Origin of the sequence: Roseicyclus salinarum (genome assembly GCF_029624655.1) — a bacterium.
Classification (GTDB): Bacteria; Pseudomonadota; Alphaproteobacteria; order Rhodobacterales; family Rhodobacteraceae; genus Roseibacterium; species Roseibacterium salinarum.
This window is the reverse complement of sequence record NZ_JARRSA010000023.1, coordinates 1-57,671: the sequence shown is the minus strand read 5'-3', so window position 1 is coordinate 57,671 and position 57,671 is coordinate 1. Positions and strand designations below refer to the sequence as shown.

47 protein-coding genes (1 of these 47 running past the window's edge) are annotated in these 57,671 nt (G+C 64.5%); 17 read left to right on the top strand and 30 right to left on the bottom strand.

Annotated features, from left to right (window positions below; genetic code table 11):
• The 3 genes from P6F26_RS14480 to P6F26_RS14470 form a co-directional block, all read right to left on the bottom strand.
• Window positions 1–366, bottom strand: the start of a protein-coding gene (locus P6F26_RS14480; protein ID WP_278029410.1) for a sulfotransferase domain-containing protein. Its footprint begins 609 nt before the window's first position; 366 of the gene's 975 nt are visible here — the first part of the coding sequence; it begins with the start codon at window positions 364–366; the stop codon falls past the left edge of the window.
• Window positions 367–646: 280 nt separating this feature from the next.
• Window positions 647–1,873, bottom strand: a complete 1,227-nt coding sequence (locus P6F26_RS14475; protein ID WP_278029409.1) for a glycosyltransferase family 2 protein — start codon at window positions 1,871–1,873, stop codon at window positions 647–649.
• Window positions 1,870–3,195: a glycosyltransferase family 2 protein gene (locus tag P6F26_RS14470; RefSeq protein ID WP_278029408.1), complete on the bottom strand. Its 1,326-nt coding sequence runs from the start codon at window positions 3,193–3,195 to the stop codon at window positions 1,870–1,872. Before P6F26_RS14470 ends, P6F26_RS14475 begins: the two co-directional genes overlap by 4 nt.
• A gap of 206 nt (window positions 3,196–3,401) precedes the next feature.
• Between P6F26_RS14470 and P6F26_RS14465 the strand changes: the two genes are divergently transcribed.
• Window positions 3,402–4,814 carry a mannose-1-phosphate guanylyltransferase/mannose-6-phosphate isomerase gene (locus tag P6F26_RS14465; protein WP_278029407.1) on the top strand — a complete coding sequence of 471 codons (1,413 nt, stop codon included), beginning with the start codon at window positions 3,402–3,404 and terminating at the stop codon, window positions 4,812–4,814.
• A gap of 156 nt (window positions 4,815–4,970) precedes the next feature.
• Window positions 4,971–5,696, top strand: a complete 726-nt coding sequence (locus P6F26_RS14460; protein WP_278029406.1) for a glycosyltransferase domain-containing protein — start codon at window positions 4,971–4,973, stop codon at window positions 5,694–5,696.
• 35 nt (window positions 5,697–5,731) lie between these two features.
• On the opposite strand, the gene P6F26_RS14455 is transcribed toward P6F26_RS14460, so the two are convergent.
• Window positions 5,732–6,697 carry a glycosyltransferase family 2 protein gene (locus tag P6F26_RS14455; protein ID WP_278029405.1) on the bottom strand — a complete coding sequence of 322 codons (966 nt, stop codon included), beginning with the start codon at window positions 6,695–6,697 and terminating at the stop codon, window positions 5,732–5,734.
• A 228-nt stretch (window positions 6,698–6,925) separates the two neighbouring features.
• Here P6F26_RS14455 and P6F26_RS14450 point away from each other — a divergent pair, with 228 nt between their 5' ends.
• The gene (locus tag P6F26_RS14450) at window positions 6,926–7,900 is read left to right on the top strand and encodes a glycosyltransferase family 2 protein (RefSeq protein WP_278029404.1); all 975 of its coding nucleotides are present in this window, start codon (window positions 6,926–6,928) and stop codon (window positions 7,898–7,900) included.
• Between the two features lie 19 nt (window positions 7,901–7,919).
• On the top strand, window positions 7,920–8,528 hold the full coding sequence (locus P6F26_RS14445; protein ID WP_278029403.1) for a serine O-acetyltransferase: 609 nt from the start codon (window positions 7,920–7,922) through the stop codon (window positions 8,526–8,528).
• Window positions 8,529–8,592: 64 nt separating this feature from the next.
• On the opposite strand, the gene P6F26_RS14440 is transcribed toward P6F26_RS14445, so the two are convergent.
• Window positions 8,593–10,089: an O-antigen ligase family protein gene (locus P6F26_RS14440; RefSeq protein ID WP_278029402.1), complete on the bottom strand. Its 1,497-nt coding sequence runs from the start codon at window positions 10,087–10,089 to the stop codon at window positions 8,593–8,595.
• Window positions 10,090–10,189: 100 nt separating this feature from the next.
• Window positions 10,190–10,948: a WecB/TagA/CpsF family glycosyltransferase gene (locus tag P6F26_RS14435; protein WP_278029401.1), complete on the bottom strand. Its 759-nt coding sequence runs from the start codon at window positions 10,946–10,948 to the stop codon at window positions 10,190–10,192.
• Window positions 10,949–11,373: 425 nt separating this feature from the next.
• Between P6F26_RS14435 and P6F26_RS14430 the strand changes: the two genes are divergently transcribed.
• The 6 genes from P6F26_RS14430 (at window position 11,374) to P6F26_RS14405 (ending at window position 21,029) form a co-directional block, all read left to right on the top strand.
• Entirely contained in the window at window positions 11,374–11,631 is a 258-nt protein-coding gene (locus tag P6F26_RS14430; protein ID WP_278029400.1) for a spike base protein, RCAP_Rcc01079 family, read from the top strand.
• The gene (locus P6F26_RS14425; RefSeq protein WP_278029399.1) at window positions 11,631–13,103 is read left to right on the top strand and encodes a hypothetical protein; all 1,473 of its coding nucleotides are present in this window, start codon (window positions 11,631–11,633) and stop codon (window positions 13,101–13,103) included. Before P6F26_RS14430 ends, P6F26_RS14425 begins: the two co-directional genes overlap by 1 nt.
• On the top strand, window positions 13,103–15,706 hold the full coding sequence (locus P6F26_RS14420; protein WP_278029398.1) for a hypothetical protein: 2,604 nt from the start codon (window positions 13,103–13,105) through the stop codon (window positions 15,704–15,706). The genes P6F26_RS14425 and P6F26_RS14420 overlap by 1 nt, the downstream gene beginning before the upstream one ends.
• 179 nt (window positions 15,707–15,885) lie before the next feature.
• The gene (locus P6F26_RS14415) at window positions 15,886–16,830 is read left to right on the top strand and encodes a sulfotransferase family protein (RefSeq protein WP_278029397.1); all 945 of its coding nucleotides are present in this window, start codon (window positions 15,886–15,888) and stop codon (window positions 16,828–16,830) included.
• A gap of 567 nt (window positions 16,831–17,397) precedes the next feature.
• Window positions 17,398–17,832 (top strand): hypothetical protein, encoded by a 435-nt coding sequence (locus tag P6F26_RS14410; protein ID WP_278029396.1) that lies wholly within the window; start codon window positions 17,398–17,400, stop codon window positions 17,830–17,832.
• Complete coding sequence (locus P6F26_RS14405) at window positions 17,832–21,029, top strand: hypothetical protein (protein ID WP_278029395.1); 3,198 nt, start codon at window positions 17,832–17,834, stop codon at window positions 21,027–21,029. The genes P6F26_RS14410 and P6F26_RS14405 overlap by 1 nt, the downstream gene beginning before the upstream one ends.
• A gap of 75 nt (window positions 21,030–21,104) precedes the next feature.
• On the opposite strand, the gene P6F26_RS14400 is transcribed toward P6F26_RS14405, so the two are convergent.
• Together P6F26_RS14400 and P6F26_RS14395 are read right to left on the bottom strand one after the other, a co-directional pair.
• Window positions 21,105–22,100, bottom strand: coding sequence for a ParB/RepB/Spo0J family partition protein (locus tag P6F26_RS14400; protein WP_278029394.1), 996 nt, complete (start codon window positions 22,098–22,100; stop codon window positions 21,105–21,107).
• 14 nt (window positions 22,101–22,114) lie between these two features.
• Window positions 22,115–23,500 (bottom strand): AAA family ATPase, encoded by a 1,386-nt coding sequence (locus P6F26_RS14395; RefSeq protein WP_278029393.1) that lies wholly within the window; start codon window positions 23,498–23,500, stop codon window positions 22,115–22,117.
• Between the two features lie 404 nt (window positions 23,501–23,904).
• Here P6F26_RS14395 and P6F26_RS14390 point away from each other — a divergent pair, with 404 nt between their 5' ends.
• The gene (locus P6F26_RS14390) at window positions 23,905–24,939 is read left to right on the top strand and encodes a replication initiator protein A (RefSeq protein ID WP_278029392.1); all 1,035 of its coding nucleotides are present in this window, start codon (window positions 23,905–23,907) and stop codon (window positions 24,937–24,939) included.
• Window positions 24,940–25,134: 195 nt separating this feature from the next.
• Here P6F26_RS14390 and P6F26_RS14385 read toward each other — a convergent pair whose 3' ends face one another.
• From P6F26_RS14385 to P6F26_RS14350, 8 genes are all read right to left on the bottom strand, one after another.
• Window positions 25,135–26,061 carry a hypothetical protein gene (locus tag P6F26_RS14385; RefSeq protein ID WP_278029391.1) on the bottom strand — a complete coding sequence of 309 codons (927 nt, stop codon included), beginning with the start codon at window positions 26,059–26,061 and terminating at the stop codon, window positions 25,135–25,137.
• Window positions 26,062–26,268: 207 nt separating this feature from the next.
• Complete coding sequence (locus tag P6F26_RS14380; RefSeq protein ID WP_278029390.1) at window positions 26,269–27,033, bottom strand: sulfotransferase family 2 domain-containing protein; 765 nt, start codon at window positions 27,031–27,033, stop codon at window positions 26,269–26,271.
• A 38-nt stretch (window positions 27,034–27,071) separates the two neighbouring features.
• Entirely contained in the window at window positions 27,072–28,889 is a 1,818-nt protein-coding gene (locus P6F26_RS14375; protein WP_278029389.1) for an ABC transporter ATP-binding protein, read from the bottom strand.
• A 178-nt stretch (window positions 28,890–29,067) separates the two neighbouring features.
• Window positions 29,068–29,919, bottom strand: coding sequence for a sulfotransferase family 2 domain-containing protein (locus P6F26_RS14370; protein ID WP_278029388.1), 852 nt, complete (start codon window positions 29,917–29,919; stop codon window positions 29,068–29,070).
• Between the two features lie 54 nt (window positions 29,920–29,973).
• On the bottom strand, window positions 29,974–31,581 hold the full coding sequence (xrtD, locus tag P6F26_RS14365) for a VPLPA-CTERM-specific exosortase XrtD (RefSeq protein WP_278029387.1): 1,608 nt from the start codon (window positions 31,579–31,581) through the stop codon (window positions 29,974–29,976).
• Window positions 31,582–31,698: 117 nt separating this feature from the next.
• Window positions 31,699–32,985 carry a glycosyltransferase family 4 protein gene (locus P6F26_RS14360; protein ID WP_278029386.1) on the bottom strand — a complete coding sequence of 429 codons (1,287 nt, stop codon included), beginning with the start codon at window positions 32,983–32,985 and terminating at the stop codon, window positions 31,699–31,701.
• 159 nt (window positions 32,986–33,144) lie between these two features.
• Window positions 33,145–33,606, bottom strand: coding sequence for a CAP domain-containing protein (locus P6F26_RS14355; RefSeq protein ID WP_278029385.1), 462 nt, complete (start codon window positions 33,604–33,606; stop codon window positions 33,145–33,147).
• A gap of 149 nt (window positions 33,607–33,755) precedes the next feature.
• Window positions 33,756–34,508: a VPLPA-CTERM sorting domain-containing protein gene (locus tag P6F26_RS14350; RefSeq protein WP_278029384.1), complete on the bottom strand. Its 753-nt coding sequence runs from the start codon at window positions 34,506–34,508 to the stop codon at window positions 33,756–33,758.
• Between the two features lie 408 nt (window positions 34,509–34,916).
• On the opposite strand from P6F26_RS14350, the gene P6F26_RS14345 reads away from it, so the two are divergent.
• The gene (locus P6F26_RS14345) at window positions 34,917–35,840 is read left to right on the top strand and encodes a glycosyltransferase family 2 protein (RefSeq protein ID WP_278029383.1); all 924 of its coding nucleotides are present in this window, start codon (window positions 34,917–34,919) and stop codon (window positions 35,838–35,840) included.
• An 837-nt stretch (window positions 35,841–36,677) separates the two neighbouring features.
• Here the strand turns inward: P6F26_RS14345 and P6F26_RS14340 are convergent.
• The 11 genes from P6F26_RS14340 to P6F26_RS14290 all read right to left on the bottom strand — a co-directional run bounded on the left by P6F26_RS14340 (window position 36,678) and on the right by P6F26_RS14290 (window position 47,701).
• Window positions 36,678–37,688, bottom strand: coding sequence for a sulfotransferase family protein (locus tag P6F26_RS14340; RefSeq protein ID WP_278029382.1), 1,011 nt, complete (start codon window positions 37,686–37,688; stop codon window positions 36,678–36,680).
• 130 nt (window positions 37,689–37,818) lie between these two features.
• A complete protein-coding gene (locus tag P6F26_RS14335; protein WP_278029381.1) occupies window positions 37,819–38,613 on the bottom strand; it encodes a class I SAM-dependent methyltransferase in 795 nt (264 codons plus the stop codon).
• Window positions 38,614–38,748: 135 nt separating this feature from the next.
• A complete protein-coding gene (locus tag P6F26_RS14330; RefSeq protein WP_278029380.1) occupies window positions 38,749–39,636 on the bottom strand; it encodes a sulfotransferase in 888 nt (295 codons plus the stop codon).
• The gene (galE, locus tag P6F26_RS14325; protein ID WP_278029379.1) at window positions 39,633–40,622 is read right to left on the bottom strand and encodes a UDP-glucose 4-epimerase GalE; all 990 of its coding nucleotides are present in this window, start codon (window positions 40,620–40,622) and stop codon (window positions 39,633–39,635) included. The genes P6F26_RS14330 and galE overlap by 4 nt, the downstream gene beginning before the upstream one ends.
• Window positions 40,619–41,191 carry a D-glycero-alpha-D-manno-heptose-1,7-bisphosphate 7-phosphatase gene (locus tag P6F26_RS14320; protein WP_278029378.1) on the bottom strand — a complete coding sequence of 191 codons (573 nt, stop codon included), beginning with the start codon at window positions 41,189–41,191 and terminating at the stop codon, window positions 40,619–40,621. Before P6F26_RS14320 ends, galE begins: the two co-directional genes overlap by 4 nt.
• Window positions 41,188–41,910, bottom strand: a complete 723-nt coding sequence (locus P6F26_RS14315) for a nucleotidyltransferase family protein (protein ID WP_278029377.1) — start codon at window positions 41,908–41,910, stop codon at window positions 41,188–41,190. Before P6F26_RS14315 ends, P6F26_RS14320 begins: the two co-directional genes overlap by 4 nt.
• A 4-nt stretch (window positions 41,911–41,914) precedes the next feature.
• Window positions 41,915–43,036, bottom strand: a complete 1,122-nt coding sequence (locus P6F26_RS14310) for an NAD-dependent epimerase/dehydratase family protein (RefSeq protein WP_278029376.1) — start codon at window positions 43,034–43,036, stop codon at window positions 41,915–41,917.
• A gap of 19 nt (window positions 43,037–43,055) precedes the next feature.
• A complete protein-coding gene (locus P6F26_RS14305) occupies window positions 43,056–44,042 on the bottom strand; it encodes a GHMP family kinase ATP-binding protein (protein WP_278029375.1) in 987 nt (328 codons plus the stop codon).
• Window positions 44,039–45,259: a glycosyltransferase gene (locus P6F26_RS14300; RefSeq protein ID WP_278029374.1), complete on the bottom strand. Its 1,221-nt coding sequence runs from the start codon at window positions 45,257–45,259 to the stop codon at window positions 44,039–44,041. Before P6F26_RS14300 ends, P6F26_RS14305 begins: the two co-directional genes overlap by 4 nt.
• 256 nt (window positions 45,260–45,515) lie before the next feature.
• Window positions 45,516–46,532 carry an NAD-dependent epimerase/dehydratase family protein gene (locus tag P6F26_RS14295; protein WP_278029373.1) on the bottom strand — a complete coding sequence of 339 codons (1,017 nt, stop codon included), beginning with the start codon at window positions 46,530–46,532 and terminating at the stop codon, window positions 45,516–45,518.
• Window positions 46,532–47,701, bottom strand: coding sequence for a Gfo/Idh/MocA family protein (locus P6F26_RS14290; RefSeq protein ID WP_278029372.1), 1,170 nt, complete (start codon window positions 47,699–47,701; stop codon window positions 46,532–46,534). Before P6F26_RS14290 ends, P6F26_RS14295 begins: the two co-directional genes overlap by 1 nt.
• 300 nt (window positions 47,702–48,001) lie before the next feature.
• Here P6F26_RS14290 and P6F26_RS14285 point away from each other — a divergent pair, with 300 nt between their 5' ends.
• The gene (locus tag P6F26_RS14285) at window positions 48,002–48,580 is read left to right on the top strand and encodes an SIS domain-containing protein (RefSeq protein ID WP_278029371.1); all 579 of its coding nucleotides are present in this window, start codon (window positions 48,002–48,004) and stop codon (window positions 48,578–48,580) included.
• Window positions 48,581–48,703: 123 nt separating this feature from the next.
• Here the strand turns inward: P6F26_RS14285 and P6F26_RS14280 are convergent, their stop codons facing one another.
• From P6F26_RS14280 to P6F26_RS14270, 3 genes are read right to left on the bottom strand one after another with little or no spacing between them, the layout of a single operon-like run.
• Window positions 48,704–49,537, bottom strand: coding sequence for a CpsD/CapB family tyrosine-protein kinase (locus P6F26_RS14280; RefSeq protein WP_278029370.1), 834 nt, complete (start codon window positions 49,535–49,537; stop codon window positions 48,704–48,706).
• A gap of 24 nt (window positions 49,538–49,561) precedes the next feature.
• Window positions 49,562–51,118, bottom strand: a complete 1,557-nt coding sequence (locus P6F26_RS14275) for a GumC family protein (protein ID WP_278029369.1) — start codon at window positions 51,116–51,118, stop codon at window positions 49,562–49,564.
• A complete protein-coding gene (locus P6F26_RS14270; protein WP_278029368.1) occupies window positions 51,115–51,972 on the bottom strand; it encodes an ExeA family protein in 858 nt (285 codons plus the stop codon). Before P6F26_RS14270 ends, P6F26_RS14275 begins: the two co-directional genes overlap by 4 nt.
• 660 nt (window positions 51,973–52,632) lie before the next feature.
• On the opposite strand from P6F26_RS14270, the gene P6F26_RS14265 reads away from it, so the two are divergent.
• The 4 genes from P6F26_RS14265 to P6F26_RS14250 form a co-directional block, all read left to right on the top strand.
• Window positions 52,633–53,277, top strand: coding sequence for a sugar transferase (locus P6F26_RS14265; protein WP_347403046.1), 645 nt, complete (start codon window positions 52,633–52,635; stop codon window positions 53,275–53,277).
• A gap of 129 nt (window positions 53,278–53,406) precedes the next feature.
• Window positions 53,407–55,896 (top strand): tetratricopeptide repeat protein, encoded by a 2,490-nt coding sequence (locus P6F26_RS14260; RefSeq protein ID WP_278029366.1) that lies wholly within the window; start codon window positions 53,407–53,409, stop codon window positions 55,894–55,896.
• A 130-nt stretch (window positions 55,897–56,026) separates the two neighbouring features.
• Entirely contained in the window at window positions 56,027–56,638 is a 612-nt protein-coding gene (locus tag P6F26_RS14255; protein WP_278029365.1) for a polysaccharide biosynthesis/export family protein, read from the top strand.
• A 36-nt stretch (window positions 56,639–56,674) separates the two neighbouring features.
• The coding region (locus P6F26_RS14250) for a hypothetical protein (RefSeq protein WP_278029364.1) at window positions 56,675–57,671 on the top strand (997 nt) is incomplete at its 3' end.

Genomic DNA, 57,671 nt, shown 5'->3' with positions numbered 1-57,671 from the left:
TTCGCCGTCAAGCAGGCCGACAGCACTCAGGGCGCGGCGCAGCCGGGCCTTTTCGAGCGATCCGATACCGGCACGGCCAGCCGCCGTGAGATAGTCCTTGTCGCGCTGGCTGAGCCGGTCGCGCGCGCTTCTGCGCGTGACGGCACCGGATATCGCTTGCCTGAGCGCAGCGAGCTGTTGCGGGCCGAAATCCCCTGAAAACAGCTCTCCCCCTATACCGGCAAAGACACTGCCCGGAATTTCATTGATCTCGCTACGACACACGGTGCTGCGGCTGGCATCAAGGATATCGAGCAGCCGGTTGGACCCCGAACGCCCCTTGCCGGATATCAGGATGTAAGGGTGTTCCGTACCTTGTAGCGCCATGCGGCTTCCCAGCCTTGCCCCGAATGCGTGGACACCGGATGCATCTGCGCAGCCCGGAGGTCAAGGAGCGCGCACGTGTCCCGGATCGGCGACGCGCGCAGAGGCCCTGGATTCAGGGCACACCGATACGCGTAAATTTTACATAATAAACATTACAGGACGTATCTCGCAGCGTCTGAGCCCCGGCCCCGGGGGACAGGTCATGTCCGCCGGCCGGCCGGACCATGCGGCTCCGGATCCGCCAACCCGAACCTCCGGAAAGGCCAATGCCATGCGGCGGCTATCGCATGGCCAGGATTTCCTTCTGCACGCCCGTAAAGAAGGCCGGCAGATCGGGGCCTTCATAGTCGAGTATGCCGCGGGCATGCCGGATGCCTCGCCAGACACCCCTGACATTGGGAAATGTCAGCCGCAGGGTCAGCAGGTCCTTCAGGAACCAGGCCAGGAGCCGCCGGACCACCATGAGATGGAACCGGCGTGTGTGTTTCCACCGTGCCGCAGACTTCGCCCGGACAAAATAGGCGATATTGGCCAGGGTCAGGGTCGTCACCTGCATGCGCTTCAGGCGCGCGGCCGCGGCCTCGACATGATGTACTTTTGCCGCCTTCGACTTCACGAGCAGGCCGTGGCGCGCGTAGCGATAAGTCGCATCGAGGTCTTCGGCTGGCGAATAGGCCAGGAGGTTCCCGTCGAAGGGTTCGTGGACCGCGACCTTGCGCCGGGCTGTCAGCGCGTAGCCGGCTATGAAGGACACCGGAATGACCTCGTTGGCCAGCTCGTCGTTCAGGCTCCATGTCCGGGCACGCTCTTCGGGCAGATCGTAGCCGATGAAAGCGCGTTCCATGCTCATCATCAGAACCTCCCTCTTGAACCAGCGTGCCACGCGAGAGGACTTCGCGATCCGCTGAAACGAGGCGGCCCCCGTCAGGCCCCTCTTCTTCCGCTCGACCTGTTGCCCCCCATCCGGTCCGGCAAACGGCACGTTTCTGAAGGCAATGGCGGCGATGTGTTCTTCGTGATCGGCGGCGTAGAGTTCCAGGATGCGCTCCGCCCCGTCGGGATGCATGAACGAATCGTCGTCGATCAGGAACAGGATGTCCTTCGTCGACGCCGCGATACCCTGATTTCGCTGTGCCGGCAGGGACCGCTTTTCGGCGCGGATATAAGTCAGGGGAACATGTCGGGACAGCGCCTCGATCTCGGCCCTGGCCTCCTCGAATTCGTCGCTTGCATCGACAATCACCACCTCATCCGGGGGCCGCGTCTGCCCATATGCGTGTTCAAGGCACTTCTTCAGAACGGCCCGGCGGTTCAGGGTAGAGATGCACAGGGTCCAGCCCGGCAGGGCACGCGCCGCCATGTCGGCGGACGACCCGGAGATCGCCGCGCCAGCCGGTGCGGTAACGGGTTCACCGCCGCGTGCGAGGTACCGTTCCGGCACCTCCGCCATCGGTCCATCCACCGGGTTCAGGCCGCGGGACCGGTCGTCTTGCGGGTTCCCGGTCATTTCGCCTCCGCGTTGCTCGTCTGGCCCGGTGCGGCGGCCCTGGCGGATGTCCAGCCGAGGGCCTGCAATTGCCTGGCCTCGTACCAGGCCTTCAGTCCGTCATCCGCGTGATCGAAGATCCGCCGCGCGGACCTGACGCCGCGCATCATCCCGCGCATCTGCGGAAGGTCGAAACGACCCGTGAGACCATCCTTGAGGAATTCGGCAAGAATCCGGCGGCGCATGAGAGCGTAATAGGCGCGCTGGAGCGCGCCCTGGTTGCCGCTGCGGCGGATGTAGTAGGCCACGTTCATGGCACTGAGTTCGACGGCCGTCGCCCGGCCTATCCGGCCGCGGGCCGTCTCGAAATGATGAAGGCGCGCGGCAGGCGCAACGATCTTCACGCCGTGGCGGCCAAACCTGTATGTGGCGTCCAGATCTTCGGTCGGCGAATAGGCCATGAGCGCATCCTCGAAAGGCTCCTTCTCGGCCACCGACCGGCGAACCGTGAGAGCGTAACCGGCGATGAATGTCACGTAAGGCGCGCTGATGCGGCCATCCTCGACGGCCCGTGCCGTCTTCACATGGGTGCCGGGCGGATCGAAGGGCACGATTTTCTTGCCCGATGACTGCATGAAGACCTCGTTGTTGATCCACCTGAGGAAGGCGTTCGTCCTGAGCCATCCCCGCAATCCCCGGGACAAGTCGCCGACATCGTTCTTGCGCGCTTCCGTCTCGGGGGGCCTGTCCCGCGACGCCTCCTCGGGCGGCACCGGAACGTGCCGGCATCCGATGGCGGCGATCTCGTTCTCGGTATCGGCCTCGTAGAGTTTCAGGATTTCGGCCGCGCAATCGGGATACATCAGGCTGTCGTCATCGAGCACGAACAGGATGTCACCGGTGGCATGCGCGATGCATCTGTTCCGCTGGGCCGCCCCGGACCTCTTGGGCGCCTCGAGATAGGCAAGCGGAACGCCGGCCGCCTCCGTCAGCGGACGAATGGTGTCCGCATGCTCCTGCCAGTTGTCGCTCGCATCCACCACGACGATCTGCGAGGGCATGCGCGACTGCTGCAGGGCAAGCCTGATCGCACGGGTCAGGATCGGAAGACGGTTCAGCGTGGCGATACACAGCGTCCACGTGAGTTGGCGGCTGGACGGCTCCAAGACGACCCCGTTGGATAATTCGGGAAAAAGAAATGGCTTTTGAGAAAATCTATTGTCTCTCATGGGCATATTGCCATTCCGGCCCCCCGCTGACAACGCACGAATACTCCCGCGAACCGTCCCTGCCCGGCGCAGCGGAACCTGCCGATGGCATGGGCGATGTCGTTCCGAACGCATCCGGTCCTCCGGCTTGATGATCCCGCAAGCAGGACCGACCGGGCCACAGTGCGTTCGGGCGCACGCGGAGCGGAGCCGACCTTCGCACATGCCAGGTCGGACAAGGCATTGCAGCCGGTTAAGACATAGAACTCGGCCGCGTCCCGTACTAAGACTGCACCGCAGAGCGTTCCCGGACGCAACCTCCAGCTGCAGCGAGAAGGCACATGATCCATCCCGTCATCCTTTGCGGAGGCTCCGGAACGCGGCTGTGGCCCGTGTCGCGCAAGACATTCCCCAAGCAGTTCGCGCCGCTTCTGGGTCAGCAGAGCCTCTACCAGATGACCCTCAGGCGCCTCGCCGGCGAAACCATGGCCGCACCGCTCGTCATCACGGCGGAGGAGTTCCGTTTCATCGCCACGGAACAGGCGCGTGCGGCCGGTGTCTCGGACGCCCGCGTCATCGTCGAACCCCTGGGGCGCGACACCGCAGCAGCCGTCCTGACGGCGGCCCTGATGCTCGACGGGCAGAAGGATGCCCTGATGCTCATCGCGCCTTCCGACCATCTCATCGAGGATGCGGACGCCTTTCGTGCAGCGGTCGAGGCGGGTGTTCCGGCGGCCCGGGAAGGCGCCTTCGTCACCTTCGGCGTCACGCCCGAGCGTGCCGAAACGGGATACGGATACCTGGAGCTTGCGCAACCCGCATCCGGCACCGGGCCGGTCCCGCTGCGCAGTTTCCGGGAGAAACCGGACGCCGCCACGGCCGAGGCCTTCGTCGCCAGCGGCGGCTACCTGTGGAACGCGGGGATCTTTCTGGTGCGCGTCGCGAGCGTGCTCGAAGCCTACAAGGCCCATGCCCCGCAGATGATCGACCTGTGCCGCGCCGCCAGAGCGGGCGGCGTGCAGGACCTCGACTTCTTTCGCCTCGCTCCCGAGCCCTATGCCGCCGTGGAGCCAATCTCCTTCGATTACGCGATCATGGAGAAGGTCGATCCGGTCATGGTCGTCCCCCTGTCCTGCGGCTGGACCGATCTCGGCGCCTGGGATGCGCTCTGGGCCAACTCGGCAAGGGATGGCGACGGTAACGCCGCCGTCGGTCCGGTGACGGCGATCGATTGCTCCGGGACCTACCTGCGGTCCGAGGATCCCGACATCCAGCTCGTCGGGCTGGGGCTCAGGGGTGTCGTTGCCGTGGCCACCAAGGACGCAGTGCTTGTCGCGGACAGGGCCCGCGCCCAGGACGTGAAGCGCGTGGTGGACATGCTGCGCAAGGCAGGACAGGCCCAGGCCGACGAGTATCCGCGGTTTCACAGGCCCTGGGGATGGTACGAGACGCTCTGCCTGGGCAGTCGCTTCCAGGTCAAGCGCATCATGGTGAAGCCTGGCGGCATCCTCTCGCTGCAAAGCCACATGCACCGGTCCGAACACTGGGTGGTCGTATCGGGCACGGCCGAGGTGACGATAGGCCAGGAGACGCGGCTCGTGACGGAGAACCAGAGCGTTTACATCCCTCTTGGCGTCCGGCACCGAATGGCCAACAAGGGTCACGTGCCGATGTATCTGATAGAAGTGCAGACCGGAGCCTATCTCGGCGAAGATGATATCGTTCGGTATGAAGATGCCTATAACCGCTCGTAGTACACGGGAAATTTCGAGTGGCCGCGAGGGCTCGGCGGAACGGCTGCCGCTCTGCCGTCTCGGAAAGGTCTGAACACGATGCCTGCGGTGGCGGTCTACACATGCGCAATCGGAAAGCACGACTGGATTCACCGCCCGCGGGTCAAACCCCCGGGCATGGATTTCCTCAGATTCTCGGACAAAAGACCGTTGCGGCTCATGGGGTGGCAGCACAGGGACCTGCCCCCGATCCCGGATGCGCATACCCCGCGCCTCATGTCGCGCCTGCCGAAGCTCTGCCCGCACAAGGTCCTGCCGGACCACGACATCGCCGTCTGGATCGACAGCAGCGTGGAGGTGACGGGAGACATCACGCCGCTCATACGCCGCTTCGCGGAATCCGGTGCCGACATCGCCTTTTTCGCCCATCCCAGCGGCCGTTCCGTTGCCGAGGAACTCGACTTCGCCCTCAAGGGGCGTATCGGCCCGGAGTTCCACGAGGCCGCGGAACGACAGCGACAGAGATATGCAGACGCCGGCCTGCTCGACCACAAGGTCGTGGAAGCGTCGATCATTTTCTATCGTCTCTCGAGCGAGGCGCTCCGGGAGGCGGGCGAGGCCTGGTGGCACGAACTGACCCACTACACCGAACGGGACCAGGTCAGCCAACCCTACGCGATGCGGGACGAACGGCTGCGGATCCACTTGTGGGACTGGCACTTCAAGCAGGAGAACCCCTATTTCCGGCGGCTTCCCCATCGCCCGGGATCGCTGGTGAAGCGCCTGCAGGCCGGCGCCCGCTTTCTCGGCGACAGCCGACTTGACTACCGCTTGGTGCGGTATGCGATCCGGAGCGCCGGATCGGTCAGGCGGGCTGGACTGTCCCTGCTGTCGCGCCAGTGAATATCGGGGCGGCCGGCGTGCGGAAAGCCTGGCGCCTACTTGTAGTCGATCCGCTCCGCCGTCCGCAGCAGGCGGCGCTTGATCCAGAACTCGAGGATGCCGAGAGCCTCGGGCACCTTTCCGATGACGAGGAAGACGGCCCTGAGGGGCGGCACGCCGCGATACGTGAGCCGCAGGACCTGCGCAGGCCAGGCCATGAGCAGGAGAAGGGCCCAGGGCGTGACGAGCGCACCGATGACAGCAGCGGCTGGCAGGACGAGGCCCCAGAGGATCGCACGGCGGCTCTCGACGACCTTGTGACGCTCGGGCGGCGCCCCGTAGAGCGCCACCGCCTCGCCGTATCCGTAGCCGCCCCGGCGGTTGCGGCGCCACCACTGCCCGAACCTCGTCATGGCCACGTCGTGCAGCGTCATCTCATCCTCGAGTTGCCAGATCCGCCAGCCCTTGCGCCGCATCCGGATGCACAGTTCGGCCTCCTCCCCGACAATGGTGTCGGGGTCGTAGCCGCCGACGGCCTCGAGCGCTTCCCTGCGCATCATGACGTCTCCCCCGCAGCCCACCGTCTCGCCCGCCGGCTTCGCCCATTCCGCATCTATGAGCCAGTTCCAGATGGTGGCATCCGGATACCGCTCGCGCCGGCGGCCGCTGACGGCCGCGATATCGGGATGGGCGTCGAGAAACGCGACCGCGGTCTCGATCCAGCCTTGCTGCACCTCGCAGTCACCGTCGATGAACTGCACCAGATCGGGCGGCTCTCCGGTCTGCAGGAGATGAAAGAACCCCGCGTTCCGCGCCCGCGAAACGGTGAAAAGCCGGTTCGGGTCGAGTTCCACCACTTCGGCACCCGCCGCATGCGCGGCCTCGACGCTTCCGTCGGTCGAACCGGAATCGACGTAGACGATACGCCCCACCCGTCCCTGCAGGGAAGCGAGGCTGCGCACAAGGCGCTCGCCCTCGTTCCGGCCGATGGCGACGGCGGCAAGCTTTGCCGTATCGCTCATGCCGCCCGTGACCCGCAGGTGCCCGTTCTGCAGAGACATGGCCGCAGGAACTGTCGATGGCGCTTCATGAATACGAACCAGATGAGACGGGAGCCTTGTCCGAATTCGAGCTATACAGGGGAGGACTGAACACGGCCAGCCCCGGAACGGCCTGCAACCATTCACACAAGTGTGGAATTCTGCGGCCCGAACACATATCCGATGTGGCGTCCGAGACGAGAAATAAGCATGGCCGAGATCGCTGTCATCATTGTAAATTACGGCACCGCCGATCTGGCACTCAGCGCCGTCGAAAGCGTTTTCGCGCGCGATCACGGCGGCTGGACGGTCGAGGTGCACCTCGTCGACAACGCATCTCCCGGTGACGATGCCGAACGCATCCGGCAGAGGATCATTGACCGGGACTGGACGGACAGGATCGTCTTCTACGCCGAAACGGAAAATCTCGGTTTCGGACGTGGCAACAACGTCGTCCTGGAAGCGCTCGCCGTCCGCCCCACCCCTCCCCGGTACGTCTTCCTGCTCAATCCAGACGCCCGTCTCAAGACGGCCACCATCGCCACATTGGCAGGGTTTCTCGAGGCCAACCCCGATGCCGCGGTCGCCGGCGCGGGGATCGACAGGCCGGATGGCGGGCCGGCCGTGTCGGCCGCCTTCCGCTTTCCAGGTTTCGTGTCGGAATTCGCGAATGCCGCGAGGTTCGGTCCGATCTCGCGCCTGACGAAGCGCTGGAGCACGTCGTTGCCGCCCGATGCACCGACGCAGCAGGTCGACTGGGTACCGGGTGCTGCGTTGCTTGCCCGGTTCTCGGCATTGCTCGAAACCGGATTCTTCGATCCGGATTTCTTCCTGTATTTCGAGGAAACAGAGCTGATGCACCGCCTCCGGAAAGCAGGCTGGCAGATCTGGTATTGCCCGGAAGCCAGGGTCGAGCACGTCGCGGGCGCTGCGACCGGCATACATGCAGCCCGCCGGGAGGCACTGCCCGATTACTGGTACGAAAGCTGGCGACTCTACTTCTGCAAGACACGCGGTCCGTGGGGCGCGCGGCTCTGTGCGCTATCCCGCCTGTCGGGCAGCTACGTGCACGTGATACGCAACAGGCTCCGGGGACGCGCGCCGAGCCACGCGCAGGGCTTCACCGCGGATTTCTATCGGCTGTCGGTGCTGCCGCTGTTCCGGAAGATCGAGAATGACGTCTGAAAAACCCAAGGCGCCGCCGTTGCCGCGCGGCCGGACAAACGGCAACCCGCCCGATATCGGGTTCTGGAGCCTCGTGGCGGAGGATTACCGCACGCACGGGCGAGAATTTCTCAACCAGGGTTTCTGGACGCTCTTCTGGCACCGCTTCGGGAACTGGCGGATGTCGGTACGCCCGAAGTTCTTGCGCTGGCCGCTTACGCTGGTCTACCGGCTGATGTTCAAATGCTGCGAGTGGTTCTGCGGCATCAAGCTGTCCTACACCGTGCAGGTCGGACGCCGCGTACGCCTCGAACACTTCGGCGGCATGATCCTCGGTGCGCGGGCGATTGGTTCGGACGTCACGCTGCGCCAGAACACCACCCTAGGGATCGCATCCCGATCCGATCCGAACGCGAAGCCGGTCCTGAAGGATCATGTCGACGTGGGCGCCGGTGCCGTGATCGTGGGCGACATCGTCATCGGCCGGGGCGTGATCGTCGGTGCCAATGCCGTGGTCACCCGGTCGGTGCCGGATTACAGTGTCGTCGGCGGCGTCCCGGCACGCCTCATAAGAATGCGCGATCCTTCGGAAATCGGCGATCCGCCGGCGGCTACGAAGACCGAGAACAAGGCCGCATCAATGCGATGACATCGCGGCGAACCCCACGGCGGGTTGTTCTGCGGAAGGGGCGTGGCCGGCAGATCCCGCGCTGTCACGAAGACCTGCGGACACGGCGATGACGCACTTCTTGCCGCGTATAGGGCCTACTCTCCTGGTTTTCGTCCGATGTTTCTGCCGGGCTCACCGCGCGCGCATAGCCGATCCTGGCTGCAGGCGCCTTCACGGCCTCGTCCGCCGTCTCTGCAGCGGCCCCCAGTTCCAGCCGCCCCCATAGAGCGCCTGCAAGCAGCATGGTCACGGGAGACAGGAAGCCATTTGGAATCAGGTCGACCAGCGAGGCCGCCAGTATCACGGCAAGGACGGCCGTCACCGGCGAAACCCCTTGGCGCCGCCGGTTGAACGCCAGGAGTACGACAGGCAGCGCCAGAAGACCGAACTGGGCGAGATAGCCCACCCAACCCCTCTGGCCGATGGCAACGACCCAGGCGCCATCAGTCGTGCTGATGTCGTTGCCGGTATCGTCGAACACGCGATTCCGGCGCCACCCGCCCCATCCGAACAATGGCCTCTCCTGCGCGCGGGCGAGCAGGATGTCCTCGTTGTCGAACCGGTACTGCAACGACCCGGCGCGCCTTGTGTCGATCGTCTCCGTTATCGACACGAGGCGGTCCGTCGGGATCAGGTCGGCGCCCCGCAACATGGGATAGAGCATGATGATCGCCGCGACGATCGCCGCAAAGAGAAGCTGCGCGCGTGTCCCCAGCAACAGGACCACGGGAAGGAACACGACCGCGATGACCAATGCCCCGAGCGAATTCGCGAGAACCAGGGTCACCAGAAGCCATGCGCCCGCGAACAGGTAGAAACCGCGGCGCCGGGGTTCCAGGCATCGTGACGCCCCGAAGGCCGCCAGCGTGACAGCCGCGAGGAAGATCGCCAGCTGCAGGCCGTGCTCCATGAACACGATTGGGCGAAAGCCGCCGCCGCGGATGTTCTGCACCCAGGAACTGGGGTAGAAACCGTAGACCATCCTGTTGAGCTGCGGCGACATCCGGATCTCGTAGAGCGCCAGCAGGCTGTAGGCCAATCCGCCGACGATCAGGTATCGCAGCAGCAGGACCTGGTTTTCAGGGTGCGCGAAGAACTTTCGTCCGAGAAGAAGCGGCACCACCATCGTCAAACCCACCAGGGCAAACGAAAAGCCGTCATAAAGGCGCAGGGGCGGAAGAACCGTCGAGCCGAAGACCAACCTGTCCCCGTTCGTCAATGCAGTCATCATTGCGCCCAGGACGAGCATCACGATCCCGGCCGTGCCGAAGAAGGACCGCGGGATCCATCCCGGCATGTCGCGGACCGGGACGCCGTTCCGATCACCCCGGCGATACAGGAGGAGGGCACACACGAGCAGCGACAGCGCCGGAACGCTGGCCTTGTTGAACGTGGGCAGAAGCGGGAGGTTTATCCCGATGTCCGGAGGAAGTAGGAAGAACCCGCCCAGAATGGACAATGCGACCGCCTTGGGGAACGGCAGCAGCAGAACGAGCAAAAGGGTGACCAAGGGCCAGACGGCCAGGGCGATCGTGGTCATGGCGTCCCCTGCGATCGTGACCGCGCCGCTCCGCGGCGCGGTCGGAACGCCCGCCACGGGTGCACGCCCCCGAGATCGGAACAGCGCGGGCCCGCGCGGGTCATGGCGTCCTCCCCGCCCCGCTTCCGGACCTCATGGACAGAGCCCCGCGGGCAAGCGCGGGCAGGATCGCCACGCAGCTAGCGTACCGGCGGAACAGCCGTCGGGGATCATTGGACAGCCGCCACAGCCATTCCAGCGCCAGCGCACGGACCAGACGCGGCGCCCGTCTCTGTGTCCCGGCCACGAAATCGATACCGGCCCCGACGGAGACAAACCCGACCGCGGGTAAGGCCCTCAGGGCCCGTGCAGCGAAGATCTCCTGCTTCGGGGCGCCCAGGGCGAGAAGACACAGCCTGGTCCCGGATCGCCCGAGATCCTCGATCAGCGCGTCGGCCTTGGCGGATTCGGGATCAAAACCCATGGGCGGCGACAGAAGCGCAGGGATGTCCAGGCCCGCATGGCTGGCACGGAGCCTGTCCGCCGCCTTGGCGAGGGTCTCGGGCGTCGCGCCCAGCAAGGCCAGCGGGACTCCCAGGTCAGCGCACAATGCGACAAGGGGCTCGACGAGGTCCGACCCGGTGACGAGGCTGATGCGGCGTCCGGCCAGCCGGGAAAGCCAGACCACGGGCCGGCCATCAGCGGTCACATGGGTTTGCGCGGCGTAGGCACGCCGAAACGAGGGATCCTGTCGCAGCTTGACGGCATGGTCGAGATTCATCGTCGCGACAGCAAAGCCCTGCCTGCGCACGAGGCGGCTGCGCAGATCCTCCAGAAGAGCGGCCTGCGACGGAACCGTGATTGCCTCAAGAAGTGCCATGTCGCGTCCCAGGCGCTGGTTCGTCATCTTCACACTGGACCCTACCCTAATTCCACCCGGTCTGGCGGGCCATGCCCGAATGGCGCGCTGCACCGACGCGATGCGGCCTTCACGAGCGGTGGCCATGCCGGCACGATACCGCAGCACCCTTCGATATGATGCTTTCGCCCAAGTGAACCTCGCCCGAAAGACGGGAAAACGGTACGGACCTGCCCTTCCATCGAACCTCGATTAACGGTTTGTTGGGAAAATGACGGTATTTTGAAGTTTCTGGACGTCCTTCGCGCTGTCCTTGCGCTGTCCACGGACGGGGCGTCCTCCCAACCCGAGAAAATCATCAGACACGGACGCCTGCCGCCGGTGCAGAATGGTCAGGCACCGTTCGCATGTCTGAGCCTGCAGCACCCGTCGGAAAGGTTGCGACGATGGACCAGTTCGAAAACCACATCACCGGTCTCGAAAGCCCGGCCACCCGCCTGTTCGAGATCACTCCCAGCGATGCGAGCCCTCTCGCTCTCGCCACCCGCGCAATCTGTGTCGAAACCGACGGGTTTGTTCGGGTGACAACGGTGGGTGGCGATACCGGACGGGTGTTCATACCCGCGGGCGTCCCTTTCCCGCTGCGGGCGACGCATGTGCTGGCAACCGGCACGACGGCAACGGGCATCACGGGGCTTGCCTGATGGGACATCTCGGCCTCGGCCTCCGCCTGGGCATGGTCCGTGCCCGTCCGGCAGAAGCGGCGCCGCTTCTGCCGCTACTCTCTGCCGGACCGAACGTGGCGGGCAGTGCCCCCGAAGGCGGGGTACTGGTCTCGGATGAATCCGACAGCTGGACAATCGGCGTGGCGGCCGCAAGCGTCCTCGCGCGCGAGTATCGCTTCCTGCTTGACGGCGCGGTTGCTGCAGGCCCCGGAACATCGGCAAGCGTGGCGGTACCTGCGGGCAGCGGGGGCCGGTTCTACCGCTTCGAGATCCGCGTCACCGTGGCCGAGGGCGGGGGCGCACGATCCGCCTGGACAGCGATCGCGGCGGGCACGGTTGCCGAGGCGCTGACGCTGAACCAGACGGCGGACGGAGAGCTGGAACTCGACGACACGGACGGCACGATCACCGTCACGATCACGAGCCCCTCATGGTATGCGCACTACGACGCAGGCAACGGCGCGGGCGTGTTCAACTTCGACAGCGGCGCACTCGCCACCGGCCCGGTCAACCTCGTTCCGCCGCAGATCATCGATGATGGCACCCCGGCGGAGGGCGAAGCGCTGACGCTGATCCCCGGTCTCTGGATCTACGACCCCGACGCCGGCGGACTTGGCGCGCCGTCCTACCAATGGCAGGCCGACGGCGCAGGAAACGGCACCTTTGCCAGCATCCCGGGAGCGGATTCCGGCAGCTACACGCTGAGCCCGGGCGAAAGCGGCGACGATGTGCGGGTCCTGGAGAGCCTGTCCGACAACGGAGGAAGCCGCACGGTGAGCAGCGCGGCCGTGAGCGTGGCGGCGCCGGCAGCGACCTTCATGGTGGCATATGCCGGCGGGACACAGCTCCCCGCCCCCGCGGGCAACCCGACGACGGGCATCGTATCGATCGGAGCGGCGGATGCGAACCGCTGGGTCGTTCTTGTGGTGCGGACGATCCAGAACGCGGCGGGAGCGCCGGCGATGAACGCGGTCACGGTCGGCGGCGTGCCCTGCACGACGCTGGTTCAGCCGACATTCCAGAGCCGTTTCAGCGGTATCTTCATTGCCAATGCGAAGATCACGACGGGCGCTGAAACATCCTTCTCTCTTGATTGGCTCATCACCCCGGATGCCGGTGCTTTCGTGCGGGTCGATGCCTATACGATCCTCGCATCAAAGGCGCCGACCCTTGTGAACGCCACCAACGACGGTGGATCGGGGTTCATCGACCTTGCCGTTCAGGCCGGGGATGCGGTCATCGCATCGGTTGTCTTCAAGAACGGTATCGATCCGTCGGGGGGATGGGCAGGTGTCACGCACCGCCACTCCCTCACCTTCGGCACAGGGATTCTCGCGGATGACTGGGGGAGCCTGGCAGACGACCTCTATATCACCGCGCCCTCTACGCTTAGGGTATCGAACAACCAGACAGGCACCCTGGTGGGCGCCCTGCTCAAGGAGACGCCGTGATGGCAGGAAAGGCACGCTTTGCATCCAGCGCACTCGACGGGCAGACCGTGACGCTCTCGGTGTCCAAGGGCGACGTGACACGGGGGCCGGTGACGATAAGCGCGTGGAAGACCACCCCCGCTCTCACCGTATCCGTGAGCCGCTATCCGGCGGACAACGTGCTGCCCGGCGAGGTCGTGATCTTCTTCGTCACCGGGGTCTCCGGGTGGGTGGGTAACGACCACGAGGACCTCGATTTCGAGTGGAACTTCGGGGAAAGCGGCGCGACCTACGAGGTCGCCACCGATCTTCCGGGCGGCCAGAACGCCGATGTCGAGTTCGGCCGTGTCGTGTCGCACGCCTACACGACAACGGGTGTGAAGGACGTCTCCGTGACGGTGCGCGCCCACGGTCAGGTGGTGAAGACGCTCAACCTGCCGGCGTTCACGGTGCAGGACCCAGACACCGTGGCCTGGGATCACGATATCTACGTCGATTTCGGCGAAGTGTCCGGCACGCCCGACTTCATCGGCGCCCCGGTGGCGGGCGGCGGGGTCAGGCACATCTGGTCCATCGAGGGCCTGCAGGCTGTCCCGATCCTGCCCGGACAGAGCACGCGGATCAGCTTCAAGAGGGGTGAGACCTTCACATGGAACGCGTCTGCCGTCGACGTCCCGGGTCGCGCCTACGTCACGAGCGCCAGGTTCGGTGCCGGGGCACGCCCGAAGGCCATCGGCGGCCCCGGCGTCACGACGGGAACGAACGACCTCACGTTCTTCAACCCCGGCACCACGTCGGGCAGCCGCTTCGCCGTCTACGGCATGGATTTCGATGGAACCTACGATCCCGTCACGGGCAGGCACAACGGCAGCGGGCACTGCGAGGTCGTCAACACCCAGGAGGCCAGTGGCGGGGGCGTGCTCTACCGATCCTTCTTCCGGTCGGCCGCAACGGGCATGCGCTTCTATTACAACAGCACCGGCACCTTCCAGCAGGTCGTCTCCAACGCGCTGACCTATGTCGGAATGTGCGATGTCGATGTACGCGACTGGTCAAACTACGGCTCCGGCCAGTTCGGCGGCTGGTCGCGGATCGGCATCACGGGCTGCAACTTCATCCAGAACCCGCTGGCGCTCCTGCGTGACGACAAGAAGGATTCGCTGACGGAGGCAGCGGATCACGGACCGCTGCGTCTGACCGTCAGCGACTACCTCGGGGTCTGCAACTGCAATCTCTTCAGTTCGACCGGCTGGTCGACCTATGGCGACGACAATGCGGTGCAGCCATGCCTGCGCGTCTACCCGGCCTACGAAATCCCCGACGACGGGATCAAGCCGTTCACCATGACGGTGGTCAACATCCAGAGGAACCGGGGAACGTCCAACAACTTCCTGAACTTCGGGCGCAACCGGGACGACGTGGCGGGCCTGGACGCCGGATACATGCCCCGCTGCGCCTGCGTCGTGGACCGCAATGAGTTTTCGTTCCAGCGCCAGAACAACGGATACTTCGTCGTCACGAGCATGTCCGGCGTCTATGTCCGCAACAACGTCGTCTACTATCCCGACAGCTACTCATCGGCGAACCGCAACAACCGTGTGCTGTCCGTCAGCACGCCGAACACGACCCAGTGGTCGTTCGAGGACGGGTATTTCACAGATCCGGTCGTCCTCGCCTTCAACACCGTCGTGTCCGACCGTTCCAACGCCTCGGGCGGCGCTTCCGGGCGACCGCTGGAACTGGTGAAGGTCCCCGAGGAGGAAGGCGCGTGGCTGGGCGCTCCGATCACCGAGGCGCACAACGTTGTCTGGGCGCGCAACCACCCGAACGCGGGGGACTTCACCGACTACACGCCGCTGGATCGCGCAGAGCTCTTCCGGCCCGTCACCGGGTCGGCGGCCATCGACGCGGTATCCTCGGGAAAGATCCCGGTGCGCGATTTTGCCGGCAACCTGCGCGGGGCGAACACGAATGCCGGGGCGCATGACACCGAGAGTGCGTCGGCGGGCACCGTACCAGCCCCCGTGAACGCCACGCCCCCGACGATTGCAGCGCTTTCGGCCTTCCCGGGGGAGTATTATGTAAGTGATGCGGGCGACTGGTCGAACTGGTCCCTGTTCGACCGCTACGCCGCGGAGTGGCAGTGGCGACACGACGGGACTCCGGTGACCGAGAGCTTCCTGAACTTCTGGAGCGAAGACGGCGTTGTCCGGTGGATCGCGGACGCCGACCCCGGAACGCCGACATGGACGCAGGCCTGGCGGCGCAGGAATGCCTCCGACACACCAGCCCAGGCGAACGGCACCTATAACGAGATCGGCGGTATCGCGACTGTCAGCGAGACGATCAACCCCGGCCTCGGCGCGCATACGCTCTGGGTGGTGTGGAAGGCGACGAACAACACGGTCGACCAGGGCCCGGTCGGCCTACCCAGCACCAGCACGGGCAGCGTGCAGATCGCGACCACGGATGCGATCTGGACATTCGCCGGCAACGGAGACGGCACCTACCGGGTGACCCGGACCCCGACTAAGACCGGGAACCTGACGTGCCGGATGACCGCCACGAACCGCTCGGGGCAGAGGGTGTCGGCGGAAAGTGCGGCCGTTGCGCTTGGCGCCTGAAGACAGGTGCAAACGGTGCGCGACAGGCGCGGAGCGGGGACGAGAGCCTCGGCCGCGCCGCCAGAAAAGCGTTGTCACCTATCGGGCGTTATCGCATGGTTCCGCTGCTTTCCAGCAGGTGTATCGATGGGCGGGAAGCACATTGTGACATGAAATCACCCGGGGTCCGGAGGGTCGTCTTGAGGCACGAAAACCTCGCCAATGCCGTGATCATCTACGGTTCCGTGAGGTCCGGCACCACCATGTTCCGGCTGATGCTGCGGGGTCATCCGGCTCTCCTGGAGATCGGAGAGAAACGCTACATCACCTGGTACAGCCGCTTTCAGCCAGACGGGACGCTGAAAGTCGATCACCGCAACCTCTTCGTGGACCGCGTCTTCGTGAAGCGCGGCTTCGGGAAGCGCCCAGATCTCGACGGCCTGGACCTGATCGACGATCTGGTCGGCCAGCGCAGGCAGGGGCGCGAAGGGCTGTCGGTGATCACCTTCCATGCCGATCTGCCGAAGATCCTGCGGATTTTTCCCGATTGCCGCATACTGCACATCGTCCGCGATCCCCGGGATGTCGCCGTTTCTGTGCGGCGGCTGGGATGGGCCGGCAACGCCTACTTCGCGGCCGATCCGTGGCTGGCGGCCGAGCGCGATTTCGAAAAGGCGCAGCCGCATCTGAGCCCAGGACAGGTACTTACCGTGAAGTACGAGGATCTCGTGATGACGCCCGAACCGGAGTTGCACCGGGTTTGCGACTTTCTGGGTGTCGCCTTTGACCCGGGGCTGTTCGGCTACACCGAGAACACGAACTTCGAGAAACCGAAGGAATCATACGTCGAGCGGTGGCGCAGCACGCTTTCGAAGCGGGATGTGAGGCTGGTCGAACTGCGCTGCGGCGCATTGATGGAACAGCGTGGCTATGTCAGGGCGACCGAAGACGCGAGACCCCTCTCCGGGACCGAAGTCGCCTACCTGAAATGGGACAATCGCGCGCGCAAGCTGGCCGGCGACATGCAGACCTTCGGGGCGATAAACGTGATCGGTGCGCAGCTCGGCGCGAAGCTGGGATTGCTCAGGATGCGGGATCACTTCAATCGCCGGATCCACGCGATCACGAACGCGAACCTGAAATAGGCCACCGGCCTGGAAGCCTCCCTTGCCAGACCGCGCACGCGTCGGTTTCGCTTGGTCAATTGGCGATCCTTCGCGCAGAACCGGCAAACTTCTGCTCAAGGCGCGTGCTTGCAGATAGCGTTATTCTCCCAGATGAAGTAATTTGAAATACACTTGTCGGAGCAGCGCCCGAGAAACCGCGCGGGATGGGGATTTGACGCTGCTTCGACCAAGGCTGTTCATCAATTCGAGAGGATTGGTGTAATAATAAGGAAAAGGGACAGCCACAAAGGCTGCTCCAAAGAAAAACAGGGCAAACTCGAGCAGTAGCCCAAAAAAAACACGAGACGCGAAACATCACGTTTTGCGCCAAGGCTTTGGTTTGTCTCGTAAAAAAAAGAGGCAGAAAATGGGGCATGGCTTCAGGGGCACATCGGCGAATTCGGGCAATTGCTTCGGCTTACTTGGGGGCACGCCCCCAGCGATAATCAGGGCGACGGCCGATCGTTGCAATCGCGTCTGCCCGGATCAAGCAACGGAAAGATCCATGAAATGACGGCCGAAGTACGCCCCCTGCACGACAGGGACATGCTGATGCTGGCGCAACGCCTGCGCGAGATGGACCGACTGGAAATCGCCTCGGTCATGCCGAACGCGCCACTGGAGGAGGCGCTCCTGCAGTCCGGCCGCGCCAGTGTACGTTCCCGCGCCGGTTTTTGGCATGGCGAACTGGTCGCCTGCTGGGGCATCGTACCGCGAGACGCGCAATCCACGCAGGGCGCTCCCTGGCTTCTGGCCACGGATGCGATCGACGATCCCGATGTCCGGCGCGCCTTTGTCAGACACGGCCGAGACGAGATGCACCGTCTCGTCAACGGCTTTCAGTATCTCTGGAACATCGTGCACCGGGACAACGGCCCGGCACGGCGCTGGCTTCGCGTCATGGGTTTCGAATTCCGCGACCCGCGGGAATACCTGATTTCGGGCGAGCCCTTCGTCCGTTTTGAAATGGAGACCGCCTAATGTGTGTTCCATTTCTGATCGATCTTCTGATAGAGGCAAACCAGAACGGCCAAGGCTCGGGAAATCCCACCCTTCCGCCGGTCTTCCCTCCCCCGGACCCGGAGGAGCCGGATACTGAACCTCCGCCTCCGCCGCCTCCGACACCACCCGAGCCGGAGCCTGAGCCCGAGCCCGAGCCCGAGCCTGAGCCGGAGCCTGAGCCCGAGCCTGAGCCTGAGCCCGAGCCTGAGCCTGAGCCTGAGCCCGAGCCGGAGCCCGAGCCTGAGCCGGAGCCTGAGCCCGAGCCTGAGCCTGAGCCCGAGCCTGAGCCGGAGCCTGAGCCCGAGCCGGAGCCTGAGCCTGAGCCTGAGCCGGAGCCTGAGCCCGAGCCGGAGCCTGAGCCGGAGCCTGAGCCCGAGCCTGAGCCTGAGCCGGAGCCCGAGCCTGAGCCGGAGCCTGAGCCCGAGCCTGAGCCGGAACAGGAACAGACTGGCCGGGAACAGCCAATTACTGAAAACATGCCTGTGGCTGCCGGGCGGGTGACCACGCTCGACACGACGCTCGAGAACGTGAGTTCGATCACGATCACCGGAAAACCCGCCCTGGGCAACCTGACGGTCAATCCGGACAAGACGTTGGCATTGGTGCTGACCGGAACCGATTACTCGGGACCGCTGTCATTCGAATACACCGCGACCTTCGAGGACGGAACGACCCAGACTCTGAGCCATACCGTCGAGGTCCAGCCCTTGACCCAGCTCAAGGGCTGGGCCACCGGCGAAAACATCTACATGCTCGAGACCGAAGAACGCGGCGACCTCGTCGTGGAGCACGGAGACGAACACCGTGCAGTCCACGTGACGAACTCGGGAGCCGGTCTGTCGAGGGCCGATATCGCCGCCGTGCACGGTGTTGCGAGTTCAGAGGTCACCGCGTCATGGCTTCTTGAACACCCGGAATATGGTTCGACCCCCGACCTCGCGCTCGACGAGGAAATGGGGCGTGAACTCTGGGGGGCGCTTACGGACAACCCCGGTTCACACTGGCTTCTGCTCGAAAAGGGATACGAATACGACATCAACATCCTTCCCGAAGGCGCCAGCGGGGAATCCGAACTGCATCCGCTCTATATCGGGGCCTATGGCGAAGGGGCGCATCCCCTGCTGTCCACGGTCATCAACCAGGGCAGCCTGGGATCGAACATCGTGGTCCAGGGCATCCAGTTCGGCGAAGATCTCGACCTGAAGAACGGCGCCAACGTGCTTCTGAGCAATCTTGTTCTCGACGGGAACATGCTCACGCTGATGGGCACGCGCGGCAACATGATGGAGGGGGTCACCCTTCGCGACTCGGCAATCTATGACTCGGTCAAGGATGAGGCCGTCGGGGATCGCTGGGGGGACGCCGACCGGGTCCAGGGACTGTTCGCCAAGAGCATCGACGGCCTGCTGATCGATGGCGTGTTCTTCGACCACAATGGCTGGGAGGAAGGCTACAGTCCCGACGGGGACAAGGACTTCGGCCAATGGCCGAGCAAGATGAGCCACAACGTCTATCTTCAGTTCGACATCTCGGACATCACGTTCCGGGACAACATCTCCATGCGTGCGGCCTCGGCCGGCGCACAGATCCGTCCCGGCGGGTTCATCGAGGACAATGCCATCATCGACAACGATGGTGGCCTTGCGGCTAATGCGGGCGAGTCCGCGGGCGATGGCACTACAACCGGCCACTTCTCGTTCCTGTCGGACAATCTCGTCACGTCAGGGGGCGCGAAGGAGACGGACCAGACCTCGTCCCTCACTTGGAGCCTTCAGCCCATCGTTGCGGCCAGCCTTCTGGACAACATCATCGCCCATCTGGCCGACCCCAACAATCCTGAGGAGTTCGCGGAGAAATTCGGCAACGGTGCGGCGTCCATCGACCGCGACGCCTACTTCGACGACACCGTGGTCTACAACTGGATCGCGCAGAACTTCTGGGGCAACGCACTCCTGAAGAATGCCGACAAGAACGTGGAGAACGTGGACCCGGAACTGGCGGATCAAACCACCATCCAGAACTTCACCGCCGCGCTTCTCGGCCAGTCTAGTGCAACGATCGACGATCTGGGTGAGTTCATTCGCGCACAATTCGCCGAAGGTCTGCCCAACGCCGTGACGTCCGACGACATCATCGCGTATTTCCAGAAGACCTTCGGCCTGTACGACGCCCCGCGGACGGAGGCGGAAACGGTTCGTTTCGTGCCTAACGATCTGGCCGACGGCGTTCGCTGGGACAACAGGATCAACTGGACGACAGAAGATCTGCCTGGCACCGTCGAGGGCGACAGCGTCGATCTCGGGGGTAACTGGGTGATCTTCGGGACGATCACCGGCACGATCGAGAATCTCGAATTCGGCTCCGGCGGTCGTCTCGCCCTGACAAGCGGACGCCTCAACGTCGACGGCGAAACGAGTGTCGGCGCACTTGGCGGTGAGATCGACATCAGCAGGGCCGGCCAGCTCTGGATGAACGACTACCATGACGAAGATGAACTCGACATCGACGTTGAAGGCGGGCGTTTCGCCAACAAGGGCTTCTTCGACGGGCTGCTCGACATGCATGTCACCGGCGGACAGGCGCTTCTGGGCGTCGACGACGCCGAGATGGAACTCAACCAGGGCAGCGTTCTGACCGTCGAGAGCAGCAAGGCGAAGGTCGGCTTCGACGGCCGGGAGGACGGCGTCTCGATCCTCAGGATGGAGACCGGAAGCGAGTTGCGCATGGTGGCCGACGCCGACGGCTTCAGCACGATCGGCGAATTCCGCTCGGGTGCCCTCGGCGATACGCCGAAGGTGCTTTCGGCCTTCGACATGGGCGAGGGAACGCTCTTGATCGATGTCGGCGCCATCGCCGGAGGGCAGGCCCGCGAGGAGGTGCTCGTCGATACCGACCAGATCGTCGGCATGTTCGACGGGGTGGAGTTCATCGGGCTCGGTCCGGACCAGGACGCAACGCTGACCGTGGACTACGACGCCGACCGGGTGACCGTCACCCTCGGGGTGGCTGGCCAGGGCTCGGGGCAGATGAGCGTGACGACCGTGGGCGACATGCTGAACGCTGCCGAGGACGCCGAGATCTGGGACAGCCTGACAGAGGGCCAGGGCACCTACGAGGAAGCGGACAGCGATGTGCCGGAGCCGACCCTCGGCGAGGAGGAAGACGTCGCCGCCTGACCGGTGCAAGCCCGGCGATTTTCGCATGCGAAACGGGGGCCGCGTCGGCCCCCGTTCTTCGTCCGGGCCGTATGATCAGCCGCGCCCGGCCAGCCATGCCTCGAGATCGCGGCACAGTGCGTCGGTCACCGCCGCCCCCGAGAGGACTACCCTGCCCCGCCGCACCTCGATCCGCAGACCATTGGCGATTTCGCGCGGAGAAGTGACCCTTTTCCCCGGCCTGGGGTCTGCCTGTGCGGAAACCGTGGCAAGTTGCGCGTCGAGCATCGCGCGTTCGGCGCCCGCATCGGTCGGCGCCGCGGCCTCGAGCGCGGCCGCCACGCGCCCGGCTGCCCCTGGATCGCGGTCGAGGAGGCCCGCCAGCGCCAGGCCCAAACGCTCCGGGATGGCGGCGGGATAGCGCAATGCATGGCCGAGGGCCTGGTGCACCCGCACGAAGGAGCCTATCTTGGACCGCTTGGCAGGGCTCGCCGAGGAGAACAGCGCTGCGATCGCGGCGGGTGTGTCGGGATAGAGGCCGAGCCTCGCCGCCTCGGAAGCCAGCCGGGCGCGTTCGTAGAACGAGATGCCGGAGCGGATCTCGTTCTCCTCGACCATGGCCAAGTAAGCGTCGGCCGAGCTCTCCGGACGCCGGACGAGAGCCAACGCCTCCCCTGCCCCGATCGCGCGCAGCGCCATGACACGGCGGAGCCCTGAAATCAGCCCGTAACGCCCCTGCCCCGCCCCATCGACGCCATCGTCGCCGCCGAGCGGCACGACTTCGACCGGCACCTGCTGTCCACGCGCCCGAAGCGAGGCCTCGAGCGCGGCCATTTCCTCGGGGTCGAAGGCGATGCGGTCGCGCACCAGGTGCCCCGTCTCGATCGCGTCGAGCGGCAGCTTGACGATGAGCCGCCCTTCTTCGCGCGCGGCGGCCAGCACACCGGCCACCTCGGCGAAGGCGGCCTCGGTTGCCGTCTCGCCGGCCACTCGCGCGATCGGCGGACGTTCCCGGAAAGTCTCTGCGGGGCTTGCCAGAGCCTGTTCGGAACCACCGAAAAGGGCTGGTGTCAGCCGTTTGCGTTTCGCCATTCTGGTCCCCTCCCCTATTCCGCGGCCTGCTGGGCGGCCAGCTCGTCCCGCCGCCAGGCGCCCACCAGAAGCCGCTTAAAGCCCGCATAGGTCTCATCGAAGGCCGCCCTGCCCCGCGCATAGGTCTCGCGGTTGAAATTGCGGTAATCGGCTTCGTAGATGCCGGCCACCTGTTCCCCCGCCTGCCCGATCAGCGCGGTGAAGTCCTGCCGCCAGGGGCTGAGGCTCTGGCCCATATATGCCTGCATCAGCGCCGCCATCTCGGCCTGCTGGCTGCCGTCGTAGCGGGTCAGCACCGCGCGGACCGCGTCCCATTCGAAGCGCGTCTCGCCGAGACCCAGCGCACGGGCGGCCATGTTCTCGCTCTCCTCGATGGAGCTGAACGTCATGTGCAGCATGTCGAAGAAGCGGCCCGTGGAGTCGAACTCTAGGAACGAGGCACCGAGCGGTACCAGGAGGATGTCTGCCGCCGCCAGCGCATTGATCGTGAGATAGCCGAGGGCAGGGGGGGTATCGAGGATGACGAGATCGTAGCGGTTCAGGACGCCATCGGCCTCCAGGCGCGCCCCCAGCGCCTCCCAGAGCTTCCAGCCGCGGCTCGCCATGCGCCAGACCGGGATCTGGAACTCCGCCCAGTAGAGGTCGAGCTGCGCCCCGATGAGGTCGATGTTCGGCCAGTGCGTCCGCTGCACCAGATCGCCTGCAGAGAGCCTCAGCGCCTCGTCCAGCGTCTCGTCGAGACTTTGCGGGGCTTCTCCCCGGTCCAGACGTCTCCGGTTCTCCTCGCGCTGGTGCTCGGCGTAGTGGCGCGCCAAAAGCGGGAAGACGGTCTGCCATTCATCCGCGATGCGCCCCCCAAAGATCGAGGTCATCGAGCCCTGGCTGTCGAGGTCGATCACCAGCACCTTGTAGCCGTCCAGCGCCGCCGACATCGCCAGGTGCGCCGCGGTCGAGGTCTTGCCCACCCCGCCCTTGAAATTGGCAACGGCCGCGATCTTGGCCGGCAGGCCGGCGGGACGGTAGGGCAGGTATCCCTTCGACTTCGACCCTTCCGCGGCGAAATGGGCGCGCAGGCGCAGGACCTCGTCGAAGGTGAACCATTTCGCGCCGCCCTCCGTCTCGGTCAGGCCCTGGGGCAAATCGGGGTTCTGACGCAGGACCCGGCGGAAATGGGCCGAGGCCACGGGGATCAGGTAGCGGGTGATCTCCCATGTGGAGAACCGCCGCAGGCGCTTCTCGCCCCGTTCATCGAGGCCGCGGCTCGACAGGTCCGTACGCCCCCGGGCACAAGCCTCAGCGAGCCGGGCGAAGCCGCCCGTGGTCATGGGCGGTCCCATCTCGTCGAGCGCACGCTCTGGTGTCACGGAGAAGTACGGGGGAAGATCCTCAGGCAGGGTCATGGCGGCCTCGCTGCTCGATGTGCCGTGTTTTTACTAGAATACCGGAAAACGCGTTACATGGAAGCGAAACCGTGACATGGGCGTGGGTTTCTCAGTAAATCCTGGGCGTGTCGCAGGCGCCCGGTTTGGTCGACGGATTTTTTCCTAAAGTTATTTATGGTTATTGATTCAGTTAAGGAGTCAGAGAGCTTCAATAATACACTGAAAATTTTGATTTTTTTTTAGGCTCACCTGCTTCACCCGACTCCGGTCCCACGATCACCCGACTCTGAACCCACGACAAGGCGACTCCAGACCCACGATTCAGGCTCCCTCTGCCCGGGGGGAATCGCTGGACGCCTTATCCACAGCCCTCTAGGCTCAGCGTCACCGAAACCACGAAGAACAATCGGGCGGGCAGGACAATGGCGAGTGCCGGGACAGGCAATGCGGAGGGTGGCCTTACGCCTCACGGGGATTTCTTCCTGTGCGATATCTTCGATCCCGTGCCCAAGGGCGACATGGGCACGATGGAGCATCCCGTCTTCTCGCTCACCACACGGCCCGACCGGCGCATCCTGACCTACGAGCATAACGGGGTCGAGGTCACCGTAACACCGTCGGTGAAGGGCAGAGCGACGATCTTCGACAAGGACATCCTGATCTTCTGCACGTCGCAGCTCATGGCCGCGATCAACATGGGACGCCCGGTCAGCCGCACGCTCCAGCTGACGGCGCATGACCTGTTGCTCGCCACCAACCGAGACCGGTCCGGGGATGGCTACCGGCGGCTTCGCGACGCCTTCGAGCGTCTGGCGGGCACGCGGATCACCACCAACATGACCACCGGTGGTGTGGAGGTGACGCAAGGCTTCGGCCTGATCGAGGCTTGGCAGATCGTGCGCCGCACCCGGGCCGGGCGCATGGTCAGCGTCTCCGTGACCCTCTCTGAATGGCTGTACAGAGCCTGTCTCGCCAAGTCCGTCCTGACCCTCAGCCGTGACTATTTTCGCATGCGAAAGCCGCTGGAGCGGCGGGTCTACGAACTGGCACGAAAGCATTGCGGGCGGCAGGACGAATGGCGGGTGTCGGTGGACACGCTGCTCAAGAAATCCGGCTCGGCCTCGCCGCGGCGGGTGTTCCGCGCCATGCTACGGGAGATGATCACTGCGGACGCCTTGCCCGATTACCGCCTGGAGGAGGAGCCTGGCGACATCCTGCGGGTCACGCCGCGCGACACCGTCATCGAAGCGGCAGGGCGGCCGGTCCTGTCGTCGGAGACGCTTGAAGAGGCACGGCGGCTCATGCCGGGTTGGGATGTCTACGCGCTCGAGGCGGAGTGGCGCCGCTGGTGGGTTGAGACCGGGCGGCCACGGTTGCGTTCGGCGGACAGGGCTTTCCTAGGTTGGGTAAGGGCTGCAGGCAAGGGTGGAAAAGCCGGTCGCGAGCGCAATGAGTAGGGGCGCAGTGTTCATAGGTCCAAGGCTTAATGTGATGTGCTCTTTTCCGATGGCCTGCAGTGCAGTCTTGGTGTGATGAGGCAAATGCTGCTGTTGCGCCAGCACACGAGTTTCCTCGAGCAGTAGTGCTGTCGGCCGAGGGTCCTGGTTGTCGCTCCGGACTTGTCCATCCGCGTGCCCACCGCGAGAGATCTGCTACGCCTTGAAAACGATCTCGCGAAATGCCAGGCCCCGTCGTTCCAGAAAGCGCGCTTGCCGGGTGCTCAATCCATAGAAATGGGCAAACAGCCGCCATGCCAGCCAGCGTCGTTGCCCGACAAGATGGTTGACGAGATCCGTCTGACGTTGGCGTGTCTTCTTCGTGATCTCGCGTATCGACGGGTCATGCGCCCGCGCGCGGAATTTGCGGATCCAGCGATCGAAGCTTATGGCGTCGAAATGTGCGAGCTCGAGAGCACCCATTTCCGGGCTGATCTCGTCCCCCCAGACCGACACGTTTTCGCCGTTGACGGAGGAAACATGCGTTCCCAACTCGTCGATGAACGCGTCCGTGCGCACGAACTGCTTGCCGCTTATGTGACCTAGGACACCTCGGGAAAAGAAGCCGCCGAAAGGTCCGTATACCAGAAGGCGCACTCGCCGCCGATCCAGTGCGACAGGCCAAGGGCGGCGAAACCAAGTGCTTCCAAAAGCCTCCCCGAGATCGTCGCCCGGTCCCCAAACGGCCTCGGCTACCGGCAGGCGAACCGAGATCACATGCTCAGGAATAGTCGCAAGCGCTTCATGGATCGGATGGCGCTCGATAATGAATTCGTCCTCATCGCATATGAACAGCCATTTGCTTGTACAAAGGTGCTTTCCATAGGCATGGACTTCGCGGCGTCTTTTTATGAACTCGTCCGGTCGTTGAATTCCACGGGCGTTCCAGAACTCGTCGTCCAATGCGATAACTTCTGTGCCGGCCGGAAGCATGCTGGCGTCAATTTCCCGCGCGTCCAGATCGGCCCGCCCACCATCGAAAAACGCGTAAACTCGTTCGGCGCCGATATCAATGTAGTGGTTCGCAAACCTGTAGAGTTCGGCTGCGCTCGGCTTTACCATTGCGACGACGGAAAAGGTCATGTCGAATAAATCCCAGTAAACCGAATGCCTCGGGGTGGTTCAGCCTGCTTGGTGCCGGTTTCTGCGGCGGACGACGGAACGTTCGTGCTTGGGCACCGCAAACCGCCGCAAACCAAGCCGTTTTTTGCATGAGATGAGGGCTGTAGTCTAATTTCCGGCATAGTGCGTACAAGCTTCGGATAGTGCGGTACAAACGGAGGGAGCCAGTCAAAATGGTACTTCGTAACAGAACGCGTCGATTTCTTTCCGATAAATGTCCCTCACCAGTTCGACGCACTCCTCGTCATAGTACGTGGCCGTGTTCTTGGCGACCCTCACATTTCCCTTGGCATACACCGAAGATATGTTGATCCTCTCGCCTATTTGCTTGGAGACGCGCGCAACATCGGCCTCCAGGTTCTCGTACTTGGCCACATAGTCGACCACGATCTCGTCATCGATCGCGTAGACACTCCAGTTTGACCTAAGCGGAGGACGCACGCGTTGTGGATCGGGTGCCGAGACGTCACGAAGCAGTTTCAAGAACTCCTTGAACGCAACGCCTTTCCGGTGTCCCCCGCGCCAGAAGTAGTCCGAGACCGCATGATCCCAGGGATTCCGGACGAATGCGAACTTGAATGCATCGTCCCAGAAACTGTCCGCATAGGCTTTGACGACCGCCGCGGAGCTGTGGGGCCCCGCATCGAAACCATGCGTGTAACGGAAGTACTTCTTGATTGCGGCGTTGAAACGGTCGGGGAACAGGGAACCGCTCAGGTACAGAGCCGGGTCGAGCCGGCCTAGCCGAGCGCCCTTGGCCGCGAGGCTTCGGCATGCCCGGTTGGGGTATATGCCATACTTCATGGCATCCGGCCAACAGCCGAGCATGACGTCATCGTCGCCGAAGTTCTTCGCCAGGGCCACGGAAATCGAGGATCCGGCGGTCTTTCGCGAATGAAGAAAGATGTAGTTCTTGCGGTGGCTGATTATCAAACCGGAAATCCATCCTCCGACCGAGGGACATTCTCCCGTCAGGCGGCTTCGGCAAGGCCCCGGAAAGACGGGTTCTGCTCCAGCAACTCGGCCCAGGGGCCAATGCCGACGATCTTTCCCCGATCGAGGACGACAATGCGATCGCAGGACTTCACGGTACTCAGGCGATGCGCGATGATCAGGATCGTCGTGTTCCCCGGAATGGCCTCTATGGCTGACATGACGTCGCGCTCCGTGACATTGTCGAGCGCGCTGGTCGCTTCGTCGAAGACGATGAGATCGGCGCCCCGGTACAAGGCCCTGGCGATCCCGATCCGCTGTCTCTGGCCGCCTGAGAGCCGCACACCGCGTTCTCCGATCTTCGTGTCGTAGCCCGCAGGCAGGTCCCCCTGCACGAAGCCTTCGAGTTGGGCAATCCGACCCACGGTTTCGACCCGCTCGCGATCTAAGCTGCGCGGCGGCACCCCGAATGCGATGTTTTCGGCGATGCTGGCATCGATCAGGAAGATCTCTTGCGGCACATAGCCCACGCTCTGCTGCCACATGCGCCGGTTGCCGTCGTCGATCGCGACGCCGTCCGAAAGAAGGGTGCCTTCAGAGGGCTCGAGCAGCCCCAGGACGATGTCGGCGACGGTGGTCTTGCCGGCTCCGGTTCCACCGACGATGCCGATGCGTTCCCCGGCCCTGATGGTCAGGGATGCGTCGCTCAGGCTGTTCGTGTGCGCCTTGGAATAGCGGTAGGAGATGTTCCGCAGCACCAGCTCCGACTTCAGGCCAAGCGGATCGTGGGCTGAGTTGGGTCCCGGAAGCCGGGATTTCGACGTCTGCAGGTCTTCGTACAGTTTTTCAACTGCCGCTGCCCCGAACTTCATCTTCGCGATGTTCGAATAGATGCGGGTGAGTTCGGGCATCATGCGCTGCCCGGCGAACGCGATGAGCCCCAGAAGCGGCAGCAGTTCGCCCAACGCAGGGCTTCCCGCTTCGAACTCCGCCCGGCCGAGAAGCAGCAGGCAGAGCAGTATCACACCCCCGAGGGCGAGCGTCTGCAAGAAATATCGTGGAAGGTTGCCGATGAGCTCGGACGTCATTGCCGTCTGCATGGTTCGGAAGGAGGAGGCGCTGAACCGGTTCAGGTAGGCTTCCTCGTGCCCGTGGAGCTTCACTTCCTTGATGCCGGCCAGAACTTCCTTTGTGACACGATGCCGTTGCTGGTTGGATTTCAGGCGCAGTTGTCCGAGCTCGTTGAGCTTACCGCGGACGATCGCGAAGATGACCGCATATGACCCTCCAAATATCACGAAAGCACCGATGGCGACCGCCGGGTTCACCCAGATCAGGAGCATGATGATCGCAAGGACCGTCAGGCCCCCCGCGACCACTTCGGCGAGGGGGCGGAAGAAGGACCCCACGGTCTGCTGTGCCTCGGACAGCACCCGGGTGCTCATCTCTGCGGAATGGCGGTCGAGGAAGAATTCGTAGGAGTGACTCAGGTAGAGGCCGAGAAGTTTCCGGCTGATGGTGTGGCTGCGCATCTGCGAGTAGCGCGTGATCACGTAGGTTCGCGCCAGTTGCAGCCCGTTCGACAGGACTATGACCGCCAGCGTGGCGAGCCCGAGCGCGACCAGGAACGAGTAACTGGATTCGAAGCCGAACGTCTCATACGCCCAATTGAATTGCGGGTTTTCCGTAATTCTGGACGGATCGGCGAGGACACTGAGGAACGGGAACAACGAACCCACCATGACCGCTGTACTCAGCGCCGCGACGCATACCACGGCCAGGACGATCCATGCATTGCGCCGCTCACGCCGCTCGAGCAGGCTCCAGGCTTTCTTCAGCGCCGTGAAATCAAACATGCTCATGCGCCCCGGCAGTCCAAGCTCCGGGGCTTGAATGGCGGAAATTCTGGGCGACTTGGGGGCGGAATGAAGGTGTCATGGGTTCCTGCCGTCCATTGTTGAAACCAGCTACATGCGCGCGATCAAGTGGCTGTCGCATAGGTGATCTAACGCCCGCGTGACGTGGAATGCAAACTCACTGGGTCGGCGCGGTTCCCGTCTGCGCCGGAAAGCCCCCGGGTATATGATCCTCCATTCCCCTCGCGCGTCCGGCGTTCAGGGTCTCATCGTAGAGCGCGATGTCCTCTGCATAGTAGCTGTCCACGAAACGCCGGACCCTGGCATTGCCGCCCAAGGTCTCCGTCAGGTTCGGTGCGCCTTTCCTGGTGAAGAGCCGTACGCCCAGATCGCGGATATGTGCATAGGCCGCCACCGGCAGGATCTTCTGCGCCGTGTGCTTCAGCCGTTTCAGCCGGCTCGCCATGGCGGGAACCTTGTAGGTCACAGTGGGATTCCAGACCTGCCCGCGCAGCAACTTGACCCCATGTTCCTGTTCCAGCCGATCCATGAGATCGTCGATCGCGTCAATCGAATAGACATGGTCGATTATCCGCATGCCCCCCAGCGACACGTAATCCGACTGCCTAATGAAGAGCGTGTGTTCCATGTCCGGCAGACCGGGCGTCTTCTCCATGTAGTCGATGATCTCGTACGCGGTCTTGCGGATTTCCTCGGGCGTCATGTTGCCCGGCTCACCCCCCTTGTCCCGTACGAACTGCGCGACGCCCGAGACGAAACGGTCCATGGGTTCGCGAAGCAGGGTGTAGCTCTCGACCTTGCGCAGGGCAGCGAAGGCCTCGGGAAAATGGCGCTCCAGGACGTGGAGGGGCAGGTGGTTCGCATTGATCCTGCCCAGCTCGGGATGGCGCATGCTGTTCGTGAAGCGGTCCTCGATGTCGTGCAGGTCGAGCAACTGCCGCTTGATCGTTGAACCAGCACATTTGGGAATGTGAACGAAGCCGAAATTTCGCCCGGTGCTTATGATCATGGGGTGTTGTCTCTGCTGTGACGCGTGTTCCGCGTGCCTCGGGGTTTCTGGAGGTCAGTCTTCAGGAATGAACCGCGGCAAATGCGGAAGAAGCTCGGTCAGCGTGCTCTGAAGTCTCGCTTCGGCCTCCGCCTCGCTCTCCCCGTTGCCGATCAGTGTCGTCAGCCGCACGATCGCCCCGTCCGTTTCGCCGGTCCTGATGCCATCCAGCATGAGGTAGAACTTTGCCGCCATGTCCCATGCCACGCGGCGTTCGCCCTGCTGGAACCAGTAATAGACCATCATCCGCGTCGTGCCGCGTTCGATGATCGCGCGGTTGAGCATGAAGGGCGTTTCGGTCCGCATCATGCCGGAAACGTCGGTCCGCTCGAGCCATGCGATTTCCCAGCCCGAGCCCGGCAGGCAGATCTCGGGGCTGTGCACGCCGCCCCGGCTCTGGTCCTGGTACCAGGCCATGAACAGGCCGACATCGGACGCGGCAGCGGGACTGCGCAGCGTGACCTGATGGTAATCGTCCGCGCGAAGCGCGCGCTCGACGTCCGGCGCGAGGGTTTCGGGCGGGCCGACCTGTTGCCACTCGCCGAAAGTCCTGGGGAAGACGGCGAAGCTGTCGCGGTCCACCAGCTGGCCGCCCCGCTCCGGCACGAACTGCCAGGCGCCGACCGCTGCCGCGGCAAGTCCGGCCGCCGTGATCAAGGCAGCCGAGGGCCGCACCAGGCGCAGGCGCATCGCCTGGATGCCCAACCCGTCGGTCTCCAGGTCCAGCGCCTCGGTCAGGCTCATCTTCTCGCGGTTGAAGAACAGGAGCACCCAGGCCAGCAGGAACATCAGCAGGATGCAGGCGATGAAGACGACCCAGCCCTCGAAGAAATGGGTGAAACCCTCCAGCCAGCTCACGCCCCATGTGTTCGCGATCACGCCGGCGATTGCGATCCGGACGGAGTTCATCAGGATCGTGATCGGCACGGCCGAGATCAGGAGGATCGCCTTGTGCCACATCGGCCCGCGGTAGAGCACCGCGAAGATGTAGGAGAAGCTCAGGATCGGGAACAGGTAGCGCAGCCCCGAGCAAGCGTCCGCAACATGAAGCTGCAGGACCCCGAGATCGATGATGTTGCCTTCGAGAAATACGGGGACGCTGAACAACCGCAGGAACCACACGCCAAGCTCTGAAGAGATCAACTGCAACGAGTTGGTCATCTTGAAATACAGCGTGTCGGGAAGCGGCAGCATGTAGACTAGGTGCAGGACCGGGGGCCAGAAATGCTTGCCGACGCTCCAGCCGAAGCTGATCAGAAGAATGCCCCCGACCCAGATGATCGTGGCGTAGATGATGATGTCGTCGATGTTCGCCAGCTTGCCGGCTGCCGCCACCGCAAGGGAGACGGCCACCACGACCACGCCGACCCAACGGTCGCGGACCGGTCCATGGTTCTCCGGCACGGTCTTCAGCTGCCGCAGGAAGAGGAGGAGCGAAAGCACCGGGATGAGCGGGCCGTGGCTGTATTCCGGCAAGCTCCAGGCGCGGAGCAGCGCGTCGATCCCGTCGAAGAAGAAGAATCCTGCAGCCACCGTCGCGGCGGCCAGCCAGAAGGTGCCCCAATTCGCGAGATTGATATAGGCGCGGCGGGAGCCGTGCGCAGAGGAAAGGTCAGAAGGCATCAAAAAAATGATCCGCGTTCGATAATGGGCCGTCGCGTCGGCAGGCAAACTAACCGTTTTGGCGCGATGCCGCTATAGTGGAAATCGTTTTTTCAAAGGTGCACACTGAGTTTCGGATCAGGCATAGGCGGCGATCGCAGGTGGCGGATCACCGTTCGTCACCGCGTCGTAGATTCGCAGCGTGTGTCGGGCCTTGGCCTCCCAGGTGAAGTGCTCGAGGGCGTATTTGCGGGCCCCTTCGGCCATCGTCGCAAGTTCCCCGGTGCGGTCGAGGCAACCCTCCATCGCCGTGCGGTATTCGTGCACAAGCCCGTCGAGAGGCTGCAGGTCTATGCGAATTCCCCGTCCGTCCGCGGCGAGAGCTCCGGGGGCCCCGTAATCGGTCACGAGGCATACCATGCCGGATGCCATCGCCTCGATCACGACGCCGGCTCCCAACTCCCGGATCGACGGAAAGACGAAGGCGTCACAACTCCGCATGAACTCCGCCACCTCCGCCTGAGTCCGGCGCCCTTCGAAACGGATCCGCTCCCCCGCGCCCGCTTCGGCGACCATTTTCTGGAGACGGGGCAATTCGGGCCCGTCACCGACGATGTGCAGGATATGCCCCTTCAGGCGATCCGAGGATGCGAAGGCGCGGATCGCGGCTTCCGGCACCTTGTAGGGCACGAGGCGGCCGGCATAGAGAAACCGGAACGGACCCTCACCCGAAAAGGCCCGTTGGCGTCCGCCGGCATGAAAGAGCGTCTCGTCGAACCCGATCTCGGGAAATGATACCGTGCGGTGTGCGACATTCGCCGGCAGATCGTCGATTGTGTGCTGGAAAGCGGCCAGGATGGCCGAGGCGCGTGTGAAGGTGCGCCGGGAATATGGCATGTGGCGATAGAGACCGCGCAGGCGCCGCAATCCCTCGCGCTCGCGCTTTTGCTCGGCGCGGAACGCCTCAGGCCAGTCCAGGTTCCCGTTCAGCGGGCCGATCACGAAAGGCTGCCGGGTTCGGCCCGCGATGTAGCTTGGCATGGTGGGAGACATCGGCGTGATCCTGTGCACGATGTCGAACGCCCCGGCGCGAAGTGCGGGACGGAAATTCCGGAATGCCTGCCATTCGAAGGCGAGATAGGGCAGGTAGGCCATGATCTGGCTGGTGGACCAGGCGACCTCGCTTCCGCCGCGCAGCCGTTGCGACAGCAGATAAAGCGGCCTGCCGATCCATTCGTTGTCGATGTAGGTCACGGGCATCCCGATATCGCCCTCGGCTTCGATCGCCGGACGGTTGCGTACCTGGGTGACGAGCGTCACCGGAGTGTGCCGGCCCAGGGCACGGGCGTACTTGTAGGCGACGATGGGCAGGGACGGCCATTGCGGATTACAGCTTTCCGCCAGGATCAGAACGCGATGCGGCATGGGATGTCGGTCAGGATGTGGTTGTTCAATGGCCTACACGACGCGGATCGCGAAAGCCATGTCCTGGTTTGTCCTTTCGCCCGGTGAAAAGGGGTGTCGGAAGTCAGCCTGATCCGCGTGCGAGATCGATCGCGGACATGGTGTCGGCATCCAGCAGGGTCAGGTCTGCGACCCGGTCACGAGATCCCAGCGGTCCGTACCAGCATCGCGGATCCCGAACACGCCCACCTGATGCGCCAGAGGGTCGAGGAGCACAGCCTGCGTCTCCTCGTGAGCAAGCCAAAGATCCAACACCTCGTCTGGACCTTCCCGAGCTTCTGCCAGGACCTCTCCCAGGACCCGCCCCTGGTAACCGGCCTTCAACGCCCGGCCAGGAGGGTTGCTGCCGTCCCGGTCCGTATGCGAGGGCCGGCCGAGCCGGTGAATGTGCTGGGCCTGCATCCGTGCCATCGCGAAAAGGGCAGGGTGGGGGCTCAGTTCAGGCAGCTGCATGTCGCAACGCACGGCCTGAAGCCTCTCGAGCAGCCGCGCGGCGGCATCCTGTGGCGCAGCCGGCCGAGTGGGCAGGAAGCTGGCCGCCGCGACAGCCATACCAGCGCCAAGAAGGGTTCTGCGTCGCATGCATTCTCCCGGTTGCCTGTGGCGGTCGCCGGATCAGTTCCGGTCGACGACTCGTACATGATCCCGGCGCGCTTCGTGCGCGGTTGGCCAGACAAAGAAAGGCCGGGCAGGAGCCCGGCCTTTCGATTTCGCGAACCGATGGAAGCCGATCAGCTTGCCATGCGCTTCTTGCGGCGCGCGGCCCAGCCGAATGCGCCCATGCCCGCCAGCATCAGCGGAAGAGCCGCCGGTACGGGGACCGGAGCAACGATGAGGCCGGCAGCCGTGATGTTGGAGTTGTCGTCGTCGAACGGCGAGTAGCCGCCTGCCCGGAAGCGCACGACATCGGCGAAGACGTTGATGTCTTTGCGGAAGGCGAGGCCGACCGTGGAGAACAGATCGTCGTCGACACCATCGACGCCACTCGGATCATTGTCGTCGAACAGGGCCGATGCGTAGACCGAATTGAAGGTGAGACCCCCATCCGACGAATATTCGAGGATCACGGTCTCCGTGCCGCCCGTATTCATGCTGTCGTCGTAGGTCAGCATCCCGGCGAAGCCGAGAACCCGGAGAACGCTCTTGAACGTGACCTCGACGTACTCGCCGACGACGACGCCCCGGTTGTTGATATCGTCGACCTCGTTCGGGTTCGTTCCTGCAATCCCGAAACCGACGTCGAAGCGGCGGCCGGTGGCGTCACAGGCGAAATCCCAGCCTTCCCCGACGCACCCGACGTTGTTGCCATGCGTGGCGTCCGTCAGCGCGCCCGATCCGGTGATCGAGTAGGTGTTGCCACCGAACGCGAAACCCGTCGTGTTGCTGGTGCCGATACCACTGGTCGTGAAGTCGAGGACGGTCGTCGCCGCTGCCGGGGCAGCCAAGGCAGCAACCGCTGCGGCGGCAGTGAGCATTCTTTTCATGTCAAATCTTCCTCTTACTGGCCAACTGAGACAGCGGGCGACCCAATGATCCAATGGCCCTAAGGCCTGACTACAGAATTTACTATGCCTTAACCTTTGCCCCACTTCCAACACAATTTTGTCGGCCATGGGCCATATTTTCCCTTGCCAGCCTGGTGAAATGCAAAAATCGTCCGCCGCTCTGCCGCCTTTCCGAGGAGCCGTGCACTGGCGGTGGCCACCATTCAGAAACAACAGATTTTTCTTCGGATGACTGTAGTGCTTTCGTGGATAGTTCCGGGCCGATTCGCGTGCCTTGCGTGCTGGATTCCGCAGATGCGATCGGGCAATGCTAACAGGTCGTTGTCAGGCTTCGGGCCGGAAGCCGGCGATCTTGCGCACAGGGCGGGCCTCGGGCAGAACCGCACGATGATCGGCACGGCGCCTGCTTCCCGCGCGTATCTCTTGGTCTCTCCCTGCCGGAACGAGGCCGCGTTCATGCGCCGTACGCTCGACAGCGTGATCGGGCAAAGCCTGCCGCCGGCGCTCTGGGTGATCGTCGATGACGGTTCGACCGATGCAACGCCGGATATCCTCTCCGATTACACCGCGCGCCATTCCTGGATCAGGGTCGTCCGCAAGCCCGACCGCGGCCACCGAGCCGTGGGGCCGGGTGTCATCGAGGCGTTCTATGCGGGGCTCGACACCGTTGCCCAGGAAAACTACCCCTACCTCTGCAAGCTCGATCTCGATGTCGATCTGCCGCCTCGCTATTTCGAGGAACTGATCATGCGGATGGAGGCCGAACCGCGCATAGGGACCTGTTCGGGCAAGCCCTACATGCGGCACGGCGGCCGGCTCGTTTCGGAACGCCGCGGCGACGAGATGTCGGCGGGCATGACCAAGTTCTACCGGCGCGACTGCTTCGCCGCGATTGGCGGCTTCGTCCGTGAAGTCATGTGGGATGCAATCGATTGCCATAAGGCGCGTCAGCTCGGATGGATCGCGGTGAGTTGGGACGATCCTGATCTTCGTTTCGAGCATCTGCGCCCGATGGGATCGAGCCACATCTCGATCTATGAAGGCCGTCGGCGCCATGGGCGCGGGCAGTGGTTCATGGGCTCCGACCCGCTCTACTACCTGGCTACATGCATTTTCCGGATGGCGGAGCCGCCGTACCTCTTTGGCGGTCTTGCCATGCTGCAGGGTTATGTCGGGGCATGGGCACGGGGAGATCGACAACTCGGCGATGCCGAACTCGTACGTTTTATCCAAGCCTATCAGCGCCGCGCGCTACGTGTTGGCAAGGCCCGGGCGGTGGCCGAAATCGAGGCGCGCCAAGCCAAGTCCTGAACTGTCCGGCTGAAATTCAATATTTTAGATAGACTTACACTGGGGGGCAGATGCCCCCTATGTAACCCCGAAAACTGTCGAATAACGCGCTCCGCGCCCCCCGCGGAAGCCCGCCGCACCGCAGAAGGACCCATGCCGCACCGCAGCATACCGTTGTCCATGTCAACCGTAATACGCTGCACCGCAGCATGACGGCCACCCGGTCGCCCGCCCCAATCTCGACACAATCCGCACCACGGCCACACGGTCGCCCGGCCGCCCCATTGCAGGGCCACCCGGCCGCACCCCCTCCAGGCGAACCATGCCAGCCCACGGCCCCCCGTCCACCGCACCAAACCGCACCCCCGAAACGAATCAGCCCCACGCCCGGGGCCAGGGGCCAGGGCAGGGGGCCACCCCCCTGGGCCACCCCTCCACCAGGTCCGCCCCTCCACCAGGCGGCCCGCCCCAGGACGCCCCCCGCCCAGGGCCAGGGCCTGCCCTTGCCAGCCCCCAGCCCGGGCCGCCCGCTAGGCTTGCCCCCATGCCTATCAATCCCGGCCCATGCTTGGCACGCCCGGCCCCTCGATTGCGGCCCGTCCAGATCGGCCCCCGTCACAGGCCCGGCCCCTGCCATGCCCCCCGCCCGGCACCACGCTCCCGCCGCGCCGATCTCCGGCCCGCCTGCGCCCCGGCCTCGATACGGGGCAGGGCCAGCCCCCAAACACGAAAGCCCCCTGCCACGGGGGCAGGGGGCCGGAATCAGAAAGGCCCGCCACGGGGGCGGGGCGGAAGGTCTTGCCTCGGTTCGACTGAGGCGCATCCGGTGGGCACGGTACCCTGGCGTCCCGACGGCCATCACCTCGTCTGCCACCACTTACCAAGATCGCGGCCCAGCCACGTCTCGAGCTCTTCGATATGCGGTGCAAAATGCGCCTCCAGCGCCCGGACGCGTTCCGGTGACAGTCGGGGGTCCTCCTCCCTGTCGTAGCTTGTCAGCGTCTCGAGCAGCTCGGTACGCATCTTCCGCGGCAGAAGCTGCCGCAACGTCCGGAACCCCGGTATGCGCCGCAAGGGCTTGAGGGCCCTCTCCTTCGCGAGGCTGTGCGTGAACGTGCTCGTCAGATTACGCCGGGTGCTCATGTCGATATGGACGCCCGAGTCCACCCCGAGGAAGTCCAGAATGCCTGCCACGACCTCGCGGGGGCGGGCCGCGAACTCCTCGTAGAAGACGACGTGCATCTGCTCGCGCGGGAAATGGGCCTCGTACTCGCGCAACTGGTCGCGATACTGGCTGGTCGCCACGGGCGCCAGGTAGACCGAAGAGGTCGGATCCTGCGCAAGGTCGAGCATCTCGTCGAGCGAGAGGGACGTCAGATCGTTACCCTGCACATGCTTGGCATGCTTCATCTTCTGGAGGCATTCCGATTGAACCCGGATGACGGGAGACCGCACGATGTAGACGAGTTTCATTGTCGGGTTCGCCCGCGCGATGCGAGCGGCGGTGCCGCGGCAAACGGGATGGCGCGTGTATGAGGTCGAGGCCTCTCCGCAGATCTGCCCCGGGGTCGCGTCCGCGTATTGGCCCATATACCATTCGTCGCCGCGGGCCAGGTGAGCATCTGTCGAGAAGTAGTTGGGCTCCTTCAGCGGGTTCATGAAGATCGCCGGGTGCTGGGACAGGTAGCCGTTCAGCGACGTGGTGGCGCATTTCGCGGCACCGATGATGCAGAAGTCCGGCATCCGGCCCCCGGGCCGGACGGGATAGTCCGCGAACTGCACCCCGGCCGACGTGCGCGCCCAGGTCGGCAGACCATGCGGGTTTGCGACATCCGTCCCGGTGGTTATGGGCGCTTCCCGATCGCTCATGGCCTGGGATCAATTCCCGTACCGTCCAGCCGGTCCCGGCATGTCCCGGGACGACGACCGCGCAACATGCCGGCGACCGGACTGCGCAGATCGCGGCATCGGAGTGAGTATGCTGTCAGCGCTGATGTGATCAATTCGACCGGTCCCGGGCGGAAGCATAGCGCAACGTGAAGAACAGACTGTTCCGCATGTAGCCGATCAGTCCCACGGGCCGGCTCAGGATCCAAGCCACGCGCGCCTTCAGCGTGGATCCGGCCCACCCATCCTGCACATATTCGGCCCGCTGCACCTCGAAGCCGGCCCGCTCGCTCTGCCATATCATCTGCTTGCGCGTGTATTCGTGCTGGTGACCCAGGGCCTCGCCTTGTTCCGGATAGCGGTAGATCCCGAGGATCTCCTTGCCGAGCGCCATGTAGACGAGGTTGCGGAAACGGTGCCCGTTGGGCGTGGTGATGAACAGATGCCCGCCCGGCTTCAGCATTCCGGCAATGCGCCGCATCACCAGATAGGGAGGCTGGGGAATGTGCTCAATCACTTCCTGCAGGACCACGAGGTCGACGTCCTTTGCGGGAGGTGGGCCGTCACGGAAGAGATCGATGATGGCGAAGCGCAACCCCAGGCTTTCGATGTCGGCCCGGGCGCGTTCATTGACATCTGCCACGATCACGTCGAACCGCAGAAGGCGCGACAGCAGCACGCCCATGATGCCGCCGCCGATGTCGACGGCCACCGCGCCGGGCGGCAGGCCGATATCTGCGATGTGTCGGAACGACAGCCAGAACCGCGTGCCCGACGCGTGGTAGTAATCGACATCCTCCACGAAGTTCCGGCCCAGGATGCATTCGTTGTAGACCGCGTCGAACTCCGCCCGGGAGACCGCGGGGGTCCTGGGGCGGGGGGACACTGAAAGTTCGGAAACAGTCATCTCCAAATCCCTGTTTTCAAAATCGCAATGGTTCCGAAGGGTGCGCCCGATCGCGCATCTTCCTGACCCTGTCGCCCGGGGCTCGGCCGGCGGCCGTTCTCTGACGTGCTCGCCCATCTTTTGGATGCCGCCGGATCATGGGGCACCCGCCGTGTCCGGAACGAGATGCGCGAGATCGCTGCCACGCACGCGATCCGCGAGCTCTTCGATGTTATCGACCCTCTGCAAGCCACCTTCGCCGCCCGTCCGGCGACTGACAACACTGACGGGTGCCGAGGGCACGCCCAGATGGGCGCACAACCTGTCGATCGTCTGCTGGTGAGAGGACGCTTCCTTTAGGTCCCGGTCGTAGCAGATCCCTAGATGCTCCACGTTCGCCATGACGGCCTTCTCGTAGTCCAGCATGTTCTTGTTCCAACGCAGCAGGTCGAGGAAGCGCCCGGGATCCAGCCGCAGGGTCTGCTCTCCTGTGGTTTTGCTGCTGAAATAGAGACCGCTCTCCTGGGCCTTCATCAGCGACAGGGTCTGGTCCCAGGTGTTCCGCGTGAGGTGAATGACGCTGTAGCCGTGGCGCCCCATATGATCGAAGAAGGCCAGTGGCCGCCGGATCCTTTGAACCTCCATCAGGTGATAGGAGATGAGTTTCATGCCGTAGGCCTGCACACCGGGTCCGGCGCGCTTCGGCAGTCGACGCAGGAACCCGACGGGACTGAAGAGGAAATTGTGCAGCAACTCCCCGTCGCAGCGCACGGCAGGAACCTGGTCCAGAAGGCGGACGAGAAGCGTCGTGCCGGACCTGGGGCGCCCGTAGATCATGAAGGGCTTGGGCGTATCGTGGCGCACCAGGGATTTCGCCCAGACCTTCGCCTCCATTGGCAGGCTGCGAAATTTGAAGCGGTCGGGATGCACCCCCAGCCGGCCATAGATATCCCGCCTCGGTTCGGAGCCGACAACGGGATGCCTTGCCAAGGCCCTGTCCAGCTCCCGGCGCGTCATCGTCCGGCTCGACACGCTTTCGCTCATCTGGCCGCTCCATAGCCGCCGGGATGCGTCTGGTGCCAATCCCAGGCCGTGGCGATGGTCCTCTCGATGTCGGTGTATCGCGGTTGCCAGCCGAGTTGCGTCTTGAGCTTCGCCGGGTCAGCCACGAGCCGGGGCGGGTCGCCGGGGCGGCGGGGGGCGAGTTCTTGCGGAATCGGGCGGCCCGTCACCTTCTCGCAGGCGGCGATGATCTCCTTCACCGACTGGCCGATCCCCGTGCCGATGTTGAAAACCGCGGCCGTCTGCGGCGTGGTCGCCTCGATCGCCAGCCGGTGCGCCGAGGCGAGATCCGCAGTGTGGACGTAGTCGCGGATGCAGGTGCCGTCGGGCGTGGGATAATCCTCGCCGTAGATCAGGATCTTCTCCCGCTGGCCGAGCGCTGTCTGCAGGACCAGCGGGATCAGGTGGTTCTCGGGGCGGTGATCCTCGCCATGGGCGCCGTCCGGATCGGCGCCGGCGGCGTTGAAGTAGCGCAGGATCGTGAAGCCGAGCCCGTAGGCATGGGCGAAGTCGCGGATCATCCACTCCACCGCCAGCTTGGTGCGGGCATAGGGCGAGAACGGCTCCTGCGGGGTGGTTTCGCTCATCGTCGGGCTGTCGGTCATGCCGTAGGTCGCGCAGGTCGAGGAGAAGAGCATCCGGTCCACGCCCGCAGCGCGCATGGCGTTCAGAAGGCTCCGCGTGCCGCCGATGTTGTTGCCGTAGTGCAGGTCGGGGTTCTCGACCGACTCGCCCACATAGGTGGCGGCGGCGAAATGCATCACCGCCTCGGCGCCGAAATCGCGCAATGCCGCCGTGAGCCTCTCAGTATCGGCGATGTCCCCCTGCACCAGATCGTGGCCCGCGACGGCCCCGGCATGGCCCATCACGAGGTTGTCGTAGGCCAGCACCTCGTGGCCCTCGGCCGCCATGTGGCGCAGGCAGGCGCTGCCGACATAACCCGCGCCGCCGGTGATCAGGATCTTCATGGATTGTCCTCTGCCAGGCAGGTCGTTTCGATGATCTGGACCGCCTCTGCCATATCGGCGGCCACGTGGTCCACAGCTGGATCGGGCAGGGCGACTCGGTCGCCGTAGCCGGTGCGCACCAGCACCGTGGCGGCGACGCCGGCGTTGCGCCCCGCCAGCATGTCCGAGATCGTGTCGCCCACCATGACCGAGCGGGGCAGGGCGAGGCCCAGCTCCCGGCCCGCGCGCAGAAGCATTCCGGGCCCGGGCTTGCGGTCAGGATGCTCGATCACGCGGGGGTCCTTGATTGTTGGCGCAAGCGGGCAATGGTGGATCGCGTCGAGCCGGGCGCCATGGGCTGCGAGCTGCCGGGTCATCTCGGCATGCACCTCGGCCAGCCCCGCCTCGGTCAACTTGCCGCGCCCGATCACGGACTGGTTGGTGACGATCACCACCGCGATGCCGGCAGCGTTGAGCCGGGCGAGGGCGTCGCCCGCGCCGGGGACCAGCCGCACCTCGGCTGGATCGGTCAGGTGATGGACGAGCTCGATCACCGTGCCGTCCCGGTCGAGGAAGGCAGCGGGTCTCATGGGGTATTTCCGAAGAGGGCAGGGGCATCGGCCTCGGCGGCGGCGAGCGCCGCGGGCGTGCCGACGTCGCGGTGATAGCCCGGATGCACATAGCCCCGCATCCGGCCGACGAAGCGCGGCAGCACGTCGAAGCCGAAGTCGAAGGCGCCCATGTCGGCGATCTCGCGCCAGGCTGCCGCATCGAGCACGTAGAGCCCGGCATTGGCGAGGTCGCTCTGGGGTGTATCCGGTTTTTCCGTGAAAGCGGTTATTACGCCCGCGACGTCCAGCGTGGCGATTCCGCAGGCCTTCGGGTTCGGCGCGTGGAACAGGGCCATGCTCATGGGATCGTCGTGGGACCGGTGGAAGGCGAGGAAGGTCGACAGATCAATGGTCGACAGGTTGTCGGCATAGATCACGAGGATCGCCTCCGCGTCATCCGCCCAGCCCCGGTTCGCGGTGACCGTTCCAGCCGATCCCAGAAGTTCGGGTTCGTAGGCTTCGGTGACCTGCACGTCGCGGGACGCGTTCGCCGCGTCGATCCAGGCCTTCACCGCATCGCGCAGGTGGTGGGTGTTCAGAAGAGCCTCGCCGATCCCCGCTGCCTCCAACGCGTCGAGCCAGTAGTCGAGCATCGGCTTGCCCGCCACGGGGATCAGGCATTTCGGCACCGTCTCGGTCAGCGGCCGGAGCCGCGTGCCGAGGCCGCCGGCCAGCAGGAGCGCCTTCACATCCGCCATCGCCTCAACCCCCGACCGCGCGCACCACGCCGAGTGCCGCCATCATCCGGTCCGACTGCTCGAGGATGTCGGCGGCGGGCGCCTCGGTCTGCATCCAGTCGCGGTAGGCGGCCACGCTGTCATGGCAGCTCCGCGAGGGCCGCCAGCCGAGCGCCTTGAGCTTCGACACGTCTGACAGGATGTGCCGCGTATCGCCGTAGCGATACTTGCCCGAGGCGCGCGGCGTGTAATCGTTCCGCCCGAAGGCGCCGGCCACGACCTGCGCGAATTCGCCCACGGTGACGGGCCGGTCGCCGCCCACGTTGAACATCTGCCCGTCGGCGCGGGAATCCTCCAGCACGAGGAGGTTCGCATCCACCACGTCCTGCCAGTTGACGAAGTCCCGCACCTGGTTGCCGTCCTCGTAGATCACCGGTTCGCGCCCCAAGTGGAAGGACAGCGAGAAGATGCGGCAGGCGCCCGAATAGGCGTTGTAGAGACTTTGGCGCGGCCCCTGCACGATGGAATAGCGCATCGCGACCGTGGGGATGCCGTACATGCGACCGAGGTTCAGCGCAGCGTTCTCCTGCGCGATCTTCGAGGTTCCGTAGCAGTTCTGCGGGTTTGCCACGGTCTCGTCGGTCGGCTGGTAGGCGAGCGGCCCGACCTGGTCGCCCTGGGGCTGGATCTCCCAGATGCCGTGGGCGAGATCGGCGTCGCGTCTGAGGCCCGGCAGGACGCGGGCGCCTGTCGCGTCGCGATAGAGCCCCTCGCCGAGCGTCGCCTGGCTGGAGGCGACGATCACCTTCCGCACCGGCAGCTTTTCCCGCAGGATCAGCTCGTAGATCAGCGCCGTCGAGGTCACGTTGACCGAGAAGAAGCGCGAGAATTGCGGCAGGTAATCCTGGAAGGCGGCAAGGTGGTAGACGGCGTCGACCCCCCTGAGCGCGGCCAGGAGCGTCGCCTCGTCCCGCACGTCGCCCTTCATCCGCTTGATCGCGGGGTCGAGATAGGCCGGCCATTCCCCGCCCCTGTGCACCGGCGGCTCGAGGCTGTCGAGCACGCGCACGTCGTGCCCCTTCGCCAGCAGCGCATCGGCCGTGTGCGAGCCGATGAAGCCCGCGCCGCCCGTGATCAGGATCCTCATGGGTCGCGCGTCCCCCTCGTCAGAACGTGTAGCGGTCGGAGATGTAGATCACCCGGCTGCCGCGGCGGTCGATGCTGAACTTGATCTCGCGCGGGCGGCCCACCGCCTCGCGGATCGCCTCGTGCCGCTCGGGCGGCGCCATGATCAGGAGGAACCCGCCGCCGCCCGCACCGAGGAGCTTGCCGCCCATCGCGCCGTTGGCGCGCGCGGCCCGGTACCAGTCGTCGACGCCCTGGTTCGAGATGCCGAAGCCGAGCGAGCGCTTCAGTTCCCAGCCATGATGCAGGATGCGGCCGAAATCCTCCAGGTTCCCCTGTCCGCCCATCGTTTTCCGCAGCTCTCCGGCCAGATCGCGCATCTCGCGCAGGACGCTCATCTTGTCGCGGCTGCCCTCGGACTGCTTCTTCAGGATGGTGTCCGCGTCGCGCTGCTGGTCGGTGTAGAGCAGGATGATGTGACGCTCGAGCTGGTCGAGGAACGCGGGCGCCGTCGGCACCGGCTCGACATCGACCGAATGGTCGGGGTTGAAGCGGATGTAGTTCACGCCGCCGAAGGCCGCGGCGTACTGGTCCTGCCGGCCGATCGGCTTCTTCAGGATGTCGATCTCGATCTCGCAGGCCTTCTCGGCCAGCGCGCCGGGCGAGGTGACCTGCCCCTTGTAGGCGTAAAGCGCGTTCAGGATCCCCACGGCGAGCGAGGAGGAGGATCCCATGCCGGTCCCCGCCGGCACGTCGCCCACGGTGGTGATCTCGAGGTGTTCGCCGAGACCCGTCATCCGCAGCGCCTCGCGCGCGATGGTGTGCTCGATCCTGTCGATCCCGTCGGCGATCTCGACGCGGGTATAGGCGACACGGGTCGTCTTGTCGAAGCGCGGGGAGACGGTGACGTACATGTGGTGGTTCACGGCCACCGACAGGACGGCGCCCGCTTCATGTTCGTAGAAGGCGGGAAGGTCGGTGCCGCCGCCGGCGAAGCTGACGCGGTAGGGGGTCTGGGTGATGATCACTTTGCGGCCTCAAGTTTTGCCCGATATCGCTCAAGGAGCGGCTCGAGGCATCTATCGAGATCGAATTTGTCCACCAGATGACGATATCCTGCCTTCGCAAGGCGATCCGCAAGTTCATCCTCCGCTTCCAGCCGCATCAGCGCCCCGGCCAATGCCTGCGGATCGCCCGGGGCTACCAGAAGCCCCGTCTCGCCGTCGCGGATGAGGTCGGGAATGCCCACGAGCCGCGTGGAGACGGCCGGAAGGCCGCAGGCCATCGCCTCCATCAGCATCTGGGGCAGGCCGTCGACATCGTTGTCGGAGGCCCAGACGCAGGGCAGGGTGTAGACATCGCCCGTGGCCATGAAGTCGGGGATGTCCTCCTGTTTCAGGGCTTCCCCCGTCATCGTCACCAGCTCCGACAGGCCCGCGGCCTCGATCTGCGCGCGCAAGGCCGCCTCGTCCGGACCGCTGCCGGCGATCGTGCAGCGGAAGTCGATGCCGCGGTCGCGCAGGATCGCGCAGGCGCGGATCAGGTCGGCGAAGCCCTTCTTCTCGACCAGTCGGCCAGAAGAGAGGATGTGGTAGGGTCTTGCCCGGTCGCGCGGGCGGCGGCGCGGCGTGAAGTGGGTCGTGTCGATCCCGCAATACGCGACGAAGAGCTGCTCCGGCCGCGCGCCGTTCTCGAGAAAGAAGCCGCGGTGGAATTCCGAGATGCAGACGATGAACTCGGCCCTCCGGATCTTGTCCGAAAGCGCGGCGCGTTCGCGGAAAAGGTCGGATGCGTGGCCCGTGAAGCTGAAGGACGCGTCCAGCAGCCAGGTGCCGTACATCGCGACTGTCCCGCCGGAATGTATCCATTGCGAGTGCACGTGGGAAACCTTCTCGTTTCGTAGTGTCCCGGCCCAATGGCAGGCGACCAAGAAATGCGCGATCCCGACCAGGCGGTTGCGAAGGGACTCGCGCTCCCCGGTCAGGGCGTTCCAGAGGGCGGCGAAGAACCGCGTGCGAAAGCGGGCCGGGGCCGCAAGGATATTCAACGCGGCGTCCATCACGGACATCGGGTAGATATACCGCGTCTCGCGGCTCATCCGCGCGAAGTCTTCCGACTTGAAATGGAACTCGGGCGATCGGTTCAGGGCATGTAGCGTGAAGGGGATGCCGTTTTGGCCAACGACCCGAAGCTCGTTGCCCACCCATGGAGCGGCGAGCCCCTGGACTGTCATGTAATGGATCATCTTCGTCCCGTACGCTCCCTTTCGAGCGGTGTCGTCTCAGGCGGCGTGTCAGTTGCTCCCGATCGCGATGCGCATCGTGTCGCAACATGGCATGCGGCAAGGGATCATGTGCAACCCCATGGGGCGATGTTTCGGCTTTCCGGGGCCGCTACGGATCCGGGCAGCTCCATCGGCTGGTTTTCCCCATGAGACGTTCCGCTTTTTCCGCGCGGTTTCCGAACGGGGCCTGATGGCAACGGCATGGGGAAAAGACGTCTCATGTCCGCTGTCCTGCATACCAGGCCAGACGATCTGCCGAAGCGGCCCCCGGGGATATGCCCAGAATGTCCTCGGCACGCTGCGTGCCATAACGCAGATGCCTGAACCGGGCCGCCAGTCGCGGCGGGAGAAGCCCCCCGGGCAGCCATGTGCCGAGGCCGGGAACAAGGTCGCTCGCCAGATCGAGCGCCGTTGCCATTCCGAAGATGAGGCGCTTCGGCAGTGCCGTTGTCTTCATGCCCACCGCCGCAGCCCACTCGCTTTGCCGGGGCGGGTCGGTGTCCACGAGATTGATGACCACCGCGGTGTTGCGCAAAGGGCCTGAAACGGTTCCTTCCCGAGGTTGTGTGACTGTCGCGGCGGCCAGCAGTGCAGCGCCGACCCGGGCCACATCCACCGCAGGAATGACGGGATCGCCGCCCGGGCTCAGACGTCGACCGCCGACTTTGATACCGAGCCGTGCGGTGTCGAGCCGGCCCGGCCCGTAGATCGCCCCCGGGCGGATCAGCCACAGGTCGAGGTTGGTTGACCGCGCCGCAGCCACCGCCATTTCCTCCTGCGCCAGCTTGGCGCGGGCATAGGCGTCCCGCTTGTGCGGCTCAGGCTCCAGCGGTGTCAGTTCGGCAAGGAGCGTCCCCTCGGGCACAGCCGCAAAGCCGTAGACCGCGAAGGACGACACGAGCACCAGGCGTACCGGCGCGGCTGCCCGGGCTATCGCCGCCAGGACGGCGCGAGTCGGGGCAAGCGTCCCGCGATCATGGGCGTCGTCGTCCCCCGCCATCGCGGCAGCGGCATGGATCACCGCATCAGCCCCCTCCAGGAGCGGCGCCAGCAACTCTACCGCGGAAGGAGCCGACAGATCGAGTGCATGATATTCACTGCCGCCCAGGTTGGTATCGAGGTCGCTTTCGGCACGGCCGCCGATCGCGATCACCTCGTGCCCGGCTGCAAGGGCAGCTCCCACGGCTTCCCCGCCGACGAAGCCCGACGCCCCGGTAATCACGATCCGGCCCATCAGGTCGCCCCCGGAGAGGAGACCAGAGGCGGTATCGGCGGGAACCGCGACCGCACCTCGTAGGGCATCCTGGCAAGCGCTCCGTCGAACCCGTCCGATCCCTCCGTTGCACCGGTCGTTCCGTAATGGGCAGCGAGGGTCACCTCGCACAGATGCAGCGCGTACTCGGCGCCGGTATAAGGCGCGCGACCGGCCTCGACCGCGCGGGCGAGATCGGCGATGGCACGGCAGAAATCACGTGTCTGGGAGCCTCTGTAGGCCGGAATCGTCTCTTTTCCGCCGATCAGTGGCACCTTGCGCCCCCGGCTCAGGAACCGTCTCCGCCGGACCGTGCGGTAATGGCTGAGCCGGATGGCGGACCGGTCGCTGCGCGGGTCTTCGACATCGATCACGCCGTCATCGCCGAAGATGCGCAGCCGGTGGTCATGGTCGGCGTAGATTCCGTTCGTCACGCGCAGGACCGGGCCCGAGGCGAAGCGCATCGTGGCGACCGAATGGTCCGGCGCGGCGAAGCGTTCGCCCGGCAGCTTTTCGGGCACCAGCACCTCGGAATGCGCGGTCAGCCGCTCGACGGGGCCGAACATCGCGCAGAGCCAGCTGAGCACGTAGCCCGCATGCTCCACCGTGCAGCCGCTGCGGAACTCGTCCTCCGCCGGCCAGGCGACGCCCATCTCGTTGATCCACTTCGCGGTTGGCGCCCGGTGCACCATCCCGTCCTCCATCTCGGCATAGATCAGGCGGACGGGTCCGACGGCCTCCTCCCTCAGAAGCTTCCACAGGGTCTGGGCCACCGGGTTCAACAGCGTGCAGGGCGCCGAGACCAGGTGCCGTCCCGTCTCCCGCGACAGGGCCGCAAGCTCGCTGGCATGGTCGAGCCGCATGGCCAGCGGTTTCTCGGAATAAACATGCTTGCCCGCCCGCAGGAGCGCGCCGGTCGTCTCGTAATGCGCCCCTGGATTGGTCAGGTTCAGGACTACCGGAACGCTGTCGTCTGCCAGAAGCGCCTCGAAGGAAGGGTAGGCCGTCGCACCGGTCGTCCCGGCCATCCATTCCGACCGCGACCGTTCGAGGTCAAAGACACCTGCAAGAATAAGGTTCGGATGCAGACCAAGGGTCAGGCGATACATGTTGGCGACATAGCCGCAGCCAAGCATCGCGATCCTAGTCATTGGCCATCGCCCTCCAAAGGCATGAGATGTCGTGCCTTTCTCAACGGCTCCTCTCTAAAGAGCCGTCGGCGGCGCGGCAACCAGCCCGACGTACCAGATCCGCCCCGCAAGCGGCCGCACATGCGCCGGCGAGGCGGACACTCGACCCGGTTTCCATTTTGCAACCATGTTGCGATCCCTTACCGTGCGGAGCACGGCGGCCCCGGACAGGCTTCGGGTTTTTCCGGGGCGGTCGGCACCGCAATGAGGACACATTGCACGCCTATACGTTTCTTGGCGCAAGACCATGGAGAACAACCCGTGTCGGTAGGAAACTTCGAGCACTTCGTGAACGACTATTATCGGCGTTTCGCCGAAACGCTGCTGGCGTTCGACAAGGGGCCCATGCGTGCCGTCCTGGAGGTCTTCGATCGGGTGACCGAGGCCAGGGGCACGGTCTGGGTCGCGGGCAACGGCGGTTCGGCGGCCATCGCCAATCACACCGTCTGCGACTGCTCCAAGGGCACACATGTCGAGGGGCACACGCCGCTCAAGACGATCTCCCTAGCGTCGAACGTGCCGATGCTGACGGCGCTCGGAAACGACATTTCCTATGACGCGGTCTTTTCGGAACAGCTCAAGTACTATCTGACCGAGCAGGATGCCCTTCTCGTCGTGAGTTCCTCGGGCAATTCTCCGAACGTGGTGAAGGCCTGCAAATACGCGAACGCGAAGGGCGTGCCCACCATCGCCTTCGTGGGGTTCAGAGGCGGGCGACTGAAGGAAATCGCCAGCCACGTGGTGCATGTGCCGGTCGAGAACTACGGCATCGTCGAGGACACGCACCAAAGCCTGATCCACGTTCTGACCCAATACATGAAGATGCGCGCATCCGCATGATGTCAGACGAGGGACATGTCATGCCGTCTCGGGCCTGATCATGACCCAAGCTGCACCTCCTTTGACTACGCCGGGGACGCGAGGGCTTGCGGGCCGGATTTTGCGCAAACCCCACCAGGCAGGTCAGCTGTAGGAGTAACCGTAGTAACTCTCGTCGTCTGCATGGCGGCACTGGTTGATTACGACGCCGAGCACGTTGCTGTGCTCGGCGATCTCGCGTTCGCAGGCGTCGATCTGCGAAACACTGGTGGCCTCTGCCTTGGCGACAAGGATGGTGCAGTCGACATCCTTCAGAAATGCGCGGGTGTCATCACTGACCAGAAGCGGGGGCAGATCGAAGATGACCAGATCGGGTGCATAGGTCTCCTCGATCCGTGCGAGCGTCGCATGGGTCTGCTGGTTCAGCAGGACAGAGGTCGGGTCGTCCACCGGCCTCTGGGCCATGGAGACCGCGACGTTGGTCCCGATGCGGAGCGCTTGATCGGCGAAGGAAACCTTTCCCGTCAGCATCTCCGTGACGTCGTGCCGTGGCGAGGCGCGCAGCATGCGGGATATGCTCGGTCGACGGAGATCGAACTCGATCAGCAATACCCTGAGCTGGCTTTGCCGCGCGAAACCGAGGGCCAGGTTGCAGGCCAACGTGGTCTTCCCACAACCAGGCGTCGCAGAGGTGATGCCAAGACGCGACCAGCCATTCTTCTGCATCAGAAGCTGAGTCTTGGTCCGCAGGATATCGAATGGCGTGGATTTCTGATCCGCGGTTAGACTGACCAGCAGGTTTTCGTCCAGCAGCTCGCGATCCGGCTCGTGTGGCGTGAGCTCGGCCCAAAGCGCGTCGAGGCCCGTGGGATTTTCGGCCTCGACAGCACGCGCGATGGACTGCACTGCGCCATTGGCAGAACCGGGCGCGGTTCTCTGCTCTCGTGCCTTCTGCAGGGCTTTCTGAAGTTTTTCCATTGAGCGTCTCTCGGAAATGGCGGATCAGGTAATCCCGATCCGCGCCAGAATGCGATTGGCCAGAAGATCAAGCGGCATGAAATACGTGTCCACGGCCCACAGCGCGGCAGGAACGCCGATCAGGATCGCCACGACCGATACGATCCGCACGGTCCTGCGCACCGTTTTCCTGCGGGGGCTTTCAAAGAAGGGGATGGTCGCCAACGGCGTGATACCGAGCGCCTTCGTGATCTCCGCGGGACGGCGGATGGAACCGTTCAGGAATTCGAGCAGGGCGAAAAGAGCCCCAGCAAGCCCGAACCCAACCGCCACACCCATGGCCACGATGCGGGGCCGGTTCGGACTGGACGGCTCGCGGGGCACGTTGGCGGCCTCGATCACCGAGATGCGCTGGCCTCTGGCGGACACTTCGATACGCTCGCCGGTGCTGGCTTCCGCAAGACGTGCCACGGCGCTGTCGTACTGGCTGCGCACGTTCTCGTAGTCCCGTTCCAGACTGCGCAGGACGATGGCGTTCCCCGGCGTACTTGTGATAGCGCTCTCGAGATCTGCGATCTCCTCGCGGGCATCGGCTATGACGGTGTCCAGATTTGCGATCTGGCTGTCGATCTGGGCAAGCTGCACGTCCAGCACGGTGGCGCGGGCCTGATCGGAGTTGTCGGCGGAGCCATCATCGGAGCCCGCCACGCCATCGGTCAGCTGCCCGCGCAGCTGTTCGATGCGCCGTTGCAGCAGCCGGACCTGAGGATTTTCTTCCGAGAACACGAGCAATGCATTGGCCAGCTCCCTCTCGAGGCGTTGCAGTTCCTGTTGTTGCGGGGACATCGTCACGCCGCCGGCTGCCGCGACATCCCCGGTCGCGTCGAATATCTCGATGATGCGGATCCGCTGGTCCTCGAGCGTCGCGCGTTCCCGTTCGGCGCTGGCGACGCGCTCCTGGAGCAGCGACAGGCGGCTGAGGCGGAACGGCTGATCTTCGGGAAGGGCGTCGGCATTCTCTGACTGGAATTGCGTGATCCGGGCACTTTGCAGGTCGAGTTCCGCCGAGAGGCGCTCCGCCTCCTGTTCGAAGAATTCCAGCGTTTCCTCGGCGCGACCGGTGCGCAGCTCGACATTTGCGCTGATGATGCGCGTGACATATTCGTTGACGACGTTCGCCGCGATCTGTCCGCTGCGCGCCCTGAAGCTGACCGTCACCACGACCGGTTCGCCGCCGCGACCGCCGCCTCTGCTGCGGATGTCGGTCGCCTGCTGCATCTGGCTAACGACAGTATCCGGGGACGTTTCGGAATAGTTCACGAAGACATCGAATTCGTCCGCGATGTCGAGCATGTTCGCGCGCGTCATGAGGCGCTGACGGATGATCTCGATCGCTGCGCTGGCCTCTGTGCGTACGGTGGAGGAGGCGAGTTCGCCCGGAATCTGAGGGTCTTCCACAAGCAGGCGCGCCTCGGTCCGGAACGTGGTGGGCGCCCGCATGGCCACAACCGCGCCGATCGCCGAGCAGACGATCACGATCGCCATCATCGCGGGCAGGCGCCTGAGAAAGAGACGCCAGTAGAACCTAAGATCGAAATTCATTCCGCCGCATCCTTGTGTGCCCCGCCGGGGATCACGAACAGGCCGTCCGCGATGACCTCGCAGACCGTCATCTCGTCAACCTGCGAGAGATCCGCGCTTGCGGCATAGACCATGGCGAAATCCGCATACTTGTTGACCAGTCTGGGCACTCCGTCGCTGTACTTGTGGATCATCGAGATCGCGCCGCGGGTGAATTCCTCGCCCGTCCCGCCGGCATGGCGCAGGCGGTGGCGGACATAGGCCTCGGTCGTCTTGGGATCCATGTTCGTCAGGTGAAAACTCGCCATCACCCGCTGCGCGAACTGGCGCATGTCGTAGCCCGAGATCATGTCCCGAAGCTCGGGCTGGCCGACGAGGATCAGCTGCAGCAGCTCGTCCTTGCCGGAATTGATGTTGGTCATCATGCGCAGCTCCTCGAGCCCCTCACGGGAGACGTTCTGCGCCTCGTCGATGATCAGGACCGCGCGGCGGCCCTGGGCGTAGTTCTCGATCAGGAAGTTCTGCAGCGCCTGGTGCTTGACGACGTAGTTGGCCCCGGGATCGCTAGGCACGTCGAGCGCGTTCAGCGCCCATTGCAGCAGGTCGCCGCGCCCTCCCTGGGCGTTCGAGATCAGCCCGACCACCGTGTCGTCGTCGAATTCCTGCAGGAGCTTCTGGACGAGCGTGGTCTTGCCCGCGCCGACCTCGCCGGTGATCACGGTGATCGGCGCGCGTGTCATCACGCCGTATTCCAGCACGGTGTAGGCCCGCTGGTGCATCTTCGACCAGTAGATGAAATCCGGGTCGGGCAGGAGGGTGAAGGGCCGCTCCTGAAGTCCGAAAGCCTCCGTGAAAAAGCTGTTGCTTGGCATCATCATGGCCCTCGCGGCCGGCCCTCTCTCAAACTTCGGACGCACTCGAAACGATCTGCCCCCATATAGGTCTGATCGGCACCGTATGCACGCGGCAATGAATGCCCCGGGGATACGACGACGGCATGCGCGGTGCCGCAAAAGCGTGCGCCGGCCCCGACCCTGCCGGGGGAGAGGCAGGCACGCAGCGATGACTGGGGCTTGGGGTGTCATGCTGAGCGAATCGTGGGATCGAAAAATTGTTGCTGCGCAGCCGACAGTGTCAGCGTGAACTGCGGCACTGTTGAGGCGTGCATGGGTCAATGTACCGGCGTTGTACTGCCTGTTTGAGCGCCGCCAGGGGAGGGCCCGGCATCGAACAGGCAAGAGAACACAGATTAGTGTTTTGATAAATATATATAATTTATGATTTTGGGCCTTTTTGGGGCAAGATCGCGGCGGATTTCTTGCAGACTCGTGACCTGTCTTGGCCTATAGTTTGGCGTATAGCATTGTGCATAACACATTAACCACGCTGCTCGCTGCCGGGCTGTCAGGCTTCGTCAAAGAAGACCTTACGACCTTACAATTCTTGTAAACATTCGCGTTCCACGCGGGGGATGCTTCTAGATGGCTCTTTTGGATCACCCTTTTGCCGACCGCCTGCCTGTTTCCAAGGTAACGGTGGTCAATACTGTCGCGCCCCGCGCGGCTGTCCGCACCGTCCTCTATCGCGCCGGCCTGAAGCGGCTCGTCGATGTGCTGCTGGTGCTCGCGACACTCCCATTCTGGCTGCCGATCATCCTGGTCACGGCGCTGATCGTGGCGCGCGACGGCCACAACCCGTTCTACACGCAGCCGCGGATCGGCCGGAATGGCCGGGTCTTCCGGATCCTGAAGCTGCGGTCGATGGTGCATGACGCCGACGCCGTTCTCGATGTCTACCTGCGCCAGAACCCGGCCGCGCGCGCCGAGTGGAACGCCACCCAGAAGCTCAAGAACGACCCGCGCATCACGGATACGGGGCGCTTCATCCGCAAGATCTCGCTCGACGAGTTGCCGCAACTGGTCAATGTGCTTGTTGGCGACATGAGCCTCGTCGGCCCGCGTCCGATGATGGTGAACCAGAAGTCGCTCTATCCGGGACAGCGGTACTACGACATGCGGCCGGGACTTACGGGCTTCTGGCAGATTTCCAACCGTAACCACTGCCGTTTCGCCGGCCGGGCCCGCTATGACAACGCCTATTTCAACGCGATGTCACTTCGAACCGATGTCGCCGTGATCTGGCGGACGATCGGCGTGGTCCTTCGCGGCACGGGCTACTGAGACCGCTCGCGAACCGTTGATCCACGAAGAGGCCTCCAGCGCACCCGCCGGAGGCCATTCTTTTTGCTCATTTCTTGATCAGTGATACAACTGTCTCCACGTGAGGCCTATCTTGCCGGGAAAGTCTTGATGTTCCGATCCACCGCCACCCGTCTGATCCTTGTATGCGGGGTCGCCCTCCTGCTCGCGGCTTGCCAATCGGGCGAGGAACGCGCCGAAGAGCACTACCAGAACGCCCTGCGGCTGATCGAGGAAGGTGATTTCGACAGGGCCTCGGTCGAGTTCCGCAATGTCTTCGAGAACAACGGTCAGCACCGTGAGGCCCGCGCCCGCTTTGCGCAGATGCTGCGCGATACTGGCGATTTCCAGCGTTCCTACAGCCAGTACCTTCGACTTGCCGAGCAGTATCCCGATGATTTGCCCGCGCGCATAGCACTGGCGGAAATGGCCATCGCGACCCAGAACTGGGAAGAAGCCAGGCGTCACGGCGAACGTGCGATCGAACTTGCCCCTGGCGACCCGGCGCTTTCGGTCATTTCCATGAACCTCTCCTACGCGGACGCGATCGAGGCAGAGGACGAACCCACCCGCCGTGCGGTGGCCGATGACGCCCGGGCGCTTCTCGATGAGACCCCGCAGAACATGCTTCTGCGTGCGATCGTCATCGATTCCGCCCTGCGTGACGGTGAATTCGAACGTGTCCTCTCCGAAATCGGCATCGCCCTCGCGCAGTCTCCGGACGACCGCCGCCTCCACAATACCCGGCTCGCTGTCCTGGCGCAGCTCGAGCGCGCGGACGAGTTGGAGCAGCAGCTGCGCGACATGATCGCCCGTTTCCCCAACGACAGCGAACTGCCCGGAACGCTTCTTCGCTTCTATGTGGCGCGCGGCGAGCAGAACGCGGCACGCGAATTCCTGCGGGAATTCGCAGCGACCGCCGAGGAGCCGGAACAACAACGCGACGCGAAGACAGCGCTGGTGCAGCTTGTCCTCCAGCAGGAGGGGCCGGAGGCTGCATTGGAACAGATCGATACCATCCTTGCCGGCATCGAGGATCCGGCAGATGCCGCGGCTTTCCGCGCGCTTCGGGCGGGCATTCGGTTCGATCAGGGCGAGCGCGATGCAGGCATCGCGGAGATGGAGGCAACGCTTGCCGGCGAACTTCCCGTCGAGGTCGACGGCAGGCTGCGCGTCGCCCTCGCGCGCATGCTGATGGCCACAGGCAATCAGGTTGGTGCGCGCGCCCTCGTCGAGGAGGTTCTCGCCGCCGACGCAGGCCAGATCGACGCGCTCAAAATGAAGGCGGCCTGGTTGATCGAGGAGGACCAGACGCGCGAGGCGATCACGCTTCTGCGCACCGCGCTCGACAACAGCCCCGACGACGTGCAGGCGCTGACCCTGACCGCACAGGCCCATGCCCGGAACGGCGACCGGAACCTAGCGCGCGAATTCCTCGCGCTGGCTGTCGAGGCCTCGAACGCGGCGCCCGACATCAGCATCCGCTATGCCGACCTGCTCGCGTCCGAAGAACGATACCTGCCGGCCGAAGAGGTCCTGATCTCGGCGCTGCGCCTGGCGCCCGGAAACCTGCAGCTGCTGTCTTCCCTCGGAGAGCTTTACATCGCGATGGAGGACTGGGGCCGTGCCGAGCAGGTCGAGGAGACCCTGCGGCGGCAGGAGACCGCGGAAGCAACACGCATAGCCGCCGGTCTCCAGGCGAGCCGTCTGGCTGCACAGGGCGACATGGAAGATGCCGTCGCCTTCCTCGAACAGCTTGCCAGCCAGGGCGGCGGACAGGATCTCGCGGCCGAGATCGCCGTGGTCCGGGCCCGCCTTGCCACCGGCGATACCGATGGCGCGCTGACCTATCTCGACAGCTTGCTGGCCGACAATCCCGAGGACTTCACCCTGCGTTTCGTGCAGGCGACTGTCTGGTCCGGCATCGGACGCTACGCGGAGGCCGCCGCGGCCTATCGCGCACTTCTCGAAGAGCGGCCCGATGTGGAGCAGCTCTGGATCGGCCTGATCCGGACCCTTTACGGCCAGGGCGATATCGAGGGCGCTGAGGCTGCGCTTGAGGACGGCTTGGCGGCCCTGCCGGAAGGGCTGAACCTGCTCTGGGCACAGGCCTCGTTCCGCGAGCGGCAGGGCGACTACGAGGGCGCCATCGCGCTCTACGAGATGATGTACGAGCGCGCGCCGAACCAGCCGGTGATCGCCAACAACCTCGCCAGCCTGATCAGCACCTACCGCACGGATGCCGAAAACCTGGAGCGCGCCTACACGATCGCCCGCCGCCTGCGAGGCTCGGATTTCGCCCCGTTCCAGGATACCTATGGCTGGATCGCCTATCGGCAGGGGGACTACCAGGAAGCTCTGGACCATCTGGAGCCGGCCGCGGCAGCGCTGGCGGAGGATCCGCTGGTGCAGTTCCACCTCGGCATGACCTATGCGGCTCTCGAGCGTAACGGGGAGGCCTTGGAACAGTTGCGCCGTGCGGTGGAACTGGCGGGTCCCGAGGATGCGCGCGAACAGTTCGACACGGCCCGCGCCGAAATCGACCGGCTGGAGGCCACGTTGCAGGCGGAGCCCGAGGCTGATGACGAAAGCGGCCAGTAGGCCGTCCGGCCTCCGGGGATGTGATGTTGGCGCGACAAATGCCCAAAATCCGGCCCTCCCGCGGAGAACCGGCTTTTCTCGGGCCACCATGACGCTCATAAAGCGGGCAAACAAACGACGGGATGAACCGATGAAACAGGTATTTCTGGCGATCGCGTGCGTGTTCCTCGGCACGGCAGCCTGGGCGCAGAACGGCTATCGCATCAGTCCCGGCGACGTCCTGGCCATCGAGGTTCTCGAGGATCCGTCGCTCAACCGCGAAGTGCTCGTCCTGCCGGACGGCAGCTTCAGCTTTCCGTTCGCAGGCAGCCTGCAGGCCGGAGGACTGACGATCGAGCAGGTCGATGCTGCCGTCACCCAGGGCATCGCCGCCAACTTCGCGGCCGAGCCGAACGTCTTCGTGACCGTCCGCCAGGTGCAGCCGCGCGCGGTCGCGACCGGCGGTGGCGTGGCCGCGCCGCGCACCATCGACATCTATTTCCTCGGCGAGGTGAACAGCCCCGGACCGACGGCGATCCCGCCGGGAACGTCGTTCCTGCAGGCGCTGTCCTTCTCCGGTGGCTTCACCCCCTTCGCCGCGCAGCGCCGTGTCCAGCTGCGTCGCACCGATCCGCATACGGGCCAGCAATATGTCTCCGAGATCGACTATCGCGCGCTCGCCAACGGCGGCCGACTGAGCCAGGACATCACGCTGATCGAGGGCGACGTGATCCTGGTGCCGGAGAGACGGCTTTTCGAATAGGCCTCCGGGCCGCCTAGGCAGGCTCAGGCTGGTCGAATGAACGATAAAGACATACAGGCAACCCGCAAAAGGCTTCCCGGCATGGTCACCGGGATGGTCTCTGCGGCCGCCTTGCTGGCCCTCGGCGTTCAGGCCAGGGGGCAGGAAGGCACCCTTGCCAGCTTCAGCCTGTCGTTCAACGGCAGCTATACCGACAACGATCCCGACGAGGACGAAAGCGATTTCACGACGGGACTGAGTTTCGACCTGAGCAGCGTCACCCGCACGCAGAGCTTCAGCATCTCCGCGGACGGTCGCCTGGCGCTTCAGGGCGGGCGTCTCGACTTCGAACGCCCAGGGCTCGCCGTGGACTATTCCCGCGAGAACCGGTCGACCGCCTTCGACGTGGGCCTGTCCTACAGCACCCGGGATGTCGAGGGCGCCCTGGACGTGATCGACCCGGTCACGCTGGAACTCATCGACCTGATCGACGACGACGGAACGCTGGAGGCCCTCGGCATCAAGGCCGGGCTCGTGACGGGACGGGATGCGCGGTTTGGGACGGACACCCAGTTTTCCTATACCGACCGGACCTATTCGGGAACCTCCGATCCGGACCTGAACGACCTGACCAGCTGGCGGATCGGCACGACACTGCGCTTCGATGTCGACCCGCGCATCACCCTGCGCAGTGACGCCAGCTACCGGGTGACGCAGGAGGACGACCTGCTGCAGACCGAAACCCGGACGACCAGCTTCGGTATCGGCGGCGATATCCTGATCGATCAGCTCTGGTCGGCCAGCGTCGAACTGAGCCATTCGCTGACCGAGACCGAGGAGGACGGGCCGGGGGGGCGCGTGGTGACCGAGGAGGACGGGGCGGAGTACACGCTGTCGCTGACCCGGCAGTTCCGGGACGGCACGCTCGGGCTGTCGCTGGCCCGCGATGTCTCGGACATCGGCACCGAGGACAGCCTAAGCCTCTTCCGGAGCCGGGAGTTGGCCAATGGCAGCGAACTGGGCTGGTCGCTGGGCTTCGTCTCGTTCCCGAACG

What these genes read in the sequence shown, in the direction of transcription:
- P6F26_RS14475 (WP_278029409.1), bottom strand. Translation starts at nt 1,873, where the DNA reads ATGACCGGGAACCCGCAAGACGACCGGTCCCGCGGCCTGAACCCGGTG.
- P6F26_RS14470 (WP_278029408.1), bottom strand. Translation starts at nt 3,195, where the DNA reads ATGCGTTCGGAACGACATCGCCCATGCCATCGGCAGGTTCCGCTGCGC.
- P6F26_RS14465 (WP_278029407.1), top strand. Translation starts at nt 3,402, where the DNA reads ATGATCCATCCCGTCATCCTTTGCGGAGGCTCCGGAACGCGGCTGTGG.
- P6F26_RS14460 (WP_278029406.1), top strand. Translation starts at nt 4,971, where the DNA reads ATGGATTTCCTCAGATTCTCGGACAAAAGACCGTTGCGGCTCATGGGG.
- P6F26_RS14455 (WP_278029405.1), bottom strand. Translation starts at nt 6,697, where the DNA reads ATGAGCGATACGGCAAAGCTTGCCGCCGTCGCCATCGGCCGGAACGAG.
- P6F26_RS14450 (WP_278029404.1), top strand. Translation starts at nt 6,926, where the DNA reads ATGGCCGAGATCGCTGTCATCATTGTAAATTACGGCACCGCCGATCTG.
- P6F26_RS14440 (WP_278029402.1), bottom strand. Translation starts at nt 10,089, where the DNA reads ATGACCACGATCGCCCTGGCCGTCTGGCCCTTGGTCACCCTTTTGCTC.
- P6F26_RS14435 (WP_278029401.1), bottom strand. Translation starts at nt 10,948, where the DNA reads ATGGCACTTCTTGAGGCAATCACGGTTCCGTCGCAGGCCGCTCTTCTG.
- P6F26_RS14430 (WP_278029400.1), top strand. Translation starts at nt 11,374, where the DNA reads ATGGACCAGTTCGAAAACCACATCACCGGTCTCGAAAGCCCGGCCACC.
- P6F26_RS14425 (WP_278029399.1), top strand. Translation starts at nt 11,631, where the DNA reads ATGGGACATCTCGGCCTCGGCCTCCGCCTGGGCATGGTCCGTGCCCGT.
- P6F26_RS14420 (WP_278029398.1), top strand. Translation starts at nt 13,103, where the DNA reads ATGGCAGGAAAGGCACGCTTTGCATCCAGCGCACTCGACGGGCAGACC.
- P6F26_RS14410 (WP_278029396.1), top strand. Translation starts at nt 17,398, where the DNA reads ATGCTGATGCTGGCGCAACGCCTGCGCGAGATGGACCGACTGGAAATC.
- P6F26_RS14405 (WP_278029395.1), top strand. Translation starts at nt 17,832, where the DNA reads ATGTGTGTTCCATTTCTGATCGATCTTCTGATAGAGGCAAACCAGAAC.
- P6F26_RS14400 (WP_278029394.1), bottom strand. Translation starts at nt 22,100, where the DNA reads ATGGCGAAACGCAAACGGCTGACACCAGCCCTTTTCGGTGGTTCCGAA.
- P6F26_RS14395 (WP_278029393.1), bottom strand. Translation starts at nt 23,500, where the DNA reads ATGACCCTGCCTGAGGATCTTCCCCCGTACTTCTCCGTGACACCAGAG.
- P6F26_RS14390 (WP_278029392.1), top strand. Translation starts at nt 23,905, where the DNA reads ATGGCGAGTGCCGGGACAGGCAATGCGGAGGGTGGCCTTACGCCTCAC.
- P6F26_RS14385 (WP_278029391.1), bottom strand. Translation starts at nt 26,061, where the DNA reads ATGACCTTTTCCGTCGTCGCAATGGTAAAGCCGAGCGCAGCCGAACTC.
- P6F26_RS14375 (WP_278029389.1), bottom strand. Translation starts at nt 28,889, where the DNA reads ATGTTTGATTTCACGGCGCTGAAGAAAGCCTGGAGCCTGCTCGAGCGG.
- P6F26_RS14370 (WP_278029388.1), bottom strand. Translation starts at nt 29,919, where the DNA reads ATGATCATAAGCACCGGGCGAAATTTCGGCTTCGTTCACATTCCCAAA.
- xrtD (WP_278029387.1), bottom strand. Translation starts at nt 31,581, where the DNA reads ATGCCTTCTGACCTTTCCTCTGCGCACGGCTCCCGCCGCGCCTATATC.
- P6F26_RS14360 (WP_278029386.1), bottom strand. Translation starts at nt 32,985, where the DNA reads ATGCCGCATCGCGTTCTGATCCTGGCGGAAAGCTGTAATCCGCAATGG.
- P6F26_RS14355 (WP_278029385.1), bottom strand. Translation starts at nt 33,606, where the DNA reads ATGCGACGCAGAACCCTTCTTGGCGCTGGTATGGCTGTCGCGGCGGCC.
- P6F26_RS14350 (WP_278029384.1), bottom strand. Translation starts at nt 34,508, where the DNA reads ATGAAAAGAATGCTCACTGCCGCCGCAGCGGTTGCTGCCTTGGCTGCC.
- P6F26_RS14345 (WP_278029383.1), top strand. Translation starts at nt 34,917, where the DNA reads ATGATCGGCACGGCGCCTGCTTCCCGCGCGTATCTCTTGGTCTCTCCC.
- P6F26_RS14340 (WP_278029382.1), bottom strand. Translation starts at nt 37,688, where the DNA reads ATGAGCGATCGGGAAGCGCCCATAACCACCGGGACGGATGTCGCAAAC.
- P6F26_RS14335 (WP_278029381.1), bottom strand. Translation starts at nt 38,613, where the DNA reads ATGACTGTTTCCGAACTTTCAGTGTCCCCCCGCCCCAGGACCCCCGCG.
- P6F26_RS14330 (WP_278029380.1), bottom strand. Translation starts at nt 39,636, where the DNA reads ATGAGCGAAAGCGTGTCGAGCCGGACGATGACGCGCCGGGAGCTGGAC.
- galE (WP_278029379.1), bottom strand. Translation starts at nt 40,622, where the DNA reads ATGAAGATCCTGATCACCGGCGGCGCGGGTTATGTCGGCAGCGCCTGC.
- P6F26_RS14320 (WP_278029378.1), bottom strand. Translation starts at nt 41,191, where the DNA reads ATGAGACCCGCTGCCTTCCTCGACCGGGACGGCACGGTGATCGAGCTC.
- P6F26_RS14315 (WP_278029377.1), bottom strand. Translation starts at nt 41,910, where the DNA reads ATGGCGGATGTGAAGGCGCTCCTGCTGGCCGGCGGCCTCGGCACGCGG.
- P6F26_RS14310 (WP_278029376.1), bottom strand. Translation starts at nt 43,036, where the DNA reads ATGAGGATCCTGATCACGGGCGGCGCGGGCTTCATCGGCTCGCACACG.
- P6F26_RS14300 (WP_278029374.1), bottom strand. Translation starts at nt 45,259, where the DNA reads ATGATCCATTACATGACAGTCCAGGGGCTCGCCGCTCCATGGGTGGGC.
- P6F26_RS14295 (WP_278029373.1), bottom strand. Translation starts at nt 46,532, where the DNA reads ATGGGCCGGATCGTGATTACCGGGGCGTCGGGCTTCGTCGGCGGGGAA.
- P6F26_RS14290 (WP_278029372.1), bottom strand. Translation starts at nt 47,701, where the DNA reads ATGACTAGGATCGCGATGCTTGGCTGCGGCTATGTCGCCAACATGTAT.
- P6F26_RS14280 (WP_278029370.1), bottom strand. Translation starts at nt 49,537, where the DNA reads ATGGAAAAACTTCAGAAAGCCCTGCAGAAGGCACGAGAGCAGAGAACC.
- P6F26_RS14275 (WP_278029369.1), bottom strand. Translation starts at nt 51,118, where the DNA reads ATGAATTTCGATCTTAGGTTCTACTGGCGTCTCTTTCTCAGGCGCCTG.
- P6F26_RS14270 (WP_278029368.1), bottom strand. Translation starts at nt 51,972, where the DNA reads ATGATGCCAAGCAACAGCTTTTTCACGGAGGCTTTCGGACTTCAGGAG.
- P6F26_RS14260 (WP_278029366.1), top strand. Translation starts at nt 53,407, where the DNA reads ATGTTCCGATCCACCGCCACCCGTCTGATCCTTGTATGCGGGGTCGCC.
- P6F26_RS14255 (WP_278029365.1), top strand. Translation starts at nt 56,027, where the DNA reads ATGAAACAGGTATTTCTGGCGATCGCGTGCGTGTTCCTCGGCACGGCA.